We start from the raw sequence: 57,671 nt of genomic DNA, 5'->3' as shown, positions 1-57,671 counted from the left end.
CGCCAGCCGATCGCTGCAGAAACACTCTGCGCTACCGCCGCCGATTTTTGCCGCGGCCTGACCACGCGCGAACTGCGCCAGAACAACCTACAGCTCACCGCAGGTCAGCGGCTGTATCAGCAACTGGGATTAACCGGCGCGCGCGGCGAAGCGGAAGCGGGCTATCCGCTGGTCATCCGCCACGCGTTACCGCACTACCGCGCATTGCTGGCGCAGGGGCGCGATCCGGAACTGGCGCTGCTTGATACCTTACTGCTGCTGATGTCGCTTAACGGCGATACCAACGTCGCGTCGCGCGGCGGGGCGGACGGTCTGCGCTGGTTACAGCAGCAGGCGGCGGTCTTATTACATCAGGGCGGCATACGGACGCCTGACGATCTCGTTTATCTCCACCGGTTCGATCAGCAATGCATTGAACGCAATCTCAGCCCAGGCGGTAGCGCCGATCTGCTGATCGTGACCTGGTTTTTAGCGCAAATTTCGCAAGTTAATCATTAACACAATTATAGAAAATATCCTTTCCGGAGAGTCATTTATGTCTTTATCCAAAGATAATATATGGAAGTTGTTGGCCCCATTAGTGGTGATGGGCGTCATGTTGCTAATTCCTGTTCCAGATGGTATGCCGCCGCAGGCCTGGCACTATTTTGCGGTTTTCGTCGCGATGATTGTCGGTATGATCCTGGAGCCGATCCCGGCGACAGCGATCAGTTTTATCGCCGTAACCATTTGCGTTATCGGCAGCAATTACCTGCTATTTGACGCTTCAGAACTGGCCGATCCGGCGTTTAAAGCCAGTAAACAGGCGCTGAAATGGGGGCTTGCCGGTTTCTCCAGCACCACGGTCTGGCTGGTTTTCGGCGCGTTTATTTTCGCGCTGGGCTACGAAGTGACCGGGCTGGGGCGCCGCATTGCGCTGTTTTTGGTAAAATTCATGGGTAAACGCACGCTGACGCTCGGCTATGCGATTGTCATTATCGATATTTTGCTGGCGCCGTTTACTCCCTCCAATACGGCTCGTACCGGCGGGACTGTTTTCCCGGTCATCAAGAACCTGCCGCCGCTGTTTAAATCGTTTCCAAACGATCCTTCCGCACGCCGCATCGGCGGTTATTTGATGTGGATGATGGTGATCAGTACCAGCCTGAGCTCTTCGATGTTTGTCACTGGCGCGGCCCCGAACGTATTAGGTCTGGAGTTCGTCAGCAAGATCGCTGGCGTCCAGATTAGCTGGCTGCAGTGGTTTCTCAGCTTTCTGCCGGTAGGGATTATTTTACTGATCGTTGCGCCGTGGCTCTCCTATGTACTTTATAAACCTGAAGTGACCCACAGTGCGGAAGTCGCGGCCTGGGCTGGCGGCGAGTTAAAAAACATGGGGCGTCTGTCCCGCAAAGAGTGGACGCTGATTGGCCTGGTGCTGCTTAGCTTAGGATTGTGGGTTTTTGGTGGAAAAATCATCAACGCCACTGCCGTGGGTCTGCTGGCCGTCTCGCTGATGCTGGCGTTGCATGTTGTGCCGTGGAAAGATATTACGCGCTACAACAGCGCCTGGAACACCCTGGTGAACCTCGCTACGCTGGTGGTCATGGCCAATGGCTTAACCCGCTCCGGCTTTATTGACTGGTTCGCCAATACCATGAGTACGCATCTGGAAGGTTTCTCGCCGGATGCAACCGTGATTGTACTGGTACTGGTGTTCTATTTCGCGCACTATCTGTTCGCCAGTCTTTCCGCTCACACCGCGACCATGCTGCCGGTCATTCTGGCGGTGGGTAAAGGCATTCCGGGCGTTCCGATGGAACAACTGTGTATTCTGCTGGTGCTGTCTATCGGTATCATGGGCTGTCTGACGCCGTATGCCACCGGCCCTGGTGTGATTATCTACGGCTGCGGTTACGTGAAATCCAGAGACTACTGGCGGCTTGGCGCAATCTTTGGCGTTATCTATATCGCGATGCTGTTGCTGGTGGGCTGGCCGATTCTGGCAATGTGGAATTAAACATTACGCCAACGCAGGTTAAAAATGATGCCGTTCAGGTTCACCTGAGCGGCATTTTTTATGATTAAATGGGTAACATTCATAATGTGTATAAATTATCGAATTCATCATGAACACAATATGGCATTACAGTCCGCTGCTGGCTGCCCTCTTAACCCCGATTTTTGCCGCCAACGCCGACGAACTTCAGGCGCAACAGTACGGTGATTTCACTGACTATGTGCTGGCGCTTTCCTGGCAAACCGGTTTTTGTCAAAGCCAGCATGAACGCCGCCATCGGGAGCCCGATGAGTGCCGTCTGCAAAAAGAGCCAGCCAACAAAGCAGACTTTCTGACCGTCCACGGCCTGTGGCCAGGATTACCCAAATCTATCGCCGCACGCGGTGTTGACCAGAGACGCTGGCAGCGCTTTGGTTGTGCGACGCGGCCAATCCCGAATCTGCCTGAAGTCAAGGCCAGCCGGAAATGCTCAGCCCCCCCCCCCCGGACTTTCGCCTGACATCGCGACAGCGCTTAAGGAAGTGATGCCCGGCGCGGGGGGGAATTCCTGTCTGGAGCGCTACGAATATGCCAAACATGGCGCCTGTTTCGGGTTTGATCCCAATGCCTATTTCGGCACCATGATACGGCTGGATAAGGCGATAAAAGACAGCGCGCTGGGGCAGTTTCTGGCGGATAATTACGGCAAGACCGTTAGCCGCGCTGAGTTTGATAGCGTCGTCGCACAAACGTGGGGACAGGATAATGTCAAAGCCGTTAAAGTAAACTGCCATGGCAATCCCGCCTATTTAACAGAGATTCAGTTTTCATTAAAGGCGTCGATGATTAACGCCCCGCTCTCCTTTGCCTCATTCCTGCCGCAGCCGCATCCCGGCAACTGCGGGAAACAGTTTATTATCGATAAAGCCGGTTATTGACGAAGCAGAGGTTTAAAACCGTAGCCACATTTGAGAACACGCCCGAATGTAGACTAAAATTCACTCAGGGCTATGACGTTTGAGGATTTACCCGAATGTGAACTAAATCACTTCAAAGACGGGGTAAGTCTCAGTATCATCATGAGAGTTAAACCCTCGCCGCCAGACGGTGAGGGTTTTCTTTTGGGACCATTTACCTGCACTACTCGCAGTATCGATGACATGGAGTAAGAAATGTCCAGACCCACTATTATCATTAACGACCTTGACGCCGAACGTATTGATCGTCTTCTGGAACAGCCTGCGTATGCGGATCTGCCGATTGCCGACGCGCTCAACGCCGAACTGGATCGCGCGCAAATGTGTTCGCCACAAGAGATGCCGAACGATGTCGTCACCATGAACAGCCGCGTTAAATTCCGCAATTTGAGCGATGGTGAAACACGCGTGCGGACGCTGGTGTATCCCGCCAATATGACGGACAGCAGTACCCAGCTTTCGGTAATGGCGCCCGTCGGCGCGGCGTTGCTGGGACTGCGCGTCGGCGACACCATTCACTGGGAACTGCCGGGCGGTGCCTCCACCCATCTCGAAGTGCTGGAACTCGAATATCAGCCTGAAGCCGCGGGCGACTTCCTGCGTTAAACCATCTGCATAAGCGTTAATGCGTTTACACAGAGGATGCCTGCGCATCCTCTTTCCGTTAGCCCTTTCATTTGCCTGTTTCAGACAACGCCGCCTGGCATCGGATTGATTACTCCCGTCGCCTGTTTCTGCGCCGCTTGTGCCGACGTCGCTCCCGGCACCAGGATAACCTTCCGGCACTCTTCTTCGCGTTTTTCGAAAATTTCGTAGCCGCGCGCTGCCTCTTCAAACGGCATATAGTGCGTGACAATCTCCTCCGGCTTCAGCAACCCTTTTTCAATAAGCGGTAATAATTCCCCCAGCCACGCGTGAACATGGGTTTGCCCCATTTTAAAAGTTAGCCCCTTATCAAAGGCGTCGCCGAATAAAAAGCCGTGAATAAAACCGGCATACACGCCGGGCACGCTGACCACGCCGCCGCGTCTGACCGCCGCGATACATTGTCGCAGCGCTTTGCCGCTGCTGCCTTCCAGTTTAAGGTTCGTCAGCACCGTCTCCGTCAAGCTGCCTTTCGCTTCAAAGCCTACGGCATCAATTACCGCGTCCACGCCGCGGTGTCCTGCCGTCTGCTCGATGATTTTTTCCGCCGGATCGTTCTCATCATCGAAGTTGATCGGTATCGCGCCGTAACGTTCTTCGGCGAAACGCAGGCGCCAGGCGTGGTGATCAACGACGAAGATCTGCTCCGCGCCCAGCAGTCGCGCACAGGCGATAGTCAGTAATCCTACCGGCCCTGCGCCAAAAACCGCCACGCTGGAACCTTGCTGAATCTGGGCATTTTTTGCCGCCTGCCAGGCGGTAGGCAAAATATCAGAAAGAAACAGCGCCTTATCGTCAGATAACAGCGGCGGCACCTTAAATGGACCGACATTACCTTTTGGCACGCGAACATATTCGGCCTGTCCGCCGGGAACGCCGCCATACAGATGGCTATAACCAAACAGCGCCGCCGGCGGTGGGATCTGTTTTTTATTCATCGCCGCACCGTGTCCGTCGTTAGTGTTTTCACACGCTGAATATTGCTGTAGCCGACAGAAAAAGCAGTCACCACAGGCAATGACAAACGGGATAACGACCCGGTCCCCTTTCTGAATATTCTTTACATCATGTCCGGTTTCCACCACTTCGCCCATAAATTCATGGCCGAAAATATCGCCATGTTTTACCTGTGGGATCTTGCCGCGATAGAGATGCAAATCAGATCCGCAAATCGCGGTGGCGGTAACACGCAAAATGATATCGTCAGGCTGCTCAATGCCGGGATCGGGTACGTTTTCAACCTTTACGTGATGTGGACCGTGATACGTCAATGCTTTCATGCAGCCTCCGGGGTAACGGTGAATGTTGCGTTCGACTATAAAAGGGTAGCTATCCCGGAGAGACTGCCGGCAAAACAGGCGGCTTTAGGATTTTTCCTGGAAAATACACAACTTTTTTAACGTCAGGTTGCCGTAATATTTAAAATTGCCAGACAAATAGCAGAAAGAAACATTATTATATGCTTGAATAAATTCAGTATTGATTAACAGGGAGTAACGGGTATGTATAAGACAATCATTATGCCGGTTGATGTTTTTGAAATGGAACTTAGCGATAAAGCCATTCGCCACGCTGAGTTTCTGGCGCAACAGGATGGCGTCATTCATCTGTTGCATGTACTGCCTGGGTCCGCGAGCATGAGTCTGCATCGCTTTGCCGCCGACGTGCGTCGCTTTGAAGAACATTTACAGCATGAGGCGGAAACGCGTCTGCAAACGATGGTGGGACACTTCAGTATCGATCCTTCACGAATTAAAACGCATGTTCGCTTTGGTAGCGTGCGCGATGTCGTCAATGAGATGGGCGAAGAACTGGATGCGGATGTCGTGGTAATCGGTTCGCGTAATCCGTCCATCACGACACACCTGTTGGGGTCTAACGCCTCAAGCGTGGTGCGCCATGCGACGCTGCCAGTATTGGTTGTGCGTTAACCCTGGTGGCTAAAAACTGACACGCCCTGCCAGGTCACGCCTGGCAGGGCTTTTTACTGCATCATCGTTAGTACAAATGCCCGATATTCACAATAGTACTCACCGTGTCGCCAAAAAAGACCAGCCGACTCAGAAATACGCCGACGAATAACAAGACGAACAGGCGTTTCGGGCGCGAATCACCGTGACGGCTGGCGACAAAAGCGAGCGCAAGGCAGACCAGGCTTGCCAGATAAAACGGTGAAGCCAACCATGAACGCGCCGTCATCTGCATTACCGTTCCCCCGCTTAACCACACCAGCGGCGCCGCGATAAGTACCGCGATACACACCACAATCCCCTGGCGTAACGCAGGAACGGCAGGCCTGAGTTTTAACAGCGGAATCGCCGCGCAACCCATGACCCATACCGTAATAAAAAATAACAGCATGGTAAACCCATTAGCGATAGCCACCATCGCTGGCGCGGCGTAGGTCATCCCCTGCACCGCCACCAGTAACACGCCGAACACGGAGGCGATAAGAGCCATCGCTTTATGTCCCTTTGCCAGGAACGTTACGCCGACCGCTGCGCCAAACAACGTGGCGCCAAGGATTTCCCGACTTAACCAGGCATGTCGCAGGTTAATCAGCGCATCATAAGCGCGATCGGGATGCGCCAGATGCAGAATCGCGGCAATAGACGCCAATGCCAGCACCAGCCCGGTGGCCAACCAATAGAAACGCTGGCCTTCCACTTCACCACGCAGCGTACGCCATGTCAGTACCAAAGCCATCCCGACAGACATCTGGCTTAATACCGTAAAAAACACCAGCGGCAGTTCATATTTTTCCATTACTTGTCCTCCGGCTGCTTAGGCTGGCGCGCCAGAATAAAGCGCGTTCCTGGATTAAGCTGTGGCATATGCGGGAACCCTGGCGGATACTGCACCGCATTATCGGGCACAGGATCGGCATCCAAATCGATAATCGACAAGGCGCCCACCGGACAGGCGTTTACGCACGCCGGATTCATACCGATATCAAGACGCTCGTAGCACATACTGCATTTTTCCGCTTTACGCGTCTCTTCATTAAAACGCGGCGCGCCATAAGGACAGTTACGAATACAGTTTTTACAGCCGATGCAGCGCTCAGGGTTATGCACCACCACGCCATCTTCACGTTTGGTATAGGCTTCGACCGGACAGGCGGCGACGCAGGCCGGATGTTCGCAGTGGTTACAGGCCAGCGAGTAAAACGCCCGCTCTTCATGTGGATAGATGTCTTTATCCAACGGATAAACGTAGCGCCAGAAGCGATCCGGCTCCAGTTGGTTAAAGCTTTTACACGCCATAGCACAGCCGCGGCAGCCGATGCACTTATCGCTATTCACTAAAAACGCACGTCTCATGCTACGGATTCCCCTTTACCGATCAATACAACGTCAGCAAACTGACTGTGGATAGCGGCGCCCGGCGCGCCAGTTTTCATCAGCCCCATATCAGCAGGCGTATCGGCCACGACGTTTTGCACGTTGTACTGCCGTTTCGGGAACCACGCTTCATACATCACCAGAAAATCTTCCGGCACGTTGGTGGTGACTTTTGCCCGCAGCTCAACTTCACCGGTGCCATTGAAAACTTTGACCAGATCGTTCTCACTGATGCCCTTTTTCTTCGCGGAAGAAGGATGGATATAAACGAACGGTTCCGGGTAGAACACCTGCATCCAGTCCAGGTTGATAAACTGCGAGTGCAGGCCAAACTGCACGTGCGGCGTAAACAGATGGAACGGCAGTTTGCTCTCGGCTTCCGGTTTGTATTCCGGCAGCGCGGTGTGGCCGTTTTTCTCCGCCAGTTCAGATTTAAATTCATACTTGCCTGACGGCGTTTTGAACTTGCGATCGTACCAGGCGGCAGAACTTGGCAGGATCGCTTTTTTCGGCCCGTCCAGCAGATCGTCCCAGGAAGAGATGCCAAACATTTTCGCCATACCGTCGTTGAACTCCTGATCCAGCCAGCGCTTGTGATCGAACTCTTGCGGGAAGGTACAGGAACCCGGCGCCATCTTATTAATGGTGCGCGACAGCATGGTAGCGATTTCAAGGTCGCATTTTGCTTCATACATCGGCTTAATCGCCGGCTGATTAATGGAAAGCCAGTAGTGCCAGTAAGAAGCATCCACGTTCCACTCTTCAAACGCGGTGGTAACGGGCAGCACGATATCAGCGTGTTGCACCGTTTCGTTGAAGAACTGATCGGCGCAGACCACCATTTCCAGTTTTTCAAACGCTTTTTTCATCTTGCTGCGATCGAAATCCTGGGCAAACGGGTTTTTACAGGCGACCCACAGCATACGAACCGGCGGATCGTTGGCCTCCAGAATCCCCTGCGCCGTCTGGTTGATATTCAGAGAGCGATCGGAGTACTGCACGGCGTCGCTGCCAGCGGCAGCCCCGAATTCACTGGTGGTGCCCGCCGCTCCCGGTATGCCAATAGCGCCCACCGGCGGCTTCTGCAGCATGGCGTTATAGTTAAAGCCCCAGGTATGCAGATGACCATAACGCGCGCCGCCGCCTTCGACACCGATGTTGCCGGACATAGCGACAAAGGCATCGATAGCGCGAACGTTGGCGCCGCCGTTGACATGACGCTGCATCCCGTAACCAATCCAGACCGTGGCCGGCTTAACCGCCGTAAACTCTTCCGCCAGCTGGCGAATGACATCCGCAGACAGGCCGCAGATTTCTGCCGCCCATTCCACGGTGACGTTATTGCGCAGATAGGCTTCAAATTCCGGATAGCCATGAGCGTCTTTGTTGACAAAATCCTGATCGACCAGGCCTTTATCCACCAGGTGGCGCGCCATCCCCAGCGCCAGCGCGCCGTCTGAGCCTGGCCGTACGCGCAGGTAGAGATCGGCTTTGGCGGCAGTCTGCGACAGCAGCGGGTCGATAACCACGACCTTCGCCCCTTTCTCGCGCGCCTGATAGATGTACTTCATGCTGTGCATTGAGCACCAGGCCGGGTTGGCGCCCCAGATAATGATGTATTTCGCTTTCACCATATCTTCCGGGTCGTTACACCACATGTCGCCCATGTCGTAGTTTTGCGCGTCGATACCGGCAGGCCAGCACGGCGTACCGGCAAAACGGGTGGTGTAGCCAAGCGAGGACATCATCCCTTCAACGGCATAGTTCAGCACGCCAAACTTACCGGAATATTTGGTCAGCGCCAGACCGAGCATAGAACCGTCTTTTTTCTTAATCTCCAGCATTTTGGCGGCAATGCGCTGCATCGCCTCTTCCCATGAGATGCGACGCCAGTTGCCGCTACCGCGAACGTCCTGCGCCATGGGATATTTAATACGATCGGGGCTATAAACCCGGCGCGGATAGCTTAACCCTTTGACGCAAGGCGTACCGTGAGTAAATGTTGATTCCGGCGCGCCTTCCACGAAAGTAATGACCCCGTCCTTTACCCACGTCTTGAGGCTACAGGTGTCATAGCAGTTACGCGGACACGCGTTACGATAAATTTTGTACGTTTTAGGGTTAAAGGGAACAGGCGGCTGCGCAAGCGCGCATCGGGAGGTCAGTAATCCTCCGGGTAAAGCCGCAACGGCGCCCAGTGCCACTATCCCCTTTAAAAAAGAACGTCTGTTCAGATGTCCCGTCTCATTACTCATATTGATACTCTCGTTTTAATTCATCAAGCCAATAAAATAAGATGTCCGCCACTGTATATAACGTGGTCGTTTGTGCATGAGTTTTTATTTTTTCGATATATAATGGCACCCACTTTGTTAAATAGTTATTGATATATTGAGTGAGAGTAGATCGGTATGGTGACGTTTGCCGGGTATTAGCCAGTAATAGTGTGGTCAACTCCAGCACGCAGGAAATATGATCGTCAGGAATATTGCTCTCCTGATTAACCGATAATCCCAACGCTGCCATAAACTCCCGTATCTCCAGCGTCGCCTTTCCCATCACCAGCGCATCGTCCTCCAGATACACTGAAGCGAAAGGCGCAGCCAGCAGCTTGCCAGGACCGACGAATAGCGCATTAAAGTCATACTCCGTTTCCAGCCACGCCCGGTCGGTAAGGTTTACCGCAGCAGAGGGATTTAATCTCACGTAGGCAGATTTCAGTGAATGACTATCATGAGAATTAAAAAAATCACGCAATGTAAGCCCTGTTTTTTCTAATTCCGTCAGTGATTCATAGATTGAATCCATGAATAAATAACCTCACATACAAATGCAATATAAATCAAGAAAAAAGAATGGGCATGTTAGCGGAAGCGCTTAATGTTTCTTTGATAAAAAAACAGAAAAATTCCAGTTAAATCCGTAGAAGGCTTTTTTATTGTTTCAAAGTTTAAAAACAGAAGACCGTTGAAATAAAAAACCGTCTGTTATTAACAGACGGTTTCAGAGTATTGATAATGAAGAAGGTGTTTTACCCGGTGGCGTTCCCCGGGCATAAACACCGCAGGCCCGAATAGCTTACACTATCGGGCCATTTACGATGGCCAGTTAACTGGCCTTGCAGGTGTGCTTACTTCTTTTTATGCGATTTTGGTGCGAATCAGATAATCAAAGGCGCTCAACGAGGCTTTCGCCCCTTCGCCTGTGGCGATGATAATCTGTTTGTAAGGAACGGTGGTGCAATCGCCTGCGGCGAAGACGCCCTTAACGCTGGTTTCACATTTGGCGTCAATAATGATCTCGCCCATGCGGTTACGCTCAAGCGCGCCTTCCAGCCAGTGGGTATTCGGCAACAGACCAATCTGCACAAAAATCCCTGCCAGCGCGACGCTATGAATATCGCCGCTGACACGGTCACGATACTCCAGCCCCACCACTTTCGAACCGTCGCCCTTCACTTCTGTCGTTTGCGCATTCAAAATGATATCGACATTTTTCAGGCTACGCACTTTGTCCTGTAGCACCTGATCCGCCTTCATCTCCGGCGCGAACTCCAGCAACGTAACGTGTTCTACAATACCTGCCAGATCGATAGCCGCTTCAACGCCGGAGTTGCCGCCGCCGATGACCGCCACACGCTTCCCTTTAAATAACGGACCGTCGCAGTGCGGACAATAGGTGACGCCTTTGGTGCGATACTGATCCTCGCCCGGCACATTCATATTGCGCCATTTCGCGCCGGTGGCGATGATGATACTGCGCGCTTTCAAGACTGCGCCGGATGCCGTTTCAATCTGATGCAAGCCGCCTTCTGTCGCGGCCGGAACCAGTTTACTTGCGCTCTGGCTGTCGATAACGTCAACGTCGTAATCGCTGACATGCGCTTTCAGCGCGCCCGCCAGTTTCTGGCCTTCGGTTTTCGGCACCGAGATATAGTTTTCGATATCCACGGTATCCAGCACCTGACCGCCGAAGCGCTCGCCCATCAGACCGGTACGGATGCCTTTGCGCGCCGAGTAGACCGCTGCCGCCGCGCCCGCCGGGCCGGAGCCGACAATCAGTACGTCATACGCATCGCGTTTGTTCAGCGCTTCCGCCGCGCGTTTTTCTGCGCCAGTATCCACTTTAGCGACAATCTCGGTCAGAGTCATACGTCCCTGGCCGAACTCTTTACCGTTGACAAACACCGCCGGAACGCCCATCACGTTACGTTCGGTGATTTCGTTCTGGAAGGTGCCGCCATCAATTGCCGTATGTTTAATACGCGGGTTCAGCACCGCCATCAGGTTCAGCGCCTGCACTACGTCCGGGCAGTTATGGCAGGAGAGTGAATAATAAGTTTCGAATTCAAAATCGCCGTCAATATCGCGAATCTGCTCCAGCAGCGACTGCGCTTCTTTTGACGGATGACCGCCGGTCCACAGCAGCGCCAAAACCAGCGAGGTAAATTCGTGGCCCAGCGGAGAACCGGCAAAGCGCGGCCCCTGCTGAGAACCTGGATTCGTAATCAGGAAAGACGGCTTGCGCACCGGCAGAGTATTGTCTTCTTTAAATGTGACTTTGTCGGACAGCTCGGCGATTTCAGCCAGCAGTTCCTTGATTTCCGCCGATTTAGCGCTGTCATCCAGCGTGGCAATCAGCTCAACAGGTTTGGTCAGTTTCTCAAGGTAAGCCCTGAGCTGGGTTTTCATATTTGTGTCGAGCATTCTTCTTCCCTCTCTGAAAACATCATCATGCAAGCCGACTTCGCGGGACTGCATTAATGCAACTTGCGTCATGGTGCTGAAATGAAATGGGCGCAGGTGCGCCCATGACTGAAACAATTTCCAAAGTATTTCACGTCAGAGTAAGACGGCTAGCCTGAGAATCCCCGGGAGCTTACTGAAGTAAGTGACCGGGGTGAGCAGGCGACGCCAACGCAGCTATGGCGTGAAAGACGACGGAAATTTAGATTTTACCGACCAGGTCTAAAGATGGAGCCAGAGTCGCTTCACCTTCTTTCCATTTCGCCGGGCATACTTCGCCTGGGTGAGCGGCAACGTACTGTGCTGCTTTAATTTTACGCAGCAGGTCAGACGCGTCACGGCCGATACCTTCAGCGGTAACTTCGATCGCCTGGATAATACCCTGCGGGTCAACAACAAAGGTCGCACGGTCTGCCAGACCTTCATCTTCACGCATGTTGTCGAAGTTACGGGTCAGGGCGCCAGTCGGGTCGCCGATCATCGCATATTTGATTTTTGCGATAGTTTCAGAGCTGCTGTGCCATGCTTTGTGCGTGAAGTGAGTATCGGTTGAGACGGAATAAACGTCTACGCCCAGCTTCTGCAGTTCTTCGTAATGGTCGGCAACGTCACCCAGTTCAGTCGGGCAAACAAAGGTAAAATCGGCCGGGTAGAAGAAGAAGACGCTCCAGCGGCCTTCGGTATCTTTCTCGGTGACTTCAATGAATTCACCGTTTTTGAACGCCTGGTTTTTGAAAGGTTTGATTTTGGTGTTAATTAAGGACATCTATACTTCCTCCGTGTTTTCGTTGAGGAGTAAGTTAACGAAATTTTGCTGATTCGGCTAATGCGTTTCCATTATCAAATCAATAAGCGTTAACTAACAACCCGATTCGGACGACATTGTGAACACTGCGCCCTGTCAGCCATCTAAAGTAAAAAGGCCGCCTGACAGGCGGCCCCATTACCTGAACTACCCGTAGGTAACTTCAGAGCCAGTACGACTCGTCTTGCAAATTACAGACGTATTGTCTGCAACTCGAAATCCATAGCGTATATGCTGGCTAAGTGTTGCGCTCTACATTACCTTAACAAAGGCTGTAACAGCGAAAAGGATTACATCACCCCAGCACAGAAAGGGCAATCCTGGCACGCCAGCTCTTACCTATGTCTGTGATAGGCATCATCATTAATACTCTTTTCGCTTTGATATTAAAAGGAAAAAATATGATTAAACGTACATTGCTGCTTGCTATGCTGCCCATTCTCGCCCACGCGGAAGAACTGCCTGCGCCGGTTAAAGCCATTGAAAAACAGGGTATAACTATCCTGAAATCCTTCGAGGCGCCGGGGGGCATGAAGGGCTATCTCGGAAAGTATCAGGATATGGGCGTCACGATTTACCTGACGCCGGACGGTAAACACGCGATTTCCGGCTATATGTATAATGAAAAAGGCGAAAATCTTAGCAACGCCCTGATAGAAAAAGAGATCTATGCACCGGCCGGACGTGAAATGTGGCAGAAAATGGAAAAAGCGTCATGGATACTCGACGGTAAAAAAGACGCGCCGGTGGTGCTGTATGTCTTCGCCGACCCTTTCTGCCCCTATTGTAAGCAGTTTTGGCAACAAGCTCGTCCGTGGGTCGAATCCGGCAAGGTACAATTACGCACATTACTGGTCGGCGTGATTAAACCGGAAAGCCCGGCCACAGCCGCAGCGATTTTAGCCGCGAAAGACCCGGCGAAAACCTGGCATGACTATGAAGCCTCCGCAGGAAAGATGAAGCTGGAGGTTCCGGCGTCCATCCCCCCGGCGCAGATGAAAGTCATTAATCAGAATCAGCAGCTAATGGACGATCTTGGCGCTAACGCGACGCCAGCAATTTATTACATGAATAAAGATAAGATTTTGCAACAGGTTGTGGGTTTACCGGAAAAAGCGCAACTGGACGCCATGATGGGGCAGCCTTAACGCAGAAATTAGCAAAGCTGGAGCTTAACCGTACCACGCCCGATAGCGCTACGTTTGTCGGGCCAACCTCTGACTGGCATTAACGCAACGCCAGACCAGCATGTCATCCGACACAGCCTTTTTAGACTAACGGCGTGGTTATAAAAGTGTACGTTATGTCCGCCTTTACTGTAATTATTTACTCGCTAAAATATTCATAACTGTGGTATTTTAGTTTAAATAAACTCTACATTAAGTTTAATAAACATAACTCTGGTAAATTATTGAGATTAAGTCATAATCATGGAAGATACCATGATAATGCCGGGAACATACTATGGCTAACCTTTACGACCTTAAAAAATTTGATCTTAACCTGTTGGTTATATTTGAATGTATCTATCAACATTTAAGCATTAGCAAAGCAGCAGAAACACTCTACATTACACCTTCTGCCGTAAGCCAGTCATTGCAACGCCTGCGCACGCAATTCAACGACCCTCTATTTATTCGTTCAGGCAAAGGAATTACGCCTACCGTAACAGGCATTAATTTACATTATCATTTAGAAAATAATCTTAACAGCCTGGAACAAACTATTAATATAATGAATCAGTCCAGCCTGAAGAAAAAATTTATTATCTACAGCCCACAGCTGTTGATCACCCAATATGTGATGAAATTAGTTAAATATATCCGCAAAGATCCACAGGTTGAAATTGAACATCACGACATTTTGACCACTGACGAACTGCCTGAAGATCTGCTTGCCTACCGCAAAGCAGATATTGTGGTTTCAATGGCCCCACTGAATAATCGTTCTATTGTTTGTACTCACTTTAATAGGCTAGAATGCATCCTGGTTTGCAGTGAAAACCATCCCCGACTAGGCGACACCGCCACTATCGACGAAATTCTACAAGAGTCATTTACGCAACTCGTCTCCCGGGCAACCGGTATGAAAGAATATCATTCACTTATGGATGATGTGCTGGGGGAAAGAATAATTGGTTTCAGAAGCAAATCGCTGATGACCATCGCCAACTCTATCAGCTCCACGGAGCTTATTGGTTTTTTACCACAAACATTTTTTGACTATTACTCTTCCTCTATCAAACTTAAAAAAGTCACCATACCTTTTACCATTGCTCCCATACAATTCTATCTTATGTATAATAGGGCTTCGCTGAATAATAGCGGATTTGCTGAGCTCATTGAGCACATCACAAAAAAACATTAATAAGAAGGTCAGATAACGAATATTAATATAAATTTAATGTATATGTTTATGGGATATATTTATTTTACAAATATAATAAAGCATTGCAAGTTCATCTAATCTGCTTATCCTTTATGTTAATTATTTCGAATATACTGTAGTTAACACATCGGAGACTATCCAGAGATGTCGGTTTATAAAGTTCCGCTCGAGCAAAATGTTCTGGAAGCGGCTCAAGAGCGTATAATGTGGACCCTGGAAACCTTACCCCGGGTCTGCGTCTCATTTTCTGGTGGTAAAGATTCAGGACTTATGTTGCACCTGACGGCAACGTTGGCGCGCAAAATGAATAAAAAGATCCATGTTCTCTTCATTGACTGGGAAGCGCAATTCTCCTGTACCATCGCCTATATTGAATCGTTACGTGAATACTACGCGGACGTTATTGAGCGTTTTTATTGGGTCGCATTACCCTTAACCACACAAAATTCCCTTTCACAATACCAGCCGGAGTGGCAGTGTTGGCAGCCGGGTACCGACTGGGTACGACAACCGCCAGAAGATGCGATTACCGATCCGGCCTTTTTTTCCTTTTATCAACACGGCATGACCTTTGAACAGTTCGTTCGCGATTTTGCCGACTGGTTTTCAGAAAAACGTCCTGCCGCTATGCTGGTCGGTATTCGTTCCGACGAATCCTATAACCGATTTGCCGCTATCGCTAACTCGCATAAGCTGCGCTTTGCCGACGATAAGCCCTGGACCACGTTAGCCCCTAAGGGGCACACCTGGTATATCTATCCCATCTATGACTGGAAAACCGCAGATATCTGGACCTGGTTCGCCAAAACAGGTAAACCATGTAACCCTTTGTATAATTTGATGTATCAGGCTGGAGTACCGCCCCGTTACATGCGTATTTGCGAACCGTTCGGCCCGGAACAACGACAGGGGTTATGGCTGTATCATGTTATCGAACCTGAGCGCTGGGCGGCCATGTGCGCCAGAGTCAGCGGCGCACTCAGCGGAGGAATATACGCCGGACAAGACAGCCATTTTTACGGCCACCGGAAAATTTTAAAACCCGATCACCTTAACTGGGAAGAGTACGCGCTGCTCCTGCTACACAGTATGCCTGAAGTCACTGCCGAACATTACCGTAATAAAATCGCCGTTTATTTGCAGTGGTATAAGAAAAAAGGCATGCACACCATTCCACAAACGCAGCATGGCGATATCGGATCGCGCGATATTCCGTCGTGGCGACGGATCTGCAAAGTATTACTGAACAATGATTACTGGTGCCGGGCGCTGTCATTCAGTCCGACAAAACCTAAGAATTACCAGCGTTATAACGAACGTATGAAAGCTAAACGCCAGGAATGGGGGATCTTATGCAACACCGACTCACAACCGAAATAACTCACTTTCTCTCTGAACTGCCTGAAGAGGAGAGGATCGCCGCCATTAATGAATTTAGAATGGCGATACATAGCGTTAGTCCTTTTCGCGATGAGCCTGTCGATTGTGTCCTGTGGGTGAAAAACGATCATATTTCACCTAATGACTACAACCCGAATAACGTTGCGCCGCCGGAGAAAAAACTGCTGCTTAAATCGATTGAACAAGATGGGTTTACTCAGCCGATCGTGGTGGTAAAGGCCAATACGGAGGAGTACGAGATTGTAGACGGTTTTCACCGTCATGAGCTGGGCAAAGGAAAAGCGGCCCTGAAAAGGCGTCTGAAAGGCTACCTGCCGATAACGTGTCTGGACAGAGAACGTCACGAACGCATGGCGGCAACCATTCGGCATAACCGCGCGCGCGGGCGCCACCAGATCCACGCCATGTCAGAAATCGTGCGCGAACTTTCTCTGCTAGGCTGGGACGAGAGCAAAATCGGCCAGGAGTTAGGTATGGACGCCGATGAAGTCCTGCGCCTGAAACAGATCAACGGCCTGCAGGAGCTTTTTGCAGACCGTCGATTCTCCAGAGCGTGGACGGTTAAATAACTACAGTTTACACAGGCGCTCTGCGGCGGCCAGCAGCGTTGATTCCTGTTTAGCGAAACATAAACGTATAAGCTGATGCGGGAAAGGGGCGGCGCAAAAGACAGAGAGCGGAATAGCGGCGACACCGACTTCTTCGGTTAGCCACTGACAAAACTCAACGTCATTTAGCGTCGACACTGCGCTGTAATCGATTAACAGAAAATAGGTACCTTCACAGGGCAGCACTTTTAATCGGCTTTGCGCCAGCGCGTTAACCAGCACATCGCGTTTTTTCCGGTAAAAATCGGGTAACGCGCGATAGTGTTCCGGCGCGGCGCGCAGCATATCCGCCAGCGCCAGTTGCGCCGGCGTATTGACGCAAAACGTCAGGTACTGATGAACTTTGCGTATTTCGGCGCTAATGGCCGCAGGCGCAACGCAGTAACCAATCTTCCATCCCGTCATATGAAAGGTTTTACCAAACGATGAAACGGCAACCGCCCGCTCTCGTAACTGAGGGTGCGCCAATACGCTGGCATGACCTTCGACGGCAAAACAAATATGTTCGTACACTTCATCGCTTAACACATAAATTTCCCGCTCGCCGATAGCCTGCCACAGCGCCTCGATATCCGCCTGACGCCAGACGGTAGCGGTGGGATTATGCGGCGTATTGAGGATCACCAGTCGCGTGCGCTCGCTAAGCAACGCCGAAAACGCCTGCCAGTCGACGCGAAAATGCGGCGGCGTAAGCGCTATGCGTTTTAACACGCCGCCGGAGAGCGCCACGGCTGGGGCATAGCTGTCGTAACTGGGATCGAAACAGATAACCTCATCCCCTGCCCGCACCAGCGCGGTAATCGCCGCATACAGCGCTTCTGTCGCGCCCGCTGTGACGGTGATATCACTGACGTCATCGGGTCGATAACCATATATTTCCGCCGTTTTATCGGCAATGGCCTCCCGCAGCGCCTGCGCCCCCGTCATCGGCGCATATTGATTCGCGCCCTGCGCGACATGATAAGCCAACCGCTCGTGCAAATAACGAGGACCATCAAAATCAGGGAAGCCTTGCGATAAATTTATTGCCTGATGTTTCTGCGCCAGCGCGCTCATTTGCGTAAAAATCGTGGTACCAAGATTTGGCAATTTGCTTTTTGGAATCAGTGGGTTATTTCTCATTATCTTCATACCCGCCAGTGATGTGGTTGTTGACACACTATCACAGGGTGTTAGTATTTGGCAATCAAGACGTTTAGATGTCTAAATATAATAACAACGGTGAGAAGACCCTAAGGACAACACAACATGAACCACACTGAGATCCGCGTCGTTACCGGCCCGGCGAATTATTTTTCCCATGCAGGAAGCCTCGAAAGACTGACCGACTTTTTCACGCCGGAACAGCTTTCCCACGCCGTTTGGGTGTACGGCGAACGCGCGATTGCCGCCGCCCGGCCTTACCTGCCGGAAGCGTTTGAACGTGCTGGCGCAAAGCATCTGCCGTTTACCGGCCATTGTAGCGAACGCCATGTTGCCCAACTGGCGCACGCCTGCAACGACGATCGTCAGGTGGTGATAGGCGTCGGCGGCGGCGCGCTGCTCGATACCGCCAAAGCGCTCGCCCGCCGTCTGGCGCTGCCGTTTGTCGCTATCCCGACAATCGCGGCAACCTGCGCCGCCTGGACACCGCTTTCCGTCTGGTATAACGACGCGGGACAGGCGTTACAGTTCGAAATTTTTGATGATGCCAATTTTCTGGTGCTGGTCGAACCGCGCATTATTCTGCAGGCGCCCGATGACTATCTGTTAGCTGGCATTGGCGATACGCTGGCGAAATGGTATGAAGCCGTTGTGCTTGCGCCGCAGCCTGAAACGTTGCCATTGACCGTAAGGCTGGGCATTAACAGCGCGTGCGCTATTCGCGATCTCCTGCTGACCAGCAGCGAACAAGCATTAGCGGATAAACAGCAGCGTCGGCTGACCCAGGCATTTTGCGACGTGGTGGATGCGATTATCGCTGGCGGCGGTATGGTCGGCGGCCTCGGGGAACGCTATACCCGTGTCGCCGCCGCCCATGCGGTACACAACGGTCTGACCGTTCTGCCGCAAACGGAAAAATTCCTGCACGGAACGAAAGTGGCTTATGGCATTCTGGTGCAAAGCGCGCTACTGGGACAAGATGACGTGCTGGCGCAATTGATTACAGCGTACCGGCGATTTCATCTGCCGGCCCGGCTTAGCGAACTGGACGTGGATATTCATAACACCGCCGAGATCGATAGGGTCATCGCGCATACCCTGCGCCCGGTCGAATCCATCCACTATTTACCGGTGACGTTAACGCCAGACACCCTGCGTGCGGCGTTTGAAAAAGTTGAATTTTTCAGAATATAGCCTGGTGACGTTGCGTTTATCAGGCCTGGCAACACTCAGCAGCAACGCGCGCCGCCTTTTCCACCATAGCGCGCATCCTGCCGCTCGCGGAAAAATTCTTCATAGGTCATCGGCGTCTGATCCGGATGCGTTATGCGCATATGTTCCACATAGTTGTCGTAGTCTGGCACGCCAATCATCATTTTTGCGGCCTGTCCCAGATATTTTCCGGCTTTCGAAAGCGTATCGAACATCGTTGTCACCTGTCATCCAAATGCCCTCTCCTTATTCTGGAGAGGGCTATTGATGTAAAAAGATTAGTGCGCGCCTTTCGCCTGCGTCACGATCTCATCCACATTTTCCGGCATCGGCTCATACGGCGTTTCATTCGCCGTCGGTTTATCAATCTTCAGAGCGGCCAGCGCCGTCTTAATAGAGAAGACCGCCAGCACCACGACCACCACCATAAAGAAGATGGTTAGCCCGGCATCCAGACGGTTATTGAATACCAATTGCGCGAGCTGCGATTCGGTGTACTGCGGCGGAATATTGCCGCTGTCGATCATCGCCTGGAACTTATTGGCAATGGCCAGGAAGCCGATTTTCGCATCCGGACTAAACGCTTTCTGCCAGCCCGCCGTCAGCGTACAAATCAGCAGCCAGGCCGTTGGCACCAGCGCGACCCACGCATAACGCTGACGCTTCATTTTGAACAGTACCACGGCGCAAAGCATCAGCGCCATGCCCGCCAGCATCTGGTTAGCGATGCCAAACAGCGGCCACAAGGTGTTAATACCGCCCAACGGATCGACCACGCCCTGATGGAGGAAATACCCCCACGCCAGCACGCACAATGCCGTAGCAAGCAGGTTCGCTGGCAGCGAATCGGTACGTTTCAGCCCTGGCGACACTACGCCCAACAGATCCTGCAACATAAAGCGCGCCGCACGGGTACCCGCATCCACCGCCGTCAGAATAAACAGCGCTTCAAACAGAATGGCAAAGTGATACCAGAACGCCACATCCATCATGCCGCCCAACGCGCCATGTAAAATGTAGGCCATCCCTACCGCCAGCGTTGGCGCACCGCCTGCGCGGGAGATAATGGATTGTTCGCCGACTTCATTGGCAATCTGGTGTAACGTATCCGGCGTGATAGCGAACCCCCAACTACTGACCACCTGCGCGGCAGAAGCTACGACATCCGCTGTCCCCGCTGGCGCCAGTACCGCCATCGGGCTATTCATCGCAAAGTAAACACCCGGATCGATAATACAGGCGGAGACCAGTGCCATAATGGCGACGAAAGATTCCATTAACATCCCGCCGTAGCCGATAAAGCAGGCCTGGCCTTCGTTGGCCAACATCTTCGGCGTCGTGCCGGAGGAGATGAGCGCATGGAAACCGGAGACCGCGCCGCAGGCAATGGTAATAAACAGGAACGGGAACAGGTCGCCCGTCCAGACCGGTCCGGTACCATCAACAAATTTGGTCAGCGCCGGCATAGTCAGCGTCGGACGCATGATCAGAATCCCGACCGCCAGACCGACAATCGTACCAATTTTCAGGAAGGTAGAGAGGTAATCACGCGGCGCGAGCAGCAGCCAGACCGGCAGTACCGCCGCGACAAAACCATAACCCACCAGCATCCAGGTAAGCTGCACGCCAGTAAAATCAAAGTACGGCGCCCAGGTTGGGCTTGCCGCCACCCATCCGCCGGAAATAATAGCGAAAATAAGAAATACCAGCCCAATGACCGACACCTCGCCGATGCGCCCCGGACGCAGATAACGCAGGTAGATGCCCATAAAAATCGCCAGTGGAATAGTGAACGCGACAGTGTACGTTCCCCACGGGCTATGGGTCAGCGCTTTCACCACGATCATCGCCAGGACGGCCAGAATGATCACCATGATCATAAAGCAGGCTACCAGCGCGATCACCCCTGCCGTCGCGCCCATCTCCTCTTTAACCAACTCGCCAAGCGAACGCCCATCGCGCCGGGTCGAGACGAACAGCACCATAAAGTCCTGCACCGCTCCCGCCAGCACGACGCCCGCCAGCAGCCAGATCATCCCCGGCAGATAGCCCATCTGCGCCGCCAGTACCGGCCCGACCAGCGGACCTGCGCCAGCAATGGCCGCAAAATGGTGACCAAAAAGCACTTTTTTATCGGTCGGGACATAATCCAGACCATCATTATGACGTACCGCGGGCGTCATACGCGTTGGGTCAACCGCCAGCACTTTTTTGGCGATATAGAGCCCATAAAAACGATACGCAATAAGATAGACACAGACCGACGCCACCACGATCCATAGCGCGTTGATCTGTTCCCCACGATTTAACGCAATATAGCCCAAGGCAAACGCACCCAATACTGAGAGCGCTGTCCAGACGAGGTATTTCCCTGATTTATTCATAGTTGTTGTCCGTTTGGGTGTTCCAGAGAGATGTTACATTTTGTTTCTATAACACCTTTACCGTAATTAACAACACAACAACATGATAAAACCAGATCGTTACCCATTTTTTACATTACAGTGTTAACCAGATCACTTCCTTTCTTGGTTAATGCTGCAATTGCATTTTACTTTGCCAGAACTATCCCATTACCGCCGTTCCCAGGCGACAGGTGCAGCAGCGCCTCCCCTGCTCGTCAAAGAGCGTAATTTCCCAGCTTTGATTCTGCCGCCCCAGATGCAGCGGCAGGCAAACGCCGCGTACTTTCCCCTGCGAGATGGCGCGGTGGTGAGTGGCGTTTAACTCGGTCCCGACCACGCACTGCCCGTCGCGGGTCATCAGATAACCCGCCATTGATCCCAACGTCTCCGCCAGCGCTGCCGATGCGCCGCCGTGTAGCAGACCAAACGGTTGATGAGTGCGGGCATCGACGGGCATTTCCGCCTCCAGCACGTCATCGCCCAGACGGGTGTAAACAATGCCCAGATGCGCCACCAAAGTGTTCTGACTGGTAGCGTTCAATTCATCCAGCGTTAAATGCCGTTTCCAGATCATCGTCAGGCTCCCAATGTTGAACCGCCGTCCACCACGATATCCTGCAAGGTAATGTGGCTGGCCAGATCGGAGGCAAGAAACAAAATGGTATTGGCTATCTCCTGCGGACGGGCGATTTTACCGAGCGGTATGCCGAGCTTAAACTGTTCGCCGAAACCGCGAATACGCTGCTGTTCGGCATCTTCACTCACCCATAACGTGCGCTGCATATCGGTGTCAGTCGAACCAGGCGACACCACATTACAGCGCACCCCGCAGCCCGCCAGCTCCAGCCCTACGGTTAGCGCCAGGCTTTTCAGCGCCGCTTTAGAGGCGCCGTAGGCGCTCATACCGATGCGCGGCGTATGCGCCGCATCTGAGGCTACGGTGACAATCGCCCCTCCCTGCTGACGGCGAAACTGCGCCATCGTCTGCGAAAACAGGTTAAATGCCCCGCCCACATTGACCGCAAACGTCTGCTGCCAGTCGTCGACGCTAAGCGCATCGGTCGCTCCCATACGCAAAATACCGGCGGCGTTGACCAGCACATCCAGCCGCGTCGTTTTTTGCAACACACGCTGGCACACCTGCGCAACCTGTGCGGCATCCGCCACATCCATGACTTCGGTAGCAAAGGGATAATTCTCTTGCGTAAATTCGCGATCGAAGCCGATCACCCTCGCCCCGGCGTCGACAAACGCCAGCGCCGTCGCGTAACCGATCCCTTTCCCCGCCCCGGTCACCCATACCGTTTTGTCTGAAAAATCAAAGCCGGTCATTACTCTACCCCGCGAGAAAGCAGCGCCCACCAGGCGTCAATGGTCGGGTTTTTCGCCAGCATCACGAAGTCGATATCGCCGTGTACTTTACGCCAGCGCGCTGCCAGCCCCATCATGCGTACTGAATCCAGGCCATAATCAATCAGGTTTTCATCATCCAGCGGCTCGTCGGTCTCATCCAGCAACGGCAGAATCAACGCCCGCAGCGCCGCTTTACTGGCAGGAACCGGCGTCGGCAGCAGCGACTCGGTCATGACGACGCGACCGGAACGCCCCGCCACATAGTTCAGCGCCATCAGATGCTCTTCCCGGCTGAAATCCGCCAGCGCATCCGCCACCATAAACGGCTTAATGTCGCGCATAAACGCATCGGTAGCGGTGGTCATACAGCCAATATGCGCATACACGCCGGTAATGATGAGCTGATTACGTCCGGTATCTTTTAACATCTGTTCCAGCGGCGAGCGGTGAAACGCGCTATAGCGCCACTTCACCAGCACCGTATCCGCCTCATCCGGCGTTAAGGCTTCTACCACCTTCTGCTGTTCCGGAGAGCGCGTCAGTCCCGGCCCCCACATATCATTGAGTAACGCGCGATCTTCATCGCTTTGCTCTTTCGGCTGAGCGGTGTAATAGACCGGGATATGATGTTCCTTACAGTACTGGCGCAGGGCGGCGATATTAGCAATCACCTGGTCCATCATTGGGCAGTTGCGGCCCCAAAAGCTGACAAAGTAATCCTGCATATCGTGGATGAGCAGCGCCGCGCGCTCCGGCTCAAATGCCCAGTTCACTTTGTTGGTCGGGATATCCAGTGCGGTGGGCAGCGCGTAAGACTGTAGTTTCGGGATTGCCATCTCTCTTTCTCCTTCAGAGCGGTGAACGTGACGCCAACCGCTGGCGTAATTGTTTTTTATCGACTTTACCAACCGGCGTCAGTGGCAGTGACGCAACGCACTCCACGCGATCCGGTAATTTAAATTCCGCCACGCCCTGCTCTCGCAGGAAACGGCGTACCTGTACCGCTCGCAGCGGCTCTTTTACCACCAGATATGCGCAACTTTTCTCCCCCAGCAGTTCATCTTCCATGCTGACCAGCGCCGCATGGATCACCGCCGGGTGGCGCAGTAACAGGTTTTCTATCTCTTCGGCGGCTATCTTCTCGCCGCCCCGATTGATCTGATCTTTTTCACGCCCGTGAACGGTGATGTAGCCGTCTTGATCAATGGAGATCAGATCGCCGGAACAGTAAAAACCGTTGGCGTCAAAGGCGCTGGCATTGTGTTGCGGACTGTTGAAATAGCCGCGAAAAGTATAGGGGCCGCGCGTCATCAGACGACCAATCTCGCCCGGCGGCAGTGGATTCCCGTCGGCATCCGCCACCCACACTTCGTCGTCCGGACACATGGGTCTTCCCTGGGTATTGATAATCCGTTCCGGACTATCGTCCAGCCGGGTATAGTTCACTAACCCTTCCGCCATGCCGAAGACCTGCTGCAACTGACAACCAATTTCAGCCGGAATACGGGCGGCCAGCGTCGCAGAAAGCCGCGCGCCGCCGACCTGCAATAACCTTAATGACGCCAGCGGCGCATTGCCGCCCCACTCCTGGATAGCCTGTAGCCATAGACTGACCGCGGGCGGCACCAGCGCCGTGGCATTAATCTGGTGTTTTTCGATCAGCGGGAAACAGAGCGTGGCGCTGGGATCGGTCGCCAGCACTACCGTTCCTTTGGCGAGAAAAACGCCCAGCGCGCCCGGCGAACTCATGGCGTAGTTATGCGCGGCGGGAATCGCGCACAGAAAACGCGTCTCCTCGTTGAAACCGCAAATCTCATTGCTGCGGCGCACGCTGTAGTAATAGTCGTTATGGGTACGGGGAATAAGCTTTGGCGTGCCGGTAGTACCGCCGGAAAGCTGAAAGTAGGCCACTTCGTCAGCAGGTGATGGCGTGGCGGTGAAATCTTCCGCCGCCTGCCGCATCGCCGCGTCCAGGCTGTGATCGCCGTCGTCGTTACGCAATAACACCACCCGCACAGAGCGGTGTTCAGCCACAAACGTGTTGAGAAAGTCCTCGCCGGCGAACAGCGTATGTTGGCGATCGGCAATCACCAGCGTCGGCGCGATCTGCATCGCATAGGCGTTAAGTTCGGTACGTTGATGGCTAAACAGCGCCAGAACGGGCGCTACGCCAAGCTTCAACAGGGCGAAAAAAGTGATATACAGTTCCGGTACATTCCCCAGTTGCACCAGAGCGGTTTCGCCAGGTTTGATGCCCTGACGGCGTAAATAGCAGGCCAGATTATCCGCGGCCTGGTTGAGCTGGCGATAGCTGAATGCGCGCTCGCCTTCAATGACCGCCGTCTTATCGCTGTCAGCGTGGCGGGTCAGAATATCGGTCAACGGCACGTCTTGCCAGTAGCCTTTTTCACGATAACGGCGGGCAAATTCATCCGGCCAACGGGTGAAAGGTATACGCATCATCGTTCCTTAATGCAGTCCAAAAACGTTCAACATCGTAGAGAGCTTGACGCCGGTTTCCCGCCACTCGCCGACTGGCGAAGAGGCAGGGACAATCCCGGCGCCAGCGAACAGGCGCACCTGATTACCGTGCAATTTCGCACAACGAATCGTCACTACCCACTCGCCGTTTCCTTCGGCGTCGCACCAGCCGACAATGCCGCCAAACAGTTCACGATCGAACGGTTCCAGTTCAGCAATCAGCTTTTTCGCGACCTGATGAGGGAAACCGCTTAACGCAGGCGTTGGATGCAGCAGACAGGCCAGCGTCAGCGCGTTTTCTCCGGCGTTGGCCTTGCCCTCAAACGGCGTACCGAGATGCCATAGCGTCGGCGTGGTGATCAACTGCGGAGAGGAAGGTAATTGCAGTTCCGTGCTGCGATCGCGCAGGATCTGCTTCATCGCCTGCGTCACCAGCTCATGTTCATGCCGATCTTTTTGTGAAGCCAGCAGTCGGTTTCCCGCCTCGCGATCCAGAACGTCATCGGGCTGTCGGCGTGCCGAGCCTGCTAACGGCAGCGAACTAAACCGCTCGCCCTCCTTGCGTAGCAGCAATTCGGGGCTGGCGCCCAGCAGAACGCCGCCATCCGCCAGTGGTACATGGAAGTTGTAACTAACTGGATTCTGCGCAACCAGCCGCTCCAGCAATGCTCCGCTATCCACCGCCACATCAGTGGTGATATCTATTAGCCGGGAAAGCACCACTTTATCGACGTCTGGCGTGGCGGTCAGCATAGCCGCGCGTGCGACCATCGCTTCAAAAGCATCCTGCTCCGGAATCGCCTTTCGCGCCGTCACCGTCAGCGGCTGATGGTCAGTAAAATAACGCGCCGTGCGCTGCTTTTGCTGGCGGGAAAAGGACTGCCACGCCATCGGGATAAATAGCGACGACGGCTGACGAGTATCAAAGGGGATCGCCCCCACCAGGATAGGGTTGGCGATGCCCTGCGATTTGGCCTCGGCAAACTGCTGGCGCAATTTCTGCTGGAAAGGGCTATCCGGCGAATCGCCGGCAACCGCAGGCTCGGTATAACGGGCGAAGCACCCGGAAGTGGTAAAACTGCGATACGGCGACATGAAGAAAAAGCGATCGGGAGCAAGCGTTGCCATTGTCTCCTGAGCGTCCTCGGCCAGTGACATATCCATATCATCCTCCAATGATAAAGGCTTATATACACTTCATCTTTCAAGCTGCCTCTTTGTTGGCTGCGCTCAGAAACCCCGGTCACACAGTTATCTATGCTCGCGGGGATTTCTTCCCTTGCCGTTGCGATGCTTCTTGAATGATTTTGTGTATAATAATGATTATTATTTCTATTTTTAGTGCGCTAACCTAAGAGTAAAACGTCGCTCTGTCAACTCTGGTCATGAGTTAAATGGCACTAAGGCTTGCATCTCGCTGCCGCTGACATGAAAATGAGAAGCATTAACTTTATTAATAACAGGACGCTATTGTGAGACTCCCCGCCTTTTATCGTTGGCTGCTTTTAGTGGTTGGTTTATCAATTTCAGGAATATCCTTAGCCCAGGACGCCGGTTGGCCCCGGCAAATCCAGGACAGCCGCGGCGTTCATACTCTGGACCACAAACCCGCGCGTATCGTCTCTACCAGCGTGACGTTGACAGGCTCGTTGCTGGCGATTGATGCGCCCGTCGTCGCCAGCGGAGCCACTACGCCGAATAACCGCTTTGCCGACGATCAAGGGTTTATGCGCCAGTGGAGCGACGTAGCAAAGGCTCGCCATGTCGCCCGGCTGTACATCGGCGAACCGAATGCCGAAACGGTCGCCGCGCAAATGCCGGATCTCATTTTGATTAGCGCCACCGGCGGCGACTCCGCGCTGGCGCTTTACGATCAGCTCTCCGCTATCGCGCCGACGCTCGTCATCAATTATGACGATAAAAGCTGGCAGAGTTTGCTCACGCAACTTGGCGAGATCACCGGTCAGGAGAAACAGGCCGCCGCGCGAATAGCGGAGTTTGAGGCGCAACTGACGACGGTTAAACAGCGAATCGCCCTGCCGCCGCAGCCGGTTAGCGCGCTGGTGTATACCCCTGCCGCGCATAGCGCCAATCTGTGGACGCCAGAATCAGCACAAGGCAAGCTATTGACACAGTTAGGCTTTACGCTGGCGACATTGCCCCGAGGGCTGCAAACCAGCAAAAGCCAGGGTAAGCGCCACGATATCATTCAGCTTGGCGGTGAAAATCTGGCCGCCGGGTTAAACGGCGAATCTCTTTTCCTGTTTGCCGGCGACAACAAAGATGTCGCGGCCCTTTACGCCAATCCGCTGCTGGCGCACCTGCCAGCGGTGCAAAATAAGCGCGTCTATGCCCTGGGTACGGAGACGTTCCGTCTGGATTATTACAGCGCAACATTGTTGCTTAACCGGCTTGCCGCCCTGTTTTAGCCTTATCGGAGTCTTATCCGACTGACCAGACCGATTTGGTCAGTCGGATAAACGCCCCTTCATCAGCCAGCATCGCTAACCGGCGGCGTCTGGCGAAAACGACGTAGCTCGCCCAGCACTAACAGCAGCAACAAACCGATAATCACCAGCCCGAATCCACTCACGCTCGCGGAAGCGACCGGCGTCATCATTGCGCCAAGACCGCCTAACAGCGCCGCGCCGATAGCGTCTCCCGTGACGTTTTGCGCGGTCCACAGGCCGTTCATTCGCCCCAGCATATTTTCCGGCGTCTGGGTTTGCAGCAGAGTGTATTGTAATAACGAACTGATGGCGCTAAGCCAGCCAAATAGCGCCAAACAGATAACACCTGCGATCCAGACCGGCATGATGGCGAACAGCCCCACCGCCAGAAAAGAACCGACTGTCGAAACCAGCATAATGAGCCCCGGACGAACGCTATGCGCCAGTTGTCCGCTGGTCAGCGCGCCAATGGCCGCCCCCAGCGGAATTGACGCATACAGTAAACCGATTTGCGCCGCCGACATCTGCCAGCTCATCGCCAGCGCCGGATAGAGGACGCGTACCGCGCTTGCCATCGTCACCAGACCGCCAAGCAGCGCAATACCGCCGATAAGCGGACTGGCGAGCAAAAAACGAAATGCCGCCAGTAACGCGATAAAAGGATTTTCCCGCGGCTGCGGAGGAACAGGCAGTCGCGGCAGCGTCAGTAACGGCAATAGCGTAATAAACGTCCCGGCGGCCGCCAGCCCATAGTTCCAGGCTACGCCGCCGCTGGCAAGCAATATGCCCCCCAACATCGGCGAAATAACCGATCCCAGACGTACCGTCAGCATGGTAATCGCGCCGGCCTGCATCAGATTTTCTCTTCCGACCAGCGCTGGCGTCGCCGCCAGTAACGCGGTCACGCCCAGAGACGCGAAAAAGCCGTCCCACAGGCCAAGGAGATATATCGCCAGCAATGACGGTTCCGGCAGCAGCGAGTTCACGCACAGGCCAATAAAGCCAATACCGCAAGTACCGCGCGCCAGCAGAATCACCTTTTTGCGTTCGTAGCGATCGGCCAGTACGCCACCCACCATTAAGCCAATAAACATGGCGCCGCCGGTTAACGTTACCGACAGCCCTACCTGCCAGGTGGAGTGCGTCATCATTTGGATCTGTACCGGAACCGCCACGCCAAGCAGCCCCAGCGAGACAATAGAGATAAAACGGGCCAGAAATACTGCGCGAAATGCAGGGTGCGTCTTCAACAGGCTGAGATTGAGCAGCCAGGATTGTCGATTCATTACAACGCCTTAATGCGAGTTTTTTTAAATATCCATTCAATGGCTGCACATGCTAACATAACCAAATAAGATAGATAACGATAATTACTATCATTATCAGGGAAGTTACTATGTCATGCTCGTTTTCCGTGACGCGCGCGTTTGCCGTGCCCGGATTGTTGTTATTACTGAGTCTCGCCGCGGTTTTAAGCCTGGTCATTGGCGCGAAACCGCTGCCCGCCGCCGTCGTGCTAGAGGCGTTCACCGGCGTGTGCCAAAGCGCCGATTGCACCATCGTCCTGGATGCGCGTTTGCCGCGTACGCTGGCCGGATTACTGGCAGGCGGCGCGTTGGGCCTCGCCGGGGCGCTCATGCAAACACTCACTCGTAACCCGCTCGCCGACCCGGGGATTCTGGGCGTTAACAACGGCGCCAGCTTCGCCATTGTACTGGGCGCGGCGCTGTTTGGTTTCTCCACGCCGCTGGAACAGCTTTTCATGGCATTTAGCGGCGCGCTTATCGCATCGCTGATTGTCGCCTTCACCGGTAGTCAGGGCGGCGGCCAGTTAAGCCCGGTCCGCCTGACACTGGCGGGCGTGGCGCTTGGCGCGGTACTGGAAGGACTGACCAGCGGCATCGCGCTGTTAAATCCAGAGGTCTATGATCAGCTTCGCTTCTGGCAGGCGGGATCGCTGGACATTCGTAGCCTGCAAACGTTGAAAGTCGCGCTCGCGCCCGTGGTTATCGCTGGGATCGTGGCGCTATTTCTGAGCCGAGCGCTGAACAGCCTGAGCCTCGGCAGCGATACCGCGACGGCGCTGGGGAGTAAAGTGGCGCGCACCCAACTTATCGGTTTACTGGCGATTACCGTCTTGTGCGGCAGCGCAACGGCGCTGGTCGGCCCTATCGCCTTTATTGGTCTGATGATGCCGCATATGGCGCGTTGGCTGGTGGGCGCAGACCACCGCTGGTCGCTACCAGTGACGTTACTGGCAACCCCTGCTCTGCTGCTTTTTGCCGATATTATTGGTCGTCTGTTGGTGCCGGGCGAACTCCGCGTATCGGTTGTCAGTGCGTTTATCGGCGCGCCGGTACTTATCTTTCTGGTACGCCGTAAATCGAACGGAGGCGGCCTGTGATGTTTCTTTCTCGTCGGCTTATCGTAAGTTGCCTGCTTCTGGCGGCTGGCTGCTTCGCCATTGGCTTATGGAGTCTGCAAAGCGGCGCCGTGCCTCTTGAGACCGGGCAGATTATTGCCGCGCTGCTGGGCGACGCGCCGCGTAACATCACCCTTGTCGTAACCGAATGGCGACTACCGCGCGTATTAATGGCGCTGCTGATTGGCGCTGCGCTTGGCGTCAGTGGCGCGATTTTTCAGTCGTTGATGCGTAACCCGCTAGGCAGCCCTGATGTGATGGGCTTTAATACCGGCGCCTGGAGCGGCGTACTGGTCGCAATGGTCCTGTTTGGCCAGCATCTTACCGCGATCGCGCTGGCGGCAATGGCGGGCGGTATCGTCACGTCATTGATTGTCTGGCTGCTCGCCTGGCGTAACGGGATTGAAACTTTCCGGCTGATTATCATCGGTATCGGCATCCGCGCGATGTTAGTCGCCTTTAATACCTGGCTTCTGTTGCAGGCGTCGCTGGAAACGGCGCTCACCGCCGGCTTATGGAACGCCGGGTCGCTCAACGGTCTGACATGGGCAAAAACCTGGCCTTCAGCGCCGCTGATTATTGTAATGCTGACAGGCGCCGCGCTACTGGTGCGTCGTATGCGGCTGCTGGAGATGGGCGATGACAGCGCCTGCGCGCTGGGTGTTAGCGTGGAGCGGTCACGCCTGATGCTGATGCTGGTGGCGGTGTCGCTCACCGCTGCGGCAACGGCACTGGCTGGCCCCATCTCGTTTATTGCCCTTGTCGCGCCGCACATCGCCCGTCGTCTTAGCGGCACAGCGCGCTGGGGATTAACCCAGTCGGCGCTGTGCGGCGCGTTATTACTACTGGCCGCCGATGCGTGCGCGCAGCAACTGTTTATGCCTTATCAGCTTCCAGTGGGCGTGGTCACCGTCAGCCTCGGCGGTATTTACCTTATCGTCTTGTTAATTCAGGAGTCCCGCAAAAAATGACCGAATCCGTAGCCCGTTTACGCGGCGACCAGTTAACGCTGGGTTATGGCAGCTATACCGTCGCAAAAAACCTTAATGTTTCGATTCCGGACGGCCATTTTACCGCCATCATCGGCCCTAACGGCTGCGGCAAGTCGACGTTGCTACGTACGCTAAGCCGTCTGATGACGCCTGTTGACGGCCATGTCTGGCTGGATGGCGAACAGATACAGCGTTACGCCAGTAAAGAGGTGGCGCGGCGCATCGGATTGCTGGCGCAAAACGCCACCACGCCGGGCGATATCACCGTACAAGAACTGGTCGCCAGAGGGCGTTATCCGCATCAGCCGTTATTTACCCGCTGGCGCAAGGAAGATGCCGACGCCGTCGCCAGTGCCATGCGTGCAACAGGTATCACCTCACTGGCGGCGCAAAGTGTAGACACTCTGTCCGGCGGCCAACGTCAGCGGGCGTGGATAGCCATGGTGCTGGCGCAGGAAACGTCCATCATGCTGCTGGATGAGCCGACAACGTGGCTGGATATTAGCCATCAAATTGATTTGCTGGAGTTGTTAAGCGATCTCAACCGCGAAAAAGGTTATACGCTCGCCGCCGTCCTGCATGACCTGAATCAGGCCTGCCGATACGCCACGCATTTGATTGCATTACGCGAAGGTAACATTGTCGCACAGGGCGCGCCGAAAGAGATTGTTACCGCTGAGCTTATCGAAAAAATCTATGGGCTGCGCTGTATGATTATCGACGATCCGGTTGCCGGTACGCCGCTGGTAGTACCGCTGGGACGGCGATAGTCGTTCACACAGATGACAAAGCCGGATAATCGCTATCCGGCTTTTCGGGTAAATCAGACTAACCGTTCATCTATCGCCAGCGCGTTTTCCATTTTACGCGAGACCATCGCGTAACGCAGTAATACGCCGCCGCAGGCCATCATACCGCCAATCAACGCCGCCAGGATAATAATGACCGCTTTACCCGGGCCATCTTTTTTCACTGGCAGAGACGGCGACAGTTGATATTTAAACGGGGTAAACTTCACGTCGCTCACATTCATTGCCGCCAGTTGTTCAACATGGTATTGACGGTTACGCAAATCACCGTCAATCTCGGCCACGTCCGTTACCCCTTTTTCAATTTCCAGTTTGCGGGAAATACCATCCGCGCCGAGGGAAATAGAAAAATCCGGATCATCTTTTACCGCCTGACCATTGCTGTAAACCGGTCTCTTAATGCCAGCGGCGTTGGCGATTTCCAGCGAATAATGGAGACGTTGAATATTGGCATCAAGCTGGTTTTTGAGACGCACCCGATCCATCGCCAGCTTTTCCTGCTCGTAGCGGGTTTTGATTTCCAGCTGGTTACGAATATTTTCCAGCGTCTCTTTCACGACGATATCGGAGATGTACTGAATATAGCCAGCTAACACTTTTTGCGCTTCTTCCCGCGTCGGCGCGGTAAAACTCAATGTCCACGACGTGAATAACGACGTTTCATTTTTCTTGCCGACATTACTGTCCACCGCTTTCATTTTTTCGCTCAGCAGGACAATCGCCCGGTGAAGATCCTGCTCGTCTATTTGCGCGCCTTTTAATTGATCCATGACATACGGAGAAGAACGAAGATATTCTTCCAGCAGCGAGGGCGAGCTAAACTTTTTAATAAACAGATTAAATACGCTGCCCCGATCAACGCTTACCTCCATATCCAACACGCGCAGCGCGGTCAACGTTCTCTCCAGCCCCTGCCACTGTACCGACTCCGCCGGTGTGACAATCGCCTGGCTGGTCCATTTTTGCGGCAGCAGAAAGGACAGAAGCAACCCCACGCACGCAAAGGCGAAAACGGTAGCAAGAATACGACGTTTCGCCTGCCATAACACCTCTATAAGGCTAAACAAATCGATTTCATGACTGTTGGCGGGCGGCAGTGAATAACCTGCAAATGACTGATTTTTTTCTTGTTTTACATTAAGAGATGGCATGCCGTATGACCTGAAAACTTTATCCAATGAAAGAACACATTCCTGTCAGAGATTCTAACAGCAAGTCAGAATTATCCGAAACACTCTTTGCGCGCCAGTGCCCGAAAAGCTAAATATTCGGAATTAAACTTGCCTGTAGCATGTATCACTTATGTTAAAAGAATTAATAGTTGCAATAAAAAACCCATAATAATTAGTCATTATTATGGGTTTCAGGATTTAATTTGTTAAAGGCAGAAACAACGCCCGTTATTTATTAATAAGTTCGCTGATGATGGGCCCGATAGTTTCAAAAGCGGAGGGAGAAATAATATCTACATGCGCGCACGGCTGGCGATAAATAGCCAAAGACGCTATCCACGGCGACCAGCTCTGTTCAGGCGATACGCCTTCCGGCACCGTTTTATCCGCCACAAAGAGCGTAGCATGTCCATCAAACGGTACGCTATGCGCCGTCGTCAGCAAACGGACAGCATCCGCATAATTGCCTTCAATGGCGGTAAATAAGGCGTCGGAGGCATTTCCCTGCTGAGCGGCGACAAACGCAGCGCGTTCACGTTCAATTTCCGCCAATACGTCCGGATTGAGGCCATTCGCCTCTTTTTCCCGCCAGTTTTGCGTTTCCGGCGGCCAGGTGTCCAGTAACCCCAAAAACGCCACCGTTTCGCCGCGCGCGCGCAACCGGGCGGCGATCCCTTGCGCCAGCGTCCCGCCCAGCGAATAGCCTAATAAATAATAAGGGCCATGCGGCTGCCGGGCGAGCAATGTCGCCAGATGATGTTCACATACCTCATCAAGAGTGGTTGCGGTTTGCATAGGGCCAGCGGGGCGCGGCGACTGAATCCCCATAATCGACCACGACGGGCTGAGATAGCGTGATAATACGCTAAATTGCCAGGCGAACCCCGACGCCGGATGGAAACAAAATAACGTTGGACCATCGCTTTCACGCAGCGGCAACAGCGGCCCGAACCCCAGATTGCGCGAGCGTTCGTCATCGTCAGTATCGAGCAGCTTACTTAACTGCGCCACGTCAGACGCCACCATCACCTGCCCCGGCGTCACCTGGCGGTTAAACGTCTGACTTAGCTGCGCGGCCAGTTTCATCGCCAGCAGCGAATGTCCGCCCAGCGCAAAGAAATCACTTTCAACGTCGTTAATCTCACAGCCCAGCAGGCGGGAAAACGCCGCGGCGACAGCAATCTCCGTTGCGGACTGCGGCGCACGCCCTTTCACGCGCGGCGTCAGGTCCGGCAGCGGCAGGGCTTTACGATCCAGCTTGCCATTAGCGCTAAGCGGCAAACCGGCAAGTTGCAACAACACAACTGGCACCATATGCGCGGGAAGTTTTTGGCGTAATTTTTCCTGCAGCGCCGGTAAATCCAGCGGCAAACCGGAGTGCGACACCAGATAGCCGACCAGTTGCCGGGCATCCCCGCCCGTCGCCGCCGCCTGATTAAAGACGCAGGCATGTGCTACCGCCTGTTCAACATCCGGCAGCGTTTGCATGACGCGGTCAATCTCGCCCAGTTCAATACGTTGCCCCCGAATTTTGAGCTGATCGTCGCTGCGCCCCAGGTACTCCACCGCGCCGGAATCCAGCCAGCGCGCCACATCTCCGGTACGGTACATCCGTTCGCCTGGCGCAAAAGGATCGGCGATAAAACGGCTGGCGGTAAGATCCGGACGCCCCAGATAGCCCTGCGCCAGTTGGATACCGGTAAGATAGAGATCGCCAGCCACGCCCGGCGGCACCGGCTGCATATGCGCATCGAGAATACGTAAACCGGTATTCCAGACGGGATAACCAATCGGGATACTGTTGCCGTCAACAGCCGCCAGCTCATCGCCACAGGCCGGATACCAGCTCACATCCACCGCGGCCTCCGTTGGCCCGTACAGATTGTGTAGCGGCGCGTTGGTTAACGTCTCCCATTCGCGGCACAGCGCCGTCGGCAGGGCCTCGCCGCTACAGAAAACGCGCTTTAAGGAAGCGCAGCTTTTCCCAGCCGACGCTGGCGTGAGCGAGGCAATAAAGGCCGCCAGCATCGACGGCACAAAATGAGTGGTCGTGACGCCGTATTGCGCAAAGAACCGCTGCATCGCGAGCGGGTCGCGGTGCGCTTCCGGCTCGGCCATCACCAGTTTCGCCCCGGCGATAAACGGCCAGAAAAACTCCCATACTGAGACGTCAAAACTGCACGGCGTTTTTTGCGCTACTACATCATCCGCCGTCAACGGATAGTGATCCTGCATCCACAGCAGCCGGTTGACTATCGCCGTTTGTCCCACCATCACCCCTTTCGGCCTGCCCGTCGAGCCAGAGGTGAAAATGATGTAAGCGGTATGATGCGGTAACGACAGCCCCAGCGGAGTGGCGTCACTGACCGGTAGCGGTTGGCTATAACACAAATATTCCATCCCCGGAATATCGTGAAAGCGCGCCAGCTGCGCCTGAGTCGTAATTAAAAGTTTCGGCTGCGCATCTTCCAGCATCATTCGCAGCCGATCGTCAGGATAACCGGTATCCAGCGGCAGCCAGGCGGCGCCCGCCTCGACAATGCCATGCAGCGCTAAGGTCAGGAAAACCGACCGCGGCAACGCCACCGCCACGCTATCGCCAGGCTGAACGCCGCGTTCCCGCAGCGCGTATGCCAGCGCCACAACTTGTTCACGCATTTCACGGTAGGTAAAGTGATAATGCGCATCTGCCAACGCGGAAGCCTCTGGCGTTTTTTGCGCCTGCTGCGCCACCAAATCGCTAAGCGTGGCGGCGGGAATCGTTACCGCCGTATTATTAAGGTGTGTTAATTGCGTTTGTTCTTCCGCCAGCAGCATTTGCGCATCGCCGCAGCGCAGCGCCGGGTTATCAGCAAACTGCGTGATAAGCGCCATCAATCGTAAGGCATGGCGGGAGAGCGTGGCGTCATCGTAACGCTGTGCATTCGCCAGCAATTCAATATCCAGACCGCCGTTTTCATCCGGAAAAAGCGCCAGTTCAAGATCGTTAACCGGCCCCGTAGCCAGGGTATGGGTTTGCGCCTGTATGCCAGGAAGATCCAAATGATAATCAAATACTTTTATATTGAGCACCGGGCCAAATAGCGGCGTCTCCCCTGCGGCTCGCCCGCTATCGCGTACAATCTGTTCGGCGTCGTAACGCTGGTGGCGGCGCATCTTCTTTAACTGCGCCGCAAGACGCTTCGCCAGTGTTGGCAGATCTTCCGTCGCATGAAGGTTAATCGCCAGCGGCAACACGTTAAGGACAGGCCCGGTCGCCGTTAACGCCGCCGATCCCATCCGCCGCATAAAGATAAATCCAGCGGCATAATCCATTCGCCCGCATAATCGTCCCAGCCACAACGTCACCAGCGCCAGGGCAAGATCCGCTCGCGGTATCTCAGGCATGTGCACCGCCAGTTGGCGAAACGCCCCCGCCGGCGCGCTCAATTTCATACGCAGAATACCCGCACTCGCCGACCGCCCCGGCAGCGGCGCGGCAGAAATTGACGCCGGCGGCGGCAGCTCGCGGCGCTGCTGCGCCCAGAAGGCGCCGTCACGCTGCCAGGCCTCGCTCTGGCGATAGCGCTGATATTCCTCGACCACATCCGCAAAGGGGGTAAAAGGCGACTCCGGCGTAGGAGCGTCGCTCTGCCAGGCGCGATAAATCGCCGCAATCTGGCGAGTTATCGCCGGGAAGCTAAAGCCATCCACCAGCAAATGGTGATAGCGCTGATACCAATACCAGCGGGTATCATCAATGCAGATTAACTGGTGAAACGCCAGCGGCTTACCGCTATCTGCGCGCAGGTTTTGCCGTAAATCCGCCTGCATTAACGCCAGCGCCGCGTGATGCGGATCGGGCTGGTCGCGTAAATCGGCAATCGGGGGCTCGCCGAAGGTGTGCTCAGGATCTATCCATTGCCAGACCTCGCCGTTCTCTTCGGTAAAACGCATCCGTAGCGTATCCGCCTGTTGCATCCCTACCGCTACCGCTTTTGCCAGCAAGGGGGCATCCAGCTCGCCATTCAGTTCCACGTAGTGCGCCACGCTCCAGGCGGAGGGTAAATCAGAGAGTTTTTCCGCCATCCAGATCCCCGGCTGGGCGGCGACTAACGGTAAACGCTGCGTCATTTCGCCTCCTGCTTATCGGCATAATGCGCCGGATTCAGTGTTGTCCAGCGCGTATTAAGCCACTGCTGGCACGCGTCCTGCGATTGCGGTTCACATACCACGTCCCAGCCTGCGGGAAGCGCACATACCGCTGGCCAAAGGCTGAATTGACGCTGCGCATTTTGCAGGATGTAAAACTGTCCCTGCGGATTATCGAAGGGATTACTGAACTCCATACTCAACTCCTGTCATGGACATGTGCCCGGTTAAAGCGTGTCGATAAGCGGCTGCCAAAGCAGCATCAGCCCTTGCGTTAGCCCGCCGCGCCAGCAAAGCGCATCGTGTCCGCCGTCAACCTGACGCCAGAAAATGGACTGCTGCGAGGTATTCAGTTGGGCATAAAGCGCCTGATTCGCCTGAAACACGATCGGCTCACGCACGCCGGCTTCCAGTACGATACGCAGTCCGCGCGCGCATAATGCGCCGGTTTTCAGCCGGGTAATGACTTCTCCCTCCGGCGGGGTGATGCGATGAGGCCACCAGAACGATCCTGACTGGCTTAGTACACAGCCAAAACGCGTCGGCCAGTTCAGGCCGGCATACAGCGCCGACAGGCCGCCAAAACTCTGTCCGGCGACCACCGTTCGCCCGGCATCATCGCTAAAAGGCGTCACGGCTCTGACTTGCGGCAACAGTTCCTGCTGCACCGCCAGCCAGAAGTCGGCATTGCAGGGCAACTCCTGGCTGCGGTGTTGAGTATCAATCGCGTCAATCAGCAGGTAGACGGCACCGGGAAGCAGGCGTTGATGAGTCAGCGAGGCGAGCGCGGGCCAGACGGGCATATTTTCCGCCCAGAATTGACCGTCCAGCAGAATAGCCAACGGTCTTTCCTCCGGCGCCTCGTCTCCGGTCGTCAATATCCATACGCGGCGGGAGTTACCCAGACGTTCGCTATGCCACTGCATCATCAAAGGCGGCGAGTACGGCGTTTCAGGACGATCCCACCCCGGCTGACGGGGCGCATCCGGCATTTCCAGCGCTGAAACCGCATGACCACGTCCTCCCCGCCAGCTTTGCGAATTAAGCGGGTCGGCAATCGCCTGCGGTAATAACTGTCGCCAGCCTTCACGCAGTGCGTTCCGATCGGGCGTTTCGCCCGGCGCAAAAGCGGCAAAAACGTCATCGCGCTCGGTAGGAATAAAACAGTAGCTGCCGCGCCAGTTAGCGCTAAGCGCCGTGCTCCAGCGCCAGACATCCGTTCCGGCAATACGCGCCATCGTCTGAGGCTGCGCGTTTTGATGATGATCGGTTACGCCAGTGATGTAGACCCAGACACGCCGTATCGGGGAGTGTGTTTCGTTTCCCTGCGGGTCGCGCCACCAAAAAGTGACCCGATAATTTCCGTCTTTTTCCCGTATCCATTCCGGCCCGGTTTTCGTCCTCCACCAGGCCTTACTTCCCGTTGCCAGCGCCTCTTTCATTATAACCCTGTGTTTATTATGAATTTTGTATATAAAAGGTGAAATATATTGATAATATTATTGATAACTATTTGCATTTGCAATAGCGTATTGTCGCGCTATGGGACGCGCGAACACAATTTCACCACCCGGCCAATGCCTTTGACGGGCGCTTTGGCTTATGTGGCTAAAGAAAAGCAGGATATACAATGAACAAGAAGATTCATTCCCTGACCTTACTGGTCAATTTAGGGATTTACGGGGCCGCTCTGCCCGTAATGGCGGAAGAAAAAACCGATAGCGCTGCGCTCACCAATGAAGACACCATCGTGGTGACCGCTGCCCAGCAAAACCTACAGGCGCCTGGCGTATCCACTATCACCGCCGATGAGATCCGCAAAAATCCGCCCGCGCGCGACGTGTCAGAAATCATCCGCACCATGCCGGGCGTGAACCTGACCGGCAACTCCACCAGCGGTCAGCGCGGGAATAACCGCCAAATCGATATTCGCGGCATGGGACCGGAAAACACCCTTATCCTGATAGACGGTAAACCCGTCACCAGCCGTAACTCGGTGCGCCTGGGCTGGCGCGGCGAACGCGATACCCGCGGCGATACCGCGTGGGTGCCGCCGGAGATGATCGAACGCATTGAAGTGCTGCGTGGCCCTGCCGCTGCACGCTACGGTAACGGCGCGGCGGGTGGCGTGGTCAATATCATTACCAAAAAAGGCGGTAGCGAGTGGCACGGCTCCTGGAATACCTATTTCAACGCGCCGGAACATAAAGACGAAGGCGCAACCAAACGCACTAACTTTAGCCTGAACGGCCCGCTGGGCGGGGATTTCAGCTTCCGTCTGTATGGCAACCTCGACAAAACGCAGGCGGATGCGCGTAATATTAATCAGGGGCATCAGTCTGAACGTACCGGGAGTTACGCCGACACGTTACCAGCCGGACGCGAGGGGGTCATTAACAAAGATATCAACGGCGTGGTTCGTTGGGATTTTGCTCCGCTTCAGTCTCTGGAGCTGGAGGCCGGTTACAGTCGCCAGGGCAACCTCTATGCCGGTGATACTCAGAACACCAATACGAACCAACTAGTGAAAGATAATTACGGAAAAGAGACGAACCGCCTCTATCGGCAGAACTACTCTCTGACCTGGAACGGCGGCTGGAATAATGGCGTAACCACCAGTAACTGGGTGCAATACGAACATACCCGTAACTCCCGGATGCCGGAAGGCCTGGCAGGCGGCACCGAAGGAATTTTCGATCCCAAAGCATCGCAAAAATATGCCGATGCCGATTTGAATGACGTCACCCTACACAGCGAAGTGAGCCTTCCTTTCGATCTGCTGGTAAATCAAAACCTGACGCTGGGTACCGAATGGGCCCAACAGCGTATGAAAGACGAGCTCTCCAACTCGCAAACCTTTATGGGGGGAAATATCCCGGGTTACAGCAGTACCAATCGTAGCCCCTATTCAAAAGCGGAAATTTTCTCTCTGTTTGCTGAAAACAACATGGAACTGACCGATAGCACCATGCTGACGCCGGGGCTACGTTTCGATCATCACAGTATTGTGGGGGATAACTGGAGCCCGTCGCTGAACCTGTCACAAGGTCTGGGGGATGACTTTACCCTGAAAATGGGGATCGCCCGCGCTTATAAAGCCCCGAGTCTGTACCAGACTAACCCAAACTATATTTTGTATAGCAAAGGTCAGGGTTGCTACGCGACTGGCGCGGGTACCGGCATCGGCTGCTATATGATGGGTAACGATGATCTGAAAGCCGAAACCAGCATCAATAAAGAGATCGGTCTGGAATTTAAACGCGATGGCTGGCTGGCCGGCATCACCTGGTTCCGCAATGATTACCGCAATAAGATTGAAGCGGGTACGGTGCCGTTGCAGCGTATCAACAACGGCAAAACGGATGTTTATCAGTGGGAGAACGTGCCGAAAGCGGTCGTTGAAGGTCTGGAAGGCACGTTAAACGTACCGGTTAGCGACACCGTCAACTGGACGAATAACGTTACGTATATGCTGCAGAGCAAAAACAAAGAGACCGGCGAACGCCTGTCGATTATTCCACAGTACACGCTTAACTCAACCCTGAGCTGGCAGGTACGTCAGGACGTTTCTCTGCAATCGACCTTCACCTGGTACGGCAAACAAGAGCCAAAGAAATATGATTATCAGGGTAACCCCGTTACCGGAACAGATAAGCAAGCGGTCAGCCCATACAGTATTGTTGGCCTGAGCGCGACCTGGGACGTGACCAAAAATGTCAGCCTGACCGGTGGCGTGGATAACCTCTTTGACAAACGTCTGTGGCGTGAAGGTAACGCGCAAACCGTCAGGGATACGCAAACTGGCGCTTATATGGCGGGCGCTGGCGCGTACACCTATAACGAACCGGGGCGTACGTGGTATATGAGCATTAATACCCATTTCTGATGGCAACCTTCCCTCCCTCATTCGGGGAGGGAATTGGCAAAAACGATGCTGACATCTCATTTTCCCCTTCCCTTTGCCGGACACAGGCTGCATATCGTCGACTTTGATGCGAGCAGCTTTCACGAACACGACCTGCTATGGCTTCCTCATCACAATCGGCTCCGGTCTGCCGGACGCAAGCGTAAAGCTGAACATCTGGCAGGCCGCATCGCCGCCGTTCATGCGCTACGCGAGGTGGGCGTCAGGACAGTGCCCGGTATTGGCGACAAGCGACAGCCGCTATGGCCGGACGGCCTATTTGGCAGCATCAGCCACTGTGCGACAACGGCGCTGGCCGTCATATCCCGACAGCGTATCGGCATTGATATAGAAAAAATCATGAGTCAGCACACGGCGACAGAGCTGGCGCCGTCCATTATTGATAGCGATGAGCGCCAAATTCTCCAGGCGAGCTCGCTCCCTTTTCCGCTTGCCCTGACGCTGGCTTTCTCCGCCAAAGAGAGCGTTTATAAAGCCTTTTCAGACCGCGTCACGCTCCCGGGATTCGATAGCGCAAAAGTTACCTCGCTTACCGCCACGCACATCTCGTTACATCTGCTGCCAGCCTTTGCCGCCATGATGGCTGAACGTACCGTCCGTACAGAATGGTTTCAACGTAGCAATAGCGTTATTACTCTTGTTTCTGCAATAACGCGCTTTCCCCACGACAGGAGCGCTCCCGCTTCTATACTTAGCGCAATACCCCGATAAATGAGATCCCTATGGCGCTGAATGATTTTCACGTTTCTGAACCTTATACGCTTGGTATTGAGCTGGAGATGCAGGTGATCAATCCACCTGGCTACGATTTAAGTCAGGACTCTTCTACGCTGATCGACGCCGTTAAGCCCCAACTTACTGCGGGAGAAATTAAGCACGATATCACCGAAAGTATGCTGGAGATGGCCACGGGCGTCTGCCGCGATATTGACCAGGCGGCGGCCCAACTTTCTGCTATGCAGCACGTTATTTTACAGGCGGCGTCGGAACACCATCTCGGCATTTGCGGCGGCGGTACGCACCCTTTTCAAAAATGGCAGCGTCAGGAGGTCTGTGATAATGAGCGCTATCAACGCACGCTGGAAAATTTCGGCTACTTAATTCAACAGGCGACGGTTTTCGGTCAGCATGTCCACGTCGGCTGCGCGAACGGCGACGATGCGATTTATCTTTTACACGGGCTGTCGCATTTTGTGCCGCACTTTATTGCGCTCTCCGCCGCGTCTCCCTATATGCAAGGATCTGACACCCGTTTTGCCTGCGCGCGCCTGAATATTTTTTCCGCTTTTCCCGATAACGGTCCCATGCCGTGGGTCAGTAACTGGCAAGAGTTTGCCGGACTATTTCGCCGTCTGTCTTACACCACGATGATCGACAGCATCAAAGATTTGCACTGGGATATCCGCCCCAGCCCGGCCTTTGGCACGGTAGAAGTTCGGGTGATGGATACGCCGCTCACCCTTGATCATGCCATCAATATGGCAGGGTTGATTCAGGCGACCGCGCACTGGCTGCTGACCGAGCGTCCCTTTAAACCGCAGGAACAAGACTATCTGTTATATAAATTCAACCGTTTTCAGGCTTGCCGCTATGGTCTGGAGGGCGTGCTAACCGATGCCTATACCGGCGACCGCCGTCGCCTGGCAGATGATACGCTGCGTCTGCTGGACAACGTTACCCCCTCTGCGCGCAAGCTGGGCGCCGACAGCGCCATTGACGCGCTACGTCTGCAGGTGAAAAAAGGCGGTAACGAAGCGCAATATATGCGGGAGTTTATTGCCGACGGCGGATCGCTGATAGGTCTGGTACAAAAACATTGTGAAATCTGGGCGGGACAATAGACAGCATATTTGCCTTACCAGGCGATATCCCGGACAATGGCGTTTTAACTTACGTTTAACAAAGCCATGAAACACCCGCTTGAATCATTGATGACCGCTGCCGGTATTTTGCTGATGGCGTTGCTCTCCAGCCTGCTGCTGCCCGCCCCTTCGCTCGGCCTTGCGCTGGCGCAAAAACTGGTCGGGATCTTTCATCTTATGGATCTCAACCAGCTTTATACTTTGTTGTTTTGTTTATGGTTTCTGTTGCTCGGCGCGCTGGAATATTATGTCATTCGCTTTATCTGGCGGCGCTGGTTTTCGCTGGCCGATTAAACATTTCAATGCGTACGGCCATGCTTTTCTTTACGATAAGCGCCTGGCGGCAGGTTGAACGTGCGGGTAAAAATGCGCGTAAAGGTTTGCTGCGAATCAAAACCATACTTGAGACAAATATCATACACCTTCTGGTCGGTGTCGAGCAGGTCGCGCGCCGCCAGTTTTAGCTTCCGTTCACGCACGTAGCGCCCCAGACTCTCCCCTTTGTACTGCATAAAAAGGCGCTGCAGGTGCCACTTGGAATACCCCGCATGACGGGCAATATCATCAATACGTAACGGCTGATTCAAATTATCATCAATCCACTCGACAATCGTGTCGATAACCTGAGCGGAAATGGTCATCGTGCTCTCCCCTCTATCAAACTCGTCAGCGGCTCCCGCACCGCACATTTACGGCAACAGCAATAAGCATAGTAATAACCACATAAATTGTGAGACGGCTTATCGCATAGCCTGCAATATGCTTTTCTACCACTTCATGCGGCAGCCCTTGATTATGAGTGAGTAAGCACTCATTATAGAAAGCAAAGATACGCCGTCAAGGTACTTTTCAAAGGTTGACATTCACCGTTGCGACGCGACAACGGGCATGATTCAATCATGTTTTTCCAGACATAAGGGTAACGTGTAGTGGCTCGTCCGAAGAGTGAAGACAAAAAACAAGCATTACTGGAAGCGGCAACCCAGGCGATAGCGCAATCCGGTATCGCCGCCTCAACGGCGGTGATTGCGCGTAACGCAGGTGTTGCAGAAGGAACATTGTTTCGCTATTTCGCGACCAAAGATGAGCTGATTAACACGTTGTATTTGCATTTAAAGCAGGATCTCTGCCAGTCAATGATAATGGAGCTGGATCGATCCATTACCGATGCCAAAATGATGACTCGTTTTATCTGGAACAGTTACATCAGTTGGGGTCTGAACCATCCCGCGCGCCATCGGGCGATCCGTCAACTGGCCGTCAGCGAAAAGCTCACCAAAGAGACGGAACAACGGGCCGACGATATGTTCCCCGAATTGCGCGATTTATGTCATCGTTCCGTTTTGATGGTGTTTATGTCGGATGAGTACCGCGCCTTCGGCGACGGCCTTTTTCTGGCGCTGGCTGAAACAACAATGGATTTCGCCGCGCGCGATCCCGCTCGCGCTGGCGAATATATTGCGCTGGGATTCGAAGCGATGTGGCGCGCGCTGACTCGCGAGGAGCAATAATGGACGGTCAAACACTGCACGCCTGGGCAAAACGCTTTGCGCTGGAACTGCCTTTTACCGAACACTGCTGGCCTTTCGGCCCACAGTACGATGTGTTTAAAGTCGGCGGCAAAATATTCATGCTGTTCACTGAACATCACTGTCGCCCAGTGGTGAACCTGAAGTCGGATCCCCAAAAATCCCTGGTAAATCAACAAATTTACCCCAGCATTGCGCCAGGCTATCACATGAATAAGAAACACTGGATTTCAGTCTATGCGGGCGAGGATATCACCGTCTCGCTACTCAACGATTTGATAAATGACTCATGGAATCTGGTCGTAGACGGGCTGCCTAAAAGAGAGCAACTGCGCCTGCGGCCGCGCTGATGCAATAACCGTTTCCGCATTTTCCTCCCTTATCTTTTTACCGATAACCCGGTACCCTGCTGATACAAAAGGGTACTAAACCAACCAGGAGCATTTATGGATATCGTTTCTGTCGCCTTACAGCGCTACTCCACTAAGGCGTTCGATCCCAGCAAAAAACTGACCGCCGAAGAAGCGGATAAAATAAAAACACTACTACAGTACAGCCCCTCCAGCACCAATTCCCAGCCGTGGCACTTTATTGTCGCCAGTACGGAAGAAGGCAAAGCGCGCGTAGCAAAATCCGCTGCCGGAAACTACACGTTCAACGAACGCAAAATGCTGGACGCCTCCCATGTGGTGGTCTTCTGCGCCAAAACCGCAATGGATGACGCATGGCTTGAGCGCGTCGTCGATCAGGAAGATGCTGATGGCCGTTTCGCTACGCCGGAAGCTAAAGCGGCAAATGATAAAGGTCGCCGCTTTTTCGCCGATATGCACCGCGTCTCGCTGAAAGATGACCACCAGTGGATGGCGAAACAGGTCTATCTGAACGTCGGCAACTTTCTGCTGGGCGTTGCCGCGATGGGTCTCGACGCCGTCCCCATTGAAGGTTTCGACGCCGAGGTGCTCGACGCTGAATTTGGTCTGAAAGAAAAAGGCTATACCAGTCTGGTCGTGGTGCCGGTCGGCCATCATAGCGTCGAGGATTTCAATGCCGGGCTGCCGAAATCACGTCTGCCGCTTGAAACCACACTGACGGAAGTCTAATCCCCTGCCTAAGCCGGACGCCCGTCCGGCTTTTTTCACCTTTCTGCCAGGTTCCTCAATGATCAATGGCGCGAAGTGCCAGGTTTTACATCGCTAGTGTTAACTTCCTCTTTCAACCTATTGAAAATAAATAATATTTAAAACTGGCACGCCGTTTGCCATATCTGGATACCCCCTATCTGGATGAAGGAGAAAACGGCGTGACACCGGTTTGCGCCTACGATGGCGATATTGTCACCACGGGGTTGGCCCTCCCTGGCGTGTCATCAAAATCGGGCGCTAAACCCAACGTTATAACGGGTTTGATTGCCATCGCTTAACCCTGCCGTTTGCGACAGCCCGGCGAAAGCGGACACCGTTGCCGACAGCGGAAAATCTGCGCCAATCGCGATATCAACCCAGTTTTTATCCTGCGCTTTTCCGTCGCGGCTAAACGTCAGCGCGGTCGATTTAAGGCCGCCGTTCGCCACATACGTATCATCGCCAAACTGACGGCGATAATTAATCTGCGCCCAGGAGTGAATGATGCTGTGGCGAAGATCCAGACGCCAACCCGCGCTGCCCACCTGCGAATGGGCGTTTTGGTCGCCAAAACGCATTGATGTACTGGTATTGAGCTTCTCGCTATAACCATTAACGTGGCTGTAATCCCATGCATATTGCAGCATCGGTCCGGTCGTTAACCACGGCATCATGACAAAATCATAACCACTGGTTAACCTCGCGCCCCACAGCCGACCGTTGGTTTCGCCCTCTTCCACCCGTCTTAGCGCACCGAGCGTGATACTGCGCTGAATGTTACTGAATTTAGCGGACAGGTAGTGTAAATCGCCATCCAGCCACGCCTGACCGGCGCGTAAATGGCTGAATACGGCGGCCTGAAAACCGCGGGCATCATAACGATAATTATCGTCAGGATGTTGCTTATCCAGAGAACCGGCTATCAGCCCTCCCAGCAGAACCTGCTCGTTAAGCTGATAATCGACGCCAACCGTCAGATTATTATGATTACCGTTCCCGTCGGCCTCATTATTATCATAACGTTGATATCCCCCGCTGTATCCGCCGAACATGCCCAGCGAACCAACAGGATTTTCCCCCTGGCGAAGCTGCTGATAACGGCTGTCAAGCGTGGTACGACTGCCTTGCGCCATCGACTGAACGCTTTGGTTCAGGTATGTCGCCTGTACCGGCGCGGCAATGATCGACTGAATATATTGCGCAATAATGGTATGGACCTGCGGACCGGGATGTAAATGATCGGCAAACAGATAGTCCTGCGACGCATTAAATCCAGGCATTGCCGAGGAGCACGCCGAAGCGGATACGCCAGGCGGGCAGGCCATACCTACGGTATTTGTCAGACCAAACGCCTGCGGGTTGGCAAGAATTTCCTTAAAGAGGCCGTTGATATCGGCACGGGCTATATTGCCGCCGTGTTGCTCCAGCCCCTTCTCTTCCATCTGATTATAATAATCGGTCAGAGCTGACGCCTGCCCTGCCGCCGCTTCATAGCCCGCCAGCAGTTGTTCAACGAGCAGTTGCTGAATAAATGGATTGCTGCTTACCGTTGCAGCCGCCGCCAGCAGCGCCTTGCGGATCGCCTGTTGCCGACTGGCGAAATCGGGCGTAGCGCCCTCCGCCAGCGCATCTAACGCCGCTTTTAGCGCCGGGGGCGCCGCTGCGCCCAGCCCAGCGGTGATTACCGCCTCCAGAAGCATTGGCGTCGCACTAATATCCGGTACGTTTGGCACCACGACCAGCCCGGCGCCGGCATCCAGTAACAGCCCTACCTGCGCCGCCGCGCTAGTGGCGCTATTACCGGCTATTTGCTGTGCCATGGTTGGTTGCGCGATGGCCGCCGCCAGATCGTTTCCGCCGACCCAGTGAATATACAAACCGTTGTGGTCGGCTTTTCCCCCTGTTTTGGCAAGCCACTGCCGTACCTGATCTGCGGTATTATCCTGCGGGTTTAATTCCGGGGTCGCCGTCGCGCCGCCGGCGGCATAATTAGAACCGCCATTGCTGGAAGGGCTTAATGCCAGCCCATATCGTTCGGCCAACTGTTCGTCGTAGAGCTTATTTTGACCACTATCCCAGGTCCAGCGACCGTTATTTCCGGTATCGCTAAGGCTATCGCCAATCACCGTAAGAGAGTCAAACGCACAGGCAGATAATGGCGCGGCCAGCGCCAGCGAGAGTATGCCGTATTTTAGCAGGGTACGCTTTTGGGTCATCCGATGTTCCTTAATGTTATTGTTGAGAGGTACGACGGTGCTAATCATTATCCGACAGAGATATTGCAATCGTTTTAAACATTCTGGTTAAAAAGTTTTCATTCATTGTTGACGGACTGGCGCCTGTTCAAAAAGAGGGAACCGCGTAAAATAACGACGTTTATAGGGCGCTGGATAAAATATAGCGTATGGATAACCCCAGAGGCGCTTTTACCCGTCTGTTGCTGATTATGCCTGAAGCGCAGGCGTCCTGATTTGCATAAATGCCATTCAGCAGTCATCATAGGCTGCTGTTTATAAAGGAGAGATTATGCAGGAATTGATATCCCAGGTAGAAGATTTAGCGGGAATTGAAATGAATCACACCACGTCGCTGGTGGTGATATTTGGTATTATTTTTCTGACAGCAGTTGTCGTGCATATTATTTTGCACTGGATAGTACTGCGCGCTTTCGAAAAACGTGCCAGCGCCAGTTCCCGCCTGTGGCTGCAAATTATTACCCAGAATAAATTATTCCATCGTCTGGCTTTTACGCTGCAAGGCATCATTGTCAATATTCAGGCCGCGCTCTGGCTACAAAAAGGCAGTGAGGCTGCGGATATCCTGACGACCTGCGCGCAGTTATGGATTATGACCTACGCCCTGCTGTCGTTATTTTCTCTGCTGGACGTGATTTTCAATCTATCGCAAAAATGGCCCGCCGCCTCTCAGTTACCGCTAAAAGGAATATTTCAGGGTATTAAGCTCATCGGCGCAATTATCGTCGGCATTCTGATGATCTCACTGCTGATTGGCCAGTCACCAGCAATTTTAATCAGCGGGCTTGGCGCGATGGCCGCGGTATTAATGCTGGTCTTTAAAGACCCGATTCTTGGCCTGGTTGCCGGTATACAGCTTTCCGCCAACGATATGCTCAAACTGGGCGACTGGCTGGAGATGCCGAAATATGGCGCAGATGGCGCGGTCATTGATATTGGCTTAACCACGGTAAAAGTACGCAACTGGGATAATACCATCACCACCATTCCCACCTGGTCGCTGGTTTCCGACTCATTCAAAAACTGGAGCGGCATGTCTGCGTCCGGCGGACGCCGGATTAAACGCAGCATTAATATTGACGCGACCAGTATCCATTTTCTGGATGATGATGAAAAACAGCGGCTGTTAACCGCGCAACTGTTAAAGCCGTACCTTACCAGCCGTCATCAGGAAATCGATGAATGGAATAAACAGCTGGATGCGCCGGAATCAGCCTTAAATCACCGCCGAATGACCAATATCGGGACATTTCGCGCCTATCTGAACGAATATTTACGCCACCATCCGCGCATCCGTAAAGATATGACGCTGATGGTACGCCAACTGGCGCCTGACGATCATGGTTTGCCGATAGAGATCTACGCCTTTACCAATACCGTCGTGTGGCTGGAATATGAGAGCATTCAGGCCGATATTTTCGACCATATTTTTGCCGTGGTGGAAGAGTTCGGCTTGCGTATTCATCAGACGCCGACCGGCAGCGATATTCGCGCGCTGTCAGGGACATTGCGCCATTAATGGATTGCCCGATCGCATGAGCATGGGATCGGGCAAAAAAGTTAATGAGCCTTACGGCGCAAAACGGTAAACGCGATAAACAGGAATACAATCCATACCGGCAGCAAAATCGCCGACAATCGCATATCGTCCATCGTACACATTAACACCAGAATCAGCGCCAGAAACGCAATGCACAAATAGTTTCCGGCGGGATAGAACAGCGCCTTAAATTGCGTCTCGCGCCCTTTACGACGCATCGCCGCGCGAAAACGTAAATGCGCGAGACAGATCATTATCCAGTTTAGCAATAGCGTCGCGACAACCAGCGCCATCAACAGGCTAAACGCTTTTTGCGGCAACAGATAGTTGATCAGCACCACCAGCGAGGTAATCGCTCCGGAAAGCATCAGCGAGTTCACCGGCACGCCGCGATGGCTGACGCGGGTTAAAAATTTCGGCGCGTTGCCTTGTACGGACAGGCCGAACAGCATTCGGCTATTCGAATAAACGCCGCTGTTATACACCGAAAGCGACGCGACCAGGATAACGAAATTCAGCGCCGAAGCCACCACATTACTGTCCAGGTTATGGAAGATCATCACAAAAGGGCTGCTATTGGATTTCACCTCTACCCACGGATAGAGCGCCAGCAACACCACCAGCGAACCGATGTAGAACAGCAAAATACGGTATACCACCTGATTCACCGCTTTCGGAATGCTTTTTTGTGGATCGCGCGCTTCCGCCGCAGTAATGCCGATCAGCTCCAGTCCGCCAAAAGAAAACATAATCACCGCCAGCGACAGAAGCAAACCATGCCAACCGGTAGCGAAGAAACCGTTATAACGCCAGAGGTTATCAATGCTGGCATGTTCGCCGCCGTGGCCGGAGAACAGCAGCCACAGACCAAAACCTATCATGCCGATAATCGCCAGCACTTTAATCAGCGCGAACCAGAATTCCGTTTCGCCATACAGACGAACGTTCACCAGATTCACGGCATTAATGATAATAAAAAACGCCGCCGCCCATACCCATGTTGGTACGTCAGGCAGCCAGTACTGCATATAGATGCCCGCCGCGGTCAGCTCCGCCATCCCGACCAGCACAAACATGACCCAATAGTTCCAACCCGACAAAAAGCCCGCAAACGGCCCCCAATATTTCCAGGCGAAGTGGGCAAACGATCCGGAAACCGGCTCTTCCACGACCATTTCACCCAACTGGCGCATAATGAGAAAAGCGATAATCCCGGCAACGCCATAGCCCAACAAAACAGCCGGCCCCGCCATTTGAATCGCCGGGCCGATGCCCAGAAACAGTCCGGTGCCAATGGCGCCGCCCAGGGCTATTAGCTGAATATGGCGGTTTTGCAACCCCCGTTGAAGCGTCGGTTCATTCTTCGACGCGGCATCCGACACGCTGGCGCCGGATGCAGTTGACGCGTTTTTCACGTCCTACCCCTGTATCGTTTTTATTGAGGGGCACCTTTTAACATTTCGCTCTCGCTGCCGCAAGGCGCAATCGTTTGTCAAGGCTCAACTCCGGACGTTAACGTTATCGTGTAAAAAAAGATGTCGCGGGGAGTAAAAAGAAAAGAGTGCGCGCCGATATAGAACGTTACGGGTGACAGACGCCGAGTATAAAATATGTGAATAACTCTGGACGAAAAGTACGACACCCTACAGAATACATTTAGTATTTTTTCAGTATTTTCAAAAAGGTGAATCAGACCTGGTATCTGTTATTCGTTTTTGAGCCACGCCAGGCATCAACGTCATGAATAAGATCATCAAACGTTTAGAGATCATCAAAAGCGCCATCGAACTTGAGGACGAAGAGATTATCCGTCAGCAGCTCATCTACCTGAAAAATGAGCCGCAGGATGCCGTAATCAGCGCCATTGCCCAGGCAATTGAAGCTCGTCGATTCAGTGACGCCATGCAAGAGATCGCCGCCTGGCTACAGGCTCAACGGGCGCTCTCGACGTGGCAAGATCCCTCTATTGCCGCCAGTAAGCTGGAGCTGAAAGCACTTGAAGCCCAACTTCGCGATCTGATTGACAAACGAAATGCGCGGGTACAAATCCTCGACGATTTCAACGACCTCTATCATCTGCGTCTCGGGCCGTTGATGAGCCGTATTCTGGAGTTGCGTAAACAGCTCGCGGTGAGTATGCAGCGTAAGCAAGAAGCCGAAATAAAACGCCGGGAAAAGGATTATCAATCCTGCCTGCAATTTATTTCCCAGGCCGTGGATCAACTGGCAACGCTAAAACAGCAGTGGACAGGATTGAATGCCGCCTCGCGCGAAGCGGTGGGCATCCGTCAGCGAATCCAGCAGCAGACGGAGTTAATCACCGCGTTGCTGGCGGAAATTCGCGAGCTGGAAGCGGATTTTTCCCATCAGGACGACAGCGCATTCCGCCAGGCGCAGGAAAATGCGGAACAGGACTATCACCAGTATCGGGAGCAGCAGCAAGAAGCGCAATTCCGCTACGCCCGCGATCAACGTTTGTCGGCTGACGAACGCAGTGAATTAAAACGTTTGTGGCGCCAGGCCAGCCGCCTGTGTCACCCGGATGTGGTCGCCGATGAGTTGAAAGAAAAAGCGCACCAGATGATGGTACAGCTTAATCAGGCGCGGCAGAATGCCGATCTGGCGGCAATTCGCGCGTTATTGACGCAGCTGCAAAGCGGTCTGGAACCGATGATGGCAAGCGACAGGCTCAATAACCTGGAACATCTGCGCCATAAAATAAGCCAGCTCCGCACGCAAATCGACGCGCTGTTGAAAGAGATAACGCAACTGGAAACGGAAAACGCCTGGCGGCTCGCCTCTTCCGTTGCGGATAAGGAAGCCTATTTCTCCGAGCAGGAACGGGCGCTAACCGAAATTCGCAATACGCTGGAGGCACAGGTTCAACAGGTGGAACAGGAACTTCTGTCAGGGTAGTCCATCATTCATCAACACATTGTCGGATGGCGCAAGCGCCACCCGACGAATCGCGGCATAAAGAGGGTAAGAGGGTAAGAGGGTCGCTACTGGCGCTGTAAAAGTAACGAACGGGCGGAGTCCGCCATGATCATCACCGCACCTGCCAGCATTAACGTATCTTTTAATACCAGCCGCCCGGCGCCCGATAAATACGGAAAACCATAATGCGCATCGCCCAGCGGCATAACCCAGGCCTCCGGCGTGGTGATTAAAAACGACAGCGTGACAAATGGCGTCAGGAATGCCAGCACGCCGCCCGCCAGCCCTAACCAGCGGCTGACAGGGTTAGCCAGTACCAGCGCCGCGATAATCAATTCCACCACGCCCAGACCATCCGAAAACGCATACGTATTATTGGCGGTTTGCCAGGCGCGTTCCTCCGGTTTTAGTTCGCCCTCATGAGTCAGATGCTGACGATATTCTTCAGGATGTTCATAGAAAAAAGACATAAACGGGCTGTTCGCCACAAACGGGGTAATACTGTCTGCCTCATAGGGCACAAATTTTAGTAGTCCAATCCAGATAAAAACGATGGCGATACTCAGGCGAATTAATGTTAATCCAAGCCGATCCCCCTGACTTAACAGACGAAGATATTTATCCATCTCAGGCTCTCCTTATTTATATAATATCGCAGTGGCGTAACCCGTATTATCAATACGCATTGACGTAATTTTCCATGACGACGCCTGTTTACTTTGCGCCAGTCTGGCAATAGCGTCTTCAAGCATTGACGGCGTTGCTGACACCGCAGAAACGCTGATATATTCAACGTCAGTTAGCGGCTGGGCGGAGGCGGAAAACGCCAGCGGCGCAGCCAATAATGAAGCAATAAGCGTGGTAACTTTTAACATCGAGATTTCCAGTCGTGGGTTATTTCAATGGTGTTATAATACGTTATGCCTGGCTAAAGCCTTTTCTTTCAGACGCCAGCATATTTGTCCTGGCGTATTTTTATGGTCTGACAGGCAAAAAAAAGCCCTGATTAACAGGGCTACATTATTTATGTTTTACTTAATGAGAGAGAAGAGATCGTTTAAAGACTCACTCATTGTAGGATGGGTAAATATCTGGTCGCGTAACACCGTATAAGGTAAATCTGCATCCATAACGGTTTTAACGATATTAATCATTTCATGAGAATCGACGCATAACAATGACACCCCTACAATACGCTGCGTATTCACGTCCACTACCGCTTTTAGTACGCCACGAGTATCGTTCATAACACGGGCGCGAGGGATCGCCGCCACCGGTAATGTCACCACCTGCACCGTTGCGCCGCTTGCCCGCGCTTGTTCTTCCGTCAGCCCGACACGAGAGAGCGGCGGCGTCATAAAGACGGAATACGGAACGTTCTGGCGATCGCGGGTACTGCGTTTGCCATCTCCCAATAACCCGTCGCGTACAATACGAAAATCATCCAGTGAAATATAGGTAAACTGCAACCCACCGGTAACATCGCCCATCGCCCAGATATTGTCCGCCGTGGTACGCAGGTAATCATCCACGATGATCCCGCCGCGTTCGTTCACCGCCACACCGGCGTTCTGCAACTGTAAGCCAGCCGTCGCCGGTTTTCGCCCCGACGCCACCAGCAGGGCATCCACAAGATGCGCGCCTTCCGGCGTTTCTACTTGTACCGCGCCCTCCTTTGAGGATACGGCCTGTACGTTGGCGTTTAAAATCAGCTCGACGCCCTTTTCCTGTAAAATACGGGTAATTGCCTGCGCGATATCCCGATCTTCACGAGGCAGGAATTGCGGCGCTGCTTCAAAGATAGTGACCTTCGTACCAAAGTTGGCGAACATTGAGGCAAATTCAAGGCCAATATAACCACCGCCTAAAATCCCCAGCCGCGCCGGACGCTGGCTCAGGCTGAGTAGCCCGGTGCTATCGAACACCCCTGCCGTCGTTGTTAAGCCCGTAATAGCCGGGATCACCGACTCTGCGCCAGTATTAATAAAGATCTTTTCTCCCCGTAACACCCGCTCGCCGTCCGCCTGAAATACCCGTAAGGTATGGTTATCAATAAACTCCGCCCTTCCCTCAATCACATCGACATTGTCCAGGTCGGCAAGATTATGAAAATTTTTGTCGCGTAAAAAATTTACGACCGCCGCTTTACGTTGCATGGCGACAGAAAAATCGCCCTCACGTTCCGCATCATGCACCAGCGTTTTCGTTGGAATACAGCCAATGTTGATGCAGGTTCCGCCAAACATACTGGCGGACTGTTCGATAATCGCCACGCGCCATCCCGTCTTCGCCAGAGTTGCCGCCAACGTTTTTCCTGCCTTGCCAAAACCAATAATGAGCGCCTGATACTGTGTCATCTTCTTTCTCCGCCAAATCACCATCTGTTTGTCAGGACAAGTATAAATAACGTCAAAAAATACAGGGTTATCCGTAACGCGCCAATTTTTGTCTTATCGTCTAAATTAGCGGTTAGCAAAAATAAGGGTAGAAATGACATTGAGTCAGAAATATAGTGATCAGAGACAGAAATGGTGATCCCTATTTTTGAAAAAGAATCTGTTCTGGAGTCTATATGGATGCGCTTAGTCGGCTATTGACGCTTAACGCCCCTCAGGGCTCAATCGACAAGAATTGCCCGTTAGGCGGCGACTGGCAGTTACCGCACGCCGCTGGCGAGCTATCGGTGATTCGCTGGCATACCGTTACGCAGGGCGAAGCGCAACTGGAAATGCCTACCGGCGACGCCATGACGCTTACGCCGGGAAAGGTGGTGATTCTGCCGCAAAACTCCGCCCACCGTTTGCGCCAGTCTGGCGAAGCACCGACACATATCGTGTGCGGTAGTCTACGTCTGCACACGACGTCACGTTATTTCCTTACCGCGTTGCCGGAAGTGTTATGTCTTGCCCCGCCGCCGCATAGCCCCGCCAGTATCTGGATTAACGCCGCCATTTTGCTGTTACAGCAGGAGTCAGAACGCCATTTACCTGGCGCTGATGTCTTATACAGTCAGCAGTGCGCCACGCTGTTTACCCTCGCCGTTCGCGACTGGCTATCGCAGGCTGGCACGGCGAAAAGCGTGCTCAATTTATTACTGCATCCCCGGCTAGGCCGCGTGATCCTTCACATGCTGGAAACACCGGCGCATCCCTGGACGGTCGAAACGCTGGCGCAACGGGTACACATGTCGCGGGCGAGCTTCGCCCAGCTATTTCGCGACGTGTCCGCTACAACGCCCTTAGCCGTGTTAACAACGCTGCGCCTGCAAATCGCCGCCCAGACCCTGTCGCGTGAAGTGCTGCCGGTGATGGTGATTGCCGAGTCGGTAGGTTATGCGAGCGAATCTTCTTTTCACAAAGCTTTTGTCCGTGAATTCGGTTGTACACCAGGCGAGTACCGCAAACGGGTCAGCGCGCTCGGACGATAAACGTACGCTGAACCCGCCTGCAGTTTGACGCCGCAGGCGGGGTGCACACGTTATGCCGCAAGGCGACGATGCCTGCGCAGCCACATCAGCTTGTAGACTGCCGGAATGATGAACAGCGACAGCAACGGCGCGGTAATACGGCTCATCACCTCAGAACCCGCGCCGGTCCCCCATAAAACAGGTAGCAGACCGGCGATAATCACCGCTACCGTCATGGCTTTTGGCCGCACCCGGAGCACCGCCCCGTGGTAGAGCGCCTCATTGAGTGTTTCTGCCGAAAAGGTGTTGGGAGCTTGCGCTTTGAAGGCCGCGCCTGCTGAATCACCGGCGATCCCATCATGCTGCGCAGAGCGATCAGTAATTTACTCTCTAATGCGATGCGCTATACGCCGCCAGGTAAAACCATTACTCTTCGGATAAAAGAAGCGGACGACCAGATACATATTATTGTTGAAAACCCCGGTACGCCAATCGCGCCGGAACATTTGCCGCGCCTTTTCGATCGTTTTTATCGGGTTGATCCCTCCCGCCAGCGTAAAGGGGAAGGCAGCGGTATAGGCCTGGCAATTGTAAAATCCATCGTCATTGCGCATCAGGGAAAAGTTTCTGTCACCTCCGATACGCGCGCTACTCGTTTTATTTTGACATTACCCAAACACCTCCGTTGAACTGTAGCGATAGTGAAAGGCGCTATCACTAGCCAGCAAAATAATCTGATATAATCGTCATTATCCTGTCACGCGCCAGCCCCAACGACTGTTTTATTATTTCTCTTATTAACCCACACCGGAGAAATAAGATGAATAAGTTTACATCCCTTTTAGCTGTCGTTTTTTTATTTCAGCTGGCGTAAAAGCCGCAGAGAAAATGGAATCTCGCCAATTATCCGCCACGGCGCATGAGATGATGAATAACGGTGACGCCTTCGCGCATCAGCAAATGGCTCAGACACAGAAAACCAGCGCCCCGGCTACTGTGGAAAATGCGACATCCTTTTCTGAAATGGACGACTATGAAAAAGCAATGGTCATCCATCAATCGATGAATAATGCCCATTCTTTCTCCCACGAGATCCAGGCTGAGGAGCACCATAAACAGATTAAACGCAATTAGTTATTTGCATATTAGCGTCACGTACTGCGGATGGCGCAACGTCGCCCCCGCAGAAGCTTACGGATTAACATAATTTTGAGAGGTTAAATGGCGCGCCCTGCAGGATTCGAACCTGCGACCCACGGCTTAGATGTTCCTGGAACTACCTGAGCTAACAACAAGTTATCCCATTACTACGGCGCTCACACTCGCCCCATCCTCGAAAAACATGCAAAGCCTTGCAAACCAATGCAAAGCTTTGTGTGTCCCGTTTTTGTCCCAAACTACTTAGCAATCAGCAATACCTATTGATCGGTAACAACGATCAATTAATAATATAACAATAAGTTTAAACTATCAAATATCACATTATTGATCGTTTATATCGATCAAAGCAATTTGTAGTGCTACACTCCAGACCTTTCCGAATCCGCTGATTTTCATAATGTTGAAGTTATTCGCTAAGTACACATCGATCGGTGTTCTTAACACGCTTATTCATTGGGGCGTATTTGCTTTTTG

General features: G+C 53.5%; 50 protein-coding genes and 4 pseudogenes (1 of these 54 running past the window's edge). 27 read left to right on the top strand and 27 right to left on the bottom strand.

Features of this window, described 5'->3' with window-relative positions; translation table 11 throughout:
- The 4 genes and pseudogenes from citG to rnk form a co-directional block, all read left to right on the top strand.
- Positions 1-498, top strand: partial view of a triphosphoribosyl-dephospho-CoA synthase CitG gene (gene citG, locus J4617_RS20100; protein ID WP_000982655.1) — the 3' portion only. It extends 399 nt beyond the left edge of the window; only the last 498 of its 897 coding nucleotides appear in the window; the start codon falls outside the window, past its left edge; it ends in the stop codon at positions 496-498.
- A 37-nt stretch (positions 499-535) separates the two neighbouring features.
- Positions 536-1,999, top strand: coding sequence for a citrate/succinate antiporter CitT (gene citT / locus J4617_RS20095; RefSeq protein WP_000059029.1), 1,464 nt, complete (start codon positions 536-538; stop codon positions 1,997-1,999).
- 109 nt (positions 2,000-2,108) lie between these two features.
- Positions 2,109-2,916 (top strand): annotated as a pseudogene (rna, locus tag J4617_RS20090) (ribonuclease I).
- Between the two features lie 234 nt (positions 2,917-3,150).
- Positions 3,151-3,561, top strand: coding sequence for a nucleoside diphosphate kinase regulator (gene rnk / locus J4617_RS20085; RefSeq protein WP_000089748.1), 411 nt, complete (start codon positions 3,151-3,153; stop codon positions 3,559-3,561).
- A gap of 80 nt (positions 3,562-3,641) precedes the next feature.
- On the opposite strand, the gene J4617_RS20080 is transcribed toward rnk, so the two are convergent.
- Positions 3,642-4,880 (bottom strand): zinc-dependent alcohol dehydrogenase, encoded by a 1,239-nt coding sequence (locus J4617_RS20080; RefSeq protein WP_000646109.1) that lies wholly within the window; start codon positions 4,878-4,880, stop codon positions 3,642-3,644.
- A 222-nt stretch (positions 4,881-5,102) separates the two neighbouring features.
- Here J4617_RS20080 and uspG point away from each other — a divergent pair, with 222 nt between their 5' ends.
- Entirely contained in the window at positions 5,103-5,531 is a 429-nt protein-coding gene (uspG, locus tag J4617_RS20075; RefSeq protein WP_000278499.1) for a universal stress protein UspG, read from the top strand.
- Positions 5,532-5,598: 67 nt separating this feature from the next.
- Here the strand turns inward: uspG and J4617_RS20070 are convergent, their stop codons facing one another.
- The 6 genes from J4617_RS20070 to ahpC all read right to left on the bottom strand — a co-directional run bounded on the left by J4617_RS20070 (position 5,599) and on the right by ahpC (position 12,455).
- Complete coding sequence (locus tag J4617_RS20070) at positions 5,599-6,366, bottom strand: dimethyl sulfoxide reductase anchor subunit family protein (protein ID WP_000417097.1); 768 nt, start codon at positions 6,364-6,366, stop codon at positions 5,599-5,601.
- Positions 6,366-6,923 (bottom strand): 4Fe-4S dicluster domain-containing protein, encoded by a 558-nt coding sequence (locus J4617_RS20065; RefSeq protein WP_001250381.1) that lies wholly within the window; start codon positions 6,921-6,923, stop codon positions 6,366-6,368. Before J4617_RS20065 ends, J4617_RS20070 begins: the two co-directional genes overlap by 1 nt.
- Positions 6,920-9,199 (bottom strand): molybdopterin-dependent oxidoreductase, encoded by a 2,280-nt coding sequence (locus J4617_RS20060; RefSeq protein WP_017465574.1) that lies wholly within the window; start codon positions 9,197-9,199, stop codon positions 6,920-6,922. Before J4617_RS20060 ends, J4617_RS20065 begins: the two co-directional genes overlap by 4 nt.
- Entirely contained in the window at positions 9,192-9,752 is a 561-nt protein-coding gene (locus J4617_RS20055) for a molecular chaperone (protein ID WP_000377435.1), read from the bottom strand. Before J4617_RS20055 ends, J4617_RS20060 begins: the two co-directional genes overlap by 8 nt.
- A gap of 332 nt (positions 9,753-10,084) precedes the next feature.
- Positions 10,085-11,650 (bottom strand): alkyl hydroperoxide reductase subunit F, encoded by a 1,566-nt coding sequence (gene ahpF / locus J4617_RS20050; protein WP_000887644.1) that lies wholly within the window; start codon positions 11,648-11,650, stop codon positions 10,085-10,087.
- 241 nt (positions 11,651-11,891) lie between these two features.
- The gene (ahpC, locus tag J4617_RS20045; protein WP_000052802.1) at positions 11,892-12,455 is read right to left on the bottom strand and encodes an alkyl hydroperoxide reductase subunit C; all 564 of its coding nucleotides are present in this window, start codon (positions 12,453-12,455) and stop codon (positions 11,892-11,894) included.
- A gap of 440 nt (positions 12,456-12,895) precedes the next feature.
- Between ahpC and dsbG the strand changes: the two genes are divergently transcribed.
- The 4 genes from dsbG to J4617_RS20025 all read left to right on the top strand — a co-directional run bounded on the left by dsbG (position 12,896) and on the right by J4617_RS20025 (position 16,852).
- Complete coding sequence (dsbG, locus tag J4617_RS20040) at positions 12,896-13,642, top strand: thiol:disulfide interchange protein DsbG (RefSeq protein ID WP_000597122.1); 747 nt, start codon at positions 12,896-12,898, stop codon at positions 13,640-13,642.
- A gap of 316 nt (positions 13,643-13,958) precedes the next feature.
- Complete coding sequence (locus J4617_RS20035; RefSeq protein WP_000002497.1) at positions 13,959-14,861, top strand: LysR family transcriptional regulator; 903 nt, start codon at positions 13,959-13,961, stop codon at positions 14,859-14,861.
- Between the two features lie 165 nt (positions 14,862-15,026).
- The gene (locus J4617_RS20030) at positions 15,027-16,262 is read left to right on the top strand and encodes a phosphoadenosine phosphosulfate reductase (protein WP_000118137.1); all 1,236 of its coding nucleotides are present in this window, start codon (positions 15,027-15,029) and stop codon (positions 16,260-16,262) included.
- Complete coding sequence (locus J4617_RS20025) at positions 16,235-16,852, top strand: ParB/RepB/Spo0J family partition protein (RefSeq protein ID WP_001164756.1); 618 nt, start codon at positions 16,235-16,237, stop codon at positions 16,850-16,852. Before J4617_RS20030 ends, J4617_RS20025 begins: the two co-directional genes overlap by 28 nt.
- Here the strand turns inward: J4617_RS20025 and J4617_RS20020 are convergent, their stop codons facing one another.
- Positions 16,853-18,013, bottom strand: a complete 1,161-nt coding sequence (locus J4617_RS20020) for a pyridoxal phosphate-dependent aminotransferase (protein ID WP_001245597.1) — start codon at positions 18,011-18,013, stop codon at positions 16,853-16,855.
- 126 nt (positions 18,014-18,139) lie between these two features.
- Here J4617_RS20020 and J4617_RS20015 point away from each other — a divergent pair, with 126 nt between their 5' ends.
- On the top strand, positions 18,140-19,228 hold the full coding sequence (locus J4617_RS20015) for an oxidoreductase (RefSeq protein WP_001016849.1): 1,089 nt from the start codon (positions 18,140-18,142) through the stop codon (positions 19,226-19,228).
- 35 nt (positions 19,229-19,263) lie between these two features.
- Here J4617_RS20015 and J4617_RS20010 read toward each other — a convergent pair whose 3' ends face one another.
- From J4617_RS20010 to entC, 7 genes are all read right to left on the bottom strand, one after another.
- The gene (locus J4617_RS20010) at positions 19,264-19,461 is read right to left on the bottom strand and encodes a YbdD/YjiX family protein (RefSeq protein ID WP_000460619.1); all 198 of its coding nucleotides are present in this window, start codon (positions 19,459-19,461) and stop codon (positions 19,264-19,266) included.
- 63 nt (positions 19,462-19,524) lie between these two features.
- Entirely contained in the window at positions 19,525-21,630 is a 2,106-nt protein-coding gene (gene cstA / locus J4617_RS20005) for a pyruvate/proton symporter CstA (protein WP_001043108.1), read from the bottom strand.
- A 181-nt stretch (positions 21,631-21,811) separates the two neighbouring features.
- Positions 21,812-22,225 carry a proofreading thioesterase EntH gene (gene entH, locus J4617_RS20000; RefSeq protein WP_000637965.1) on the bottom strand — a complete coding sequence of 138 codons (414 nt, stop codon included), beginning with the start codon at positions 22,223-22,225 and terminating at the stop codon, positions 21,812-21,814.
- A gap of 2 nt (positions 22,226-22,227) precedes the next feature.
- Positions 22,228-22,983: a 2,3-dihydro-2,3-dihydroxybenzoate dehydrogenase EntA gene (gene entA / locus J4617_RS19995; RefSeq protein WP_000145522.1), complete on the bottom strand. Its 756-nt coding sequence runs from the start codon at positions 22,981-22,983 to the stop codon at positions 22,228-22,230.
- Complete coding sequence (locus J4617_RS19990; protein ID WP_001007166.1) at positions 22,983-23,840, bottom strand: isochorismatase; 858 nt, start codon at positions 23,838-23,840, stop codon at positions 22,983-22,985. Before J4617_RS19990 ends, entA begins: the two co-directional genes overlap by 1 nt.
- Positions 23,841-23,853: 13 nt before the next feature.
- On the bottom strand, positions 23,854-25,464 hold the full coding sequence (gene entE, locus J4617_RS19985) for a (2,3-dihydroxybenzoyl)adenylate synthase EntE (RefSeq protein ID WP_001222459.1): 1,611 nt from the start codon (positions 25,462-25,464) through the stop codon (positions 23,854-23,856).
- Between the two features lie 9 nt (positions 25,465-25,473).
- A complete protein-coding gene (gene entC / locus J4617_RS19980; protein WP_000367596.1) occupies positions 25,474-26,649 on the bottom strand; it encodes an isochorismate synthase EntC in 1,176 nt (391 codons plus the stop codon).
- Between the two features lie 308 nt (positions 26,650-26,957).
- Between entC and fepB the strand changes: the two genes are divergently transcribed.
- Positions 26,958-27,914 carry a Fe2+-enterobactin ABC transporter substrate-binding protein gene (fepB, locus tag J4617_RS19975; RefSeq protein ID WP_001238992.1) on the top strand — a complete coding sequence of 319 codons (957 nt, stop codon included), beginning with the start codon at positions 26,958-26,960 and terminating at the stop codon, positions 27,912-27,914.
- 62 nt (positions 27,915-27,976) lie between these two features.
- Here fepB and entS read toward each other — a convergent pair whose 3' ends face one another.
- Complete coding sequence (gene entS / locus J4617_RS19970) at positions 27,977-29,221, bottom strand: enterobactin transporter EntS (protein WP_017466031.1); 1,245 nt, start codon at positions 29,219-29,221, stop codon at positions 27,977-27,979.
- Positions 29,222-29,331: 110 nt separating this feature from the next.
- On the opposite strand from entS, the gene fepD reads away from it, so the two are divergent.
- From fepD to fepC, 3 genes are read left to right on the top strand one after another with little or no spacing between them, the layout of a single operon-like run.
- Positions 29,332-30,339 (top strand): Fe(3+)-siderophore ABC transporter permease, encoded by a 1,008-nt coding sequence (gene fepD / locus J4617_RS19965; RefSeq protein WP_001277879.1) that lies wholly within the window; start codon positions 29,332-29,334, stop codon positions 30,337-30,339.
- The gene (gene fepG, locus J4617_RS19960; protein ID WP_000480064.1) at positions 30,339-31,328 is read left to right on the top strand and encodes an iron-enterobactin ABC transporter permease; all 990 of its coding nucleotides are present in this window, start codon (positions 30,339-30,341) and stop codon (positions 31,326-31,328) included. Before fepD ends, fepG begins: the two co-directional genes overlap by 1 nt.
- On the top strand, positions 31,325-32,119 hold the full coding sequence (gene fepC / locus J4617_RS19955) for an iron-enterobactin ABC transporter ATP-binding protein (protein ID WP_000140620.1): 795 nt from the start codon (positions 31,325-31,327) through the stop codon (positions 32,117-32,119). The genes fepG and fepC overlap by 4 nt, the downstream gene beginning before the upstream one ends.
- 53 nt (positions 32,120-32,172) lie before the next feature.
- Here fepC and wzz(fepE) read toward each other — a convergent pair whose 3' ends face one another.
- From wzz(fepE) to fes, 4 genes are all read right to left on the bottom strand, one after another.
- Complete coding sequence (gene wzz(fepE) / locus J4617_RS19950; protein WP_017466030.1) at positions 32,173-33,309, bottom strand: LPS O-antigen length regulator Wzz(fepE); 1,137 nt, start codon at positions 33,307-33,309, stop codon at positions 32,173-32,175.
- Between the two features lie 249 nt (positions 33,310-33,558).
- Positions 33,559-37,443: an enterobactin non-ribosomal peptide synthetase EntF gene (entF, locus tag J4617_RS19945; protein ID WP_017466029.1), complete on the bottom strand. Its 3,885-nt coding sequence runs from the start codon at positions 37,441-37,443 to the stop codon at positions 33,559-33,561.
- Positions 37,440-37,658, bottom strand: coding sequence for an MbtH family protein (locus J4617_RS19940; protein ID WP_017466028.1), 219 nt, complete (start codon positions 37,656-37,658; stop codon positions 37,440-37,442). The genes entF and J4617_RS19940 overlap by 4 nt, the downstream gene beginning before the upstream one ends.
- 30 nt (positions 37,659-37,688) lie before the next feature.
- On the bottom strand, positions 37,689-38,903 hold the full coding sequence (fes, locus tag J4617_RS19935) for an enterochelin esterase (RefSeq protein ID WP_017466027.1): 1,215 nt from the start codon (positions 38,901-38,903) through the stop codon (positions 37,689-37,691).
- 188 nt (positions 38,904-39,091) lie between these two features.
- Here fes and J4617_RS19930 point away from each other — a divergent pair, with 188 nt between their 5' ends.
- The 4 genes from J4617_RS19930 (at position 39,092) to J4617_RS19915 (ending at position 43,542) form a co-directional block, all read left to right on the top strand.
- Positions 39,092-41,347 (top strand): TonB-dependent siderophore receptor, encoded by a 2,256-nt coding sequence (locus J4617_RS19930; protein WP_017466026.1) that lies wholly within the window; start codon positions 39,092-39,094, stop codon positions 41,345-41,347.
- Positions 41,348-41,392: 45 nt separating this feature from the next.
- Positions 41,393-42,097: an enterobactin synthase subunit EntD gene (entD, locus tag J4617_RS19925; RefSeq protein ID WP_017466025.1), complete on the top strand. Its 705-nt coding sequence runs from the start codon at positions 41,393-41,395 to the stop codon at positions 42,095-42,097.
- 11 nt (positions 42,098-42,108) lie between these two features.
- The gene (locus J4617_RS19920) at positions 42,109-43,227 is read left to right on the top strand and encodes a YbdK family carboxylate-amine ligase (protein ID WP_001196908.1); all 1,119 of its coding nucleotides are present in this window, start codon (positions 42,109-42,111) and stop codon (positions 43,225-43,227) included.
- A gap of 66 nt (positions 43,228-43,293) precedes the next feature.
- Complete coding sequence (locus tag J4617_RS19915; protein ID WP_000682497.1) at positions 43,294-43,542, top strand: DUF1158 family protein; 249 nt, start codon at positions 43,294-43,296, stop codon at positions 43,540-43,542.
- A gap of 5 nt (positions 43,543-43,547) precedes the next feature.
- Here J4617_RS19915 and J4617_RS19910 read toward each other — a convergent pair whose 3' ends face one another.
- Positions 43,548-43,889: a RamA family antibiotic efflux transcriptional regulator gene (locus J4617_RS19910; RefSeq protein WP_000155631.1), complete on the bottom strand. Its 342-nt coding sequence runs from the start codon at positions 43,887-43,889 to the stop codon at positions 43,548-43,550.
- 288 nt (positions 43,890-44,177) lie between these two features.
- Here J4617_RS19910 and J4617_RS19905 point away from each other — a divergent pair, with 288 nt between their 5' ends.
- The 3 genes from J4617_RS19905 to nfsB all read left to right on the top strand — a co-directional run bounded on the left by J4617_RS19905 (position 44,178) and on the right by nfsB (position 45,877).
- Positions 44,178-44,759, top strand: a complete 582-nt coding sequence (locus tag J4617_RS19905; protein WP_000113609.1) for a TetR/AcrR family transcriptional regulator — start codon at positions 44,178-44,180, stop codon at positions 44,757-44,759.
- Entirely contained in the window at positions 44,759-45,127 is a 369-nt protein-coding gene (locus tag J4617_RS19900) for an MmcQ/YjbR family DNA-binding protein (RefSeq protein WP_000348999.1), read from the top strand. Before J4617_RS19905 ends, J4617_RS19900 begins: the two co-directional genes overlap by 1 nt.
- Positions 45,128-45,223: 96 nt before the next feature.
- The gene (nfsB, locus tag J4617_RS19895; protein ID WP_000355879.1) at positions 45,224-45,877 is read left to right on the top strand and encodes an oxygen-insensitive NAD(P)H nitroreductase; all 654 of its coding nucleotides are present in this window, start codon (positions 45,224-45,226) and stop codon (positions 45,875-45,877) included.
- Positions 45,878-46,143: 266 nt separating this feature from the next.
- Here nfsB and J4617_RS19890 read toward each other — a convergent pair whose 3' ends face one another.
- Positions 46,144-48,114 (bottom strand): autotransporter domain-containing esterase, encoded by a 1,971-nt coding sequence (locus tag J4617_RS19890; protein ID WP_017466024.1) that lies wholly within the window; start codon positions 48,112-48,114, stop codon positions 46,144-46,146.
- 310 nt (positions 48,115-48,424) lie between these two features.
- On the opposite strand from J4617_RS19890, the gene J4617_RS19885 reads away from it, so the two are divergent.
- Positions 48,425-49,672, top strand: a complete 1,248-nt coding sequence (locus J4617_RS19885; RefSeq protein ID WP_001156971.1) for a mechanosensitive ion channel family protein — start codon at positions 48,425-48,427, stop codon at positions 49,670-49,672.
- A gap of 41 nt (positions 49,673-49,713) precedes the next feature.
- On the opposite strand, the gene pheP is transcribed toward J4617_RS19885, so the two are convergent.
- Positions 49,714-51,108 carry a phenylalanine transporter gene (pheP, locus tag J4617_RS19880; RefSeq protein ID WP_000786289.1) on the bottom strand — a complete coding sequence of 465 codons (1,395 nt, stop codon included), beginning with the start codon at positions 51,106-51,108 and terminating at the stop codon, positions 49,714-49,716.
- Between the two features lie 325 nt (positions 51,109-51,433).
- On the opposite strand from pheP, the gene J4617_RS19875 reads away from it, so the two are divergent.
- A complete protein-coding gene (locus J4617_RS19875) occupies positions 51,434-52,609 on the top strand; it encodes a DnaJ family molecular chaperone (protein WP_023198621.1) in 1,176 nt (391 codons plus the stop codon).
- An 86-nt stretch (positions 52,610-52,695) separates the two neighbouring features.
- Here J4617_RS19875 and rclC read toward each other — a convergent pair whose 3' ends face one another.
- From rclC to rclA, 3 genes are all read right to left on the bottom strand, one after another.
- On the bottom strand, positions 52,696-53,256 hold the full coding sequence (rclC, locus tag J4617_RS19870; RefSeq protein WP_000362177.1) for a reactive chlorine resistance membrane protein RclC: 561 nt from the start codon (positions 53,254-53,256) through the stop codon (positions 52,696-52,698).
- Between the two features lie 12 nt (positions 53,257-53,268).
- Entirely contained in the window at positions 53,269-53,505 is a 237-nt protein-coding gene (rclB, locus tag J4617_RS19865) for a reactive chlorine resistance periplasmic protein RclB (protein WP_000922170.1), read from the bottom strand.
- Between the two features lie 156 nt (positions 53,506-53,661).
- The gene (gene rclA / locus J4617_RS19860) at positions 53,662-54,987 is read right to left on the bottom strand and encodes a reactive chlorine resistance oxidoreductase RclA (RefSeq protein ID WP_000195929.1); all 1,326 of its coding nucleotides are present in this window, start codon (positions 54,985-54,987) and stop codon (positions 53,662-53,664) included.
- A 215-nt stretch (positions 54,988-55,202) separates the two neighbouring features.
- Here rclA and rclR point away from each other — a divergent pair, with 215 nt between their 5' ends.
- Positions 55,203-56,057, top strand: coding sequence for a reactive chlorine-specific transcriptional regulator RclR (rclR, locus tag J4617_RS19855; RefSeq protein ID WP_017466022.1), 855 nt, complete (start codon positions 55,203-55,205; stop codon positions 56,055-56,057).
- Positions 56,058-56,107: 50 nt separating this feature from the next.
- On the opposite strand, the pseudogene J4617_RS19850 reads toward rclR, so the two are convergent.
- Positions 56,108-56,341, bottom strand: a pseudogene (locus J4617_RS19850) (efflux RND transporter permease subunit); the annotation flags it as partial.
- Between the two features lie 9 nt (positions 56,342-56,350).
- Between J4617_RS19850 and J4617_RS19845 the strand changes: the two are divergent.
- From J4617_RS19845 to J4617_RS19835, 3 genes and pseudogenes are all read left to right on the top strand, one after another.
- Positions 56,351-56,725, top strand: a pseudogene (locus tag J4617_RS19845) (ATP-binding protein); the annotation flags it as partial.
- Between the two features lie 235 nt (positions 56,726-56,960).
- On the top strand, positions 56,961-57,170 hold the full coding sequence (locus J4617_RS19840) for a hypothetical protein (RefSeq protein WP_000981672.1): 210 nt from the start codon (positions 56,961-56,963) through the stop codon (positions 57,168-57,170).
- 424 nt (positions 57,171-57,594) lie between these two features.
- A pseudogene (locus J4617_RS19835) lies at positions 57,595-57,671 on the top strand (GtrA family protein); the annotation flags it as partial.

Origin of the sequence: Salmonella sp. 32010601201800023SM, assembly GCF_017572235.1 — a bacterium.
Taxonomy (GTDB): Bacteria; Pseudomonadota; Gammaproteobacteria; order Enterobacterales; family Enterobacteriaceae; genus Salmonella; species Salmonella enterica.
This window is presented reverse-complemented; position numbering and strand designations above follow the sequence as displayed.

Excerpts from the sequence above, each read along its gene's own strand:
- citT (WP_000059029.1), top strand. The coding sequence starts at position 536 with ATGTCTTTATCCAAAGATAATATATGGAAGTTGTTGGCCCCATTAGTG.
- rnk (WP_000089748.1), top strand. The coding sequence starts at position 3,151 with ATGTCCAGACCCACTATTATCATTAACGACCTTGACGCCGAACGTATT.
- J4617_RS20080 (WP_000646109.1), bottom strand. The coding sequence starts at position 4,880 with ATGAAAGCATTGACGTATCACGGTCCACATCACGTAAAGGTTGAAAAC.
- uspG (WP_000278499.1), top strand. The coding sequence starts at position 5,103 with ATGTATAAGACAATCATTATGCCGGTTGATGTTTTTGAAATGGAACTT.
- J4617_RS20070 (WP_000417097.1), bottom strand. The coding sequence starts at position 6,366 with ATGGAAAAATATGAACTGCCGCTGGTGTTTTTTACGGTATTAAGCCAG.
- J4617_RS20065 (WP_001250381.1), bottom strand. The coding sequence starts at position 6,923 with ATGAGACGTGCGTTTTTAGTGAATAGCGATAAGTGCATCGGCTGCCGC.
- J4617_RS20060 (WP_017465574.1), bottom strand. The coding sequence starts at position 9,199 with ATGAGTAATGAGACGGGACATCTGAACAGACGTTCTTTTTTAAAGGGG.
- J4617_RS20055 (WP_000377435.1), bottom strand. The coding sequence starts at position 9,752 with ATGGATTCAATCTATGAATCACTGACGGAATTAGAAAAAACAGGGCTT.
- ahpF (WP_000887644.1), bottom strand. The coding sequence starts at position 11,650 with ATGCTCGACACAAATATGAAAACCCAGCTCAGGGCTTACCTTGAGAAA.
- ahpC (WP_000052802.1), bottom strand. The coding sequence starts at position 12,455 with ATGTCCTTAATTAACACCAAAATCAAACCTTTCAAAAACCAGGCGTTC.
- dsbG (WP_000597122.1), top strand. The coding sequence starts at position 12,896 with ATGATTAAACGTACATTGCTGCTTGCTATGCTGCCCATTCTCGCCCAC.
- J4617_RS20035 (WP_000002497.1), top strand. The coding sequence starts at position 13,959 with ATGGCTAACCTTTACGACCTTAAAAAATTTGATCTTAACCTGTTGGTT.
- J4617_RS20030 (WP_000118137.1), top strand. The coding sequence starts at position 15,027 with ATGTCGGTTTATAAAGTTCCGCTCGAGCAAAATGTTCTGGAAGCGGCT.
- J4617_RS20025 (WP_001164756.1), top strand. The coding sequence starts at position 16,235 with ATGCAACACCGACTCACAACCGAAATAACTCACTTTCTCTCTGAACTG.
- J4617_RS20020 (WP_001245597.1), bottom strand. The coding sequence starts at position 18,013 with ATGAGAAATAACCCACTGATTCCAAAAAGCAAATTGCCAAATCTTGGT.
- J4617_RS20015 (WP_001016849.1), top strand. The coding sequence starts at position 18,140 with ATGAACCACACTGAGATCCGCGTCGTTACCGGCCCGGCGAATTATTTT.
- J4617_RS20010 (WP_000460619.1), bottom strand. The coding sequence starts at position 19,461 with ATGTTCGATACGCTTTCGAAAGCCGGAAAATATCTGGGACAGGCCGCA.
- cstA (WP_001043108.1), bottom strand. The coding sequence starts at position 21,630 with ATGAATAAATCAGGGAAATACCTCGTCTGGACAGCGCTCTCAGTATTG.
- entH (WP_000637965.1), bottom strand. The coding sequence starts at position 22,225 with ATGATCTGGAAACGGCATTTAACGCTGGATGAATTGAACGCTACCAGT.
- entA (WP_000145522.1), bottom strand. The coding sequence starts at position 22,983 with ATGACCGGCTTTGATTTTTCAGACAAAACGGTATGGGTGACCGGGGCG.
- J4617_RS19990 (WP_001007166.1), bottom strand. The coding sequence starts at position 23,840 with ATGGCAATCCCGAAACTACAGTCTTACGCGCTGCCCACCGCACTGGAT.
- entE (WP_001222459.1), bottom strand. The coding sequence starts at position 25,464 with ATGCGTATACCTTTCACCCGTTGGCCGGATGAATTTGCCCGCCGTTAT.
- entC (WP_000367596.1), bottom strand. The coding sequence starts at position 26,649 with ATGGATATGTCACTGGCCGAGGACGCTCAGGAGACAATGGCAACGCTT.
- entS (WP_017466031.1), bottom strand. The coding sequence starts at position 29,221 with ATGAATCGACAATCCTGGCTGCTCAATCTCAGCCTGTTGAAGACGCAC.
- fepD (WP_001277879.1), top strand. The coding sequence starts at position 29,332 with ATGTCATGCTCGTTTTCCGTGACGCGCGCGTTTGCCGTGCCCGGATTG.
- fepG (WP_000480064.1), top strand. The coding sequence starts at position 30,339 with ATGTTTCTTTCTCGTCGGCTTATCGTAAGTTGCCTGCTTCTGGCGGCT.
- fepC (WP_000140620.1), top strand. The coding sequence starts at position 31,325 with ATGACCGAATCCGTAGCCCGTTTACGCGGCGACCAGTTAACGCTGGGT.
- entF (WP_017466029.1), bottom strand. The coding sequence starts at position 37,443 with ATGACGCAGCGTTTACCGTTAGTCGCCGCCCAGCCGGGGATCTGGATG.
- J4617_RS19940 (WP_017466028.1), bottom strand. The coding sequence starts at position 37,658 with ATGGAGTTCAGTAATCCCTTCGATAATCCGCAGGGACAGTTTTACATC.
- fes (WP_017466027.1), bottom strand. The coding sequence starts at position 38,903 with ATGAAAGAGGCGCTGGCAACGGGAAGTAAGGCCTGGTGGAGGACGAAA.
- J4617_RS19930 (WP_017466026.1), top strand. The coding sequence starts at position 39,092 with ATGAACAAGAAGATTCATTCCCTGACCTTACTGGTCAATTTAGGGATT.
- entD (WP_017466025.1), top strand. The coding sequence starts at position 41,393 with ATGCTGACATCTCATTTTCCCCTTCCCTTTGCCGGACACAGGCTGCAT.
- J4617_RS19920 (WP_001196908.1), top strand. The coding sequence starts at position 42,109 with ATGGCGCTGAATGATTTTCACGTTTCTGAACCTTATACGCTTGGTATT.
- J4617_RS19915 (WP_000682497.1), top strand. The coding sequence starts at position 43,294 with ATGAAACACCCGCTTGAATCATTGATGACCGCTGCCGGTATTTTGCTG.
- J4617_RS19910 (WP_000155631.1), bottom strand. The coding sequence starts at position 43,889 with ATGACCATTTCCGCTCAGGTTATCGACACGATTGTCGAGTGGATTGAT.
- J4617_RS19900 (WP_000348999.1), top strand. The coding sequence starts at position 44,759 with ATGGACGGTCAAACACTGCACGCCTGGGCAAAACGCTTTGCGCTGGAA.
- nfsB (WP_000355879.1), top strand. The coding sequence starts at position 45,224 with ATGGATATCGTTTCTGTCGCCTTACAGCGCTACTCCACTAAGGCGTTC.
- J4617_RS19890 (WP_017466024.1), bottom strand. The coding sequence starts at position 48,114 with ATGACCCAAAAGCGTACCCTGCTAAAATACGGCATACTCTCGCTGGCG.
- J4617_RS19885 (WP_001156971.1), top strand. The coding sequence starts at position 48,425 with ATGCAGGAATTGATATCCCAGGTAGAAGATTTAGCGGGAATTGAAATG.
- J4617_RS19875 (WP_023198621.1), top strand. The coding sequence starts at position 51,434 with ATGAATAAGATCATCAAACGTTTAGAGATCATCAAAAGCGCCATCGAA.
- rclC (WP_000362177.1), bottom strand. The coding sequence starts at position 53,256 with ATGGATAAATATCTTCGTCTGTTAAGTCAGGGGGATCGGCTTGGATTA.
- rclB (WP_000922170.1), bottom strand. The coding sequence starts at position 53,505 with ATGTTAAAAGTTACCACGCTTATTGCTTCATTATTGGCTGCGCCGCTG.
- rclA (WP_000195929.1), bottom strand. The coding sequence starts at position 54,987 with ATGACACAGTATCAGGCGCTCATTATTGGTTTTGGCAAGGCAGGAAAA.
- rclR (WP_017466022.1), top strand. The coding sequence starts at position 55,203 with ATGGATGCGCTTAGTCGGCTATTGACGCTTAACGCCCCTCAGGGCTCA.
- J4617_RS19840 (WP_000981672.1), top strand. The coding sequence starts at position 56,961 with ATGATGAATAACGGTGACGCCTTCGCGCATCAGCAAATGGCTCAGACA.